At 69.5% G+C, this 57,384-nt stretch carries 51 protein-coding genes and 2 pseudogenes (2 of these 53 cut by a window edge); 35 read left to right on the top strand and 18 right to left on the bottom strand.

Translation table 11 applies throughout. The features are described 5' to 3' along the window. The 4 genes from ACZ45Z_RS08660 to ACZ45Z_RS08645 form a co-directional block, all read right to left on the bottom strand. Positions 1-2,901: the 5' portion of a type I polyketide synthase gene (locus tag ACZ45Z_RS08660; protein WP_468358228.1), read on the bottom strand. 375 nt of this gene lie to the left of the window's left edge; only the first 2,901 of its 3,276 coding nucleotides appear in the window; the start codon lies at positions 2,899-2,901; the stop codon falls past the left edge of the window. A gap of 1 nt (position 2,902) precedes the next feature. Then, entirely contained in the window at positions 2,903-7,381 is a 4,479-nt protein-coding gene (locus ACZ45Z_RS08655) for an acyltransferase domain-containing protein (protein ID WP_468358225.1), read from the bottom strand. A gap of 424 nt (positions 7,382-7,805) precedes the next feature. Next, on the bottom strand, positions 7,806-8,792 hold the full coding sequence (locus ACZ45Z_RS08650) for a DUF6670 family protein (protein WP_468358222.1): 987 nt from the start codon (positions 8,790-8,792) through the stop codon (positions 7,806-7,808). Positions 8,793-8,825: 33 nt separating this feature from the next. After that, positions 8,826-9,857 carry a zinc-binding dehydrogenase gene (locus tag ACZ45Z_RS08645; RefSeq protein ID WP_468358219.1) on the bottom strand — a complete coding sequence of 344 codons (1,032 nt, stop codon included), beginning with the start codon at positions 9,855-9,857 and terminating at the stop codon, positions 8,826-8,828. A 326-nt stretch (positions 9,858-10,183) separates the two neighbouring features. Here ACZ45Z_RS08645 and ACZ45Z_RS08640 point away from each other — a divergent pair, with 326 nt between their 5' ends. From ACZ45Z_RS08640 to ACZ45Z_RS08600, 9 genes are all read left to right on the top strand, one after another. Beyond that, a complete protein-coding gene (locus tag ACZ45Z_RS08640; protein WP_468358216.1) occupies positions 10,184-10,498 on the top strand; it encodes a cupin domain-containing protein in 315 nt (104 codons plus the stop codon). After that, positions 10,495-11,760 carry a beta-ketoacyl-[acyl-carrier-protein] synthase family protein gene (locus ACZ45Z_RS08635; RefSeq protein WP_468358213.1) on the top strand — a complete coding sequence of 422 codons (1,266 nt, stop codon included), beginning with the start codon at positions 10,495-10,497 and terminating at the stop codon, positions 11,758-11,760. Before ACZ45Z_RS08640 ends, ACZ45Z_RS08635 begins: the two co-directional genes overlap by 4 nt. A 23-nt stretch (positions 11,761-11,783) precedes the next feature. Further along, the gene (locus tag ACZ45Z_RS08630) at positions 11,784-13,091 is read left to right on the top strand and encodes a ketosynthase chain-length factor (RefSeq protein ID WP_468358210.1); all 1,308 of its coding nucleotides are present in this window, start codon (positions 11,784-11,786) and stop codon (positions 13,089-13,091) included. An 82-nt stretch (positions 13,092-13,173) separates the two neighbouring features. Then, positions 13,174-13,509, top strand: a complete 336-nt coding sequence (locus ACZ45Z_RS08625) for a TcmI family type II polyketide cyclase (protein ID WP_468358207.1) — start codon at positions 13,174-13,176, stop codon at positions 13,507-13,509. 66 nt (positions 13,510-13,575) lie between these two features. Further along, entirely contained in the window at positions 13,576-14,643 is a 1,068-nt protein-coding gene (locus ACZ45Z_RS08620; RefSeq protein WP_468358204.1) for a methyltransferase, read from the top strand. 78 nt (positions 14,644-14,721) lie between these two features. Continuing rightward, positions 14,722-15,786, top strand: coding sequence for a methyltransferase (locus ACZ45Z_RS08615; protein WP_468358201.1), 1,065 nt, complete (start codon positions 14,722-14,724; stop codon positions 15,784-15,786). A gap of 19 nt (positions 15,787-15,805) precedes the next feature. Then, positions 15,806-16,498, top strand: a complete 693-nt coding sequence (locus ACZ45Z_RS08610) for a SchA/CurD-like domain-containing protein (protein ID WP_468358198.1) — start codon at positions 15,806-15,808, stop codon at positions 16,496-16,498. A gap of 90 nt (positions 16,499-16,588) precedes the next feature. Further along, complete coding sequence (locus ACZ45Z_RS08605) at positions 16,589-16,882, top strand: hypothetical protein (protein ID WP_468358196.1); 294 nt, start codon at positions 16,589-16,591, stop codon at positions 16,880-16,882. Positions 16,883-17,166: 284 nt separating this feature from the next. After that, complete coding sequence (locus ACZ45Z_RS08600; RefSeq protein WP_468358193.1) at positions 17,167-17,616, top strand: SPW repeat protein; 450 nt, start codon at positions 17,167-17,169, stop codon at positions 17,614-17,616. Between the two features lie 233 nt (positions 17,617-17,849). Here ACZ45Z_RS08600 and ACZ45Z_RS08595 read toward each other — a convergent pair whose 3' ends face one another. Further along, positions 17,850-18,815 (bottom strand): NADP-dependent oxidoreductase, encoded by a 966-nt coding sequence (locus ACZ45Z_RS08595; protein WP_468358190.1) that lies wholly within the window; start codon positions 18,813-18,815, stop codon positions 17,850-17,852. 71 nt (positions 18,816-18,886) lie between these two features. Between ACZ45Z_RS08595 and ACZ45Z_RS08590 the strand changes: the two genes are divergently transcribed. The 8 genes from ACZ45Z_RS08590 to ACZ45Z_RS08555 all read left to right on the top strand — a co-directional run bounded on the left by ACZ45Z_RS08590 (position 18,887) and on the right by ACZ45Z_RS08555 (position 26,140). After that, positions 18,887-19,831 (top strand): GlxA family transcriptional regulator, encoded by a 945-nt coding sequence (locus ACZ45Z_RS08590; protein ID WP_468358187.1) that lies wholly within the window; start codon positions 18,887-18,889, stop codon positions 19,829-19,831. Between the two features lie 514 nt (positions 19,832-20,345). Then, positions 20,346-21,149, top strand: a complete 804-nt coding sequence (locus ACZ45Z_RS08585) for a hypothetical protein (protein WP_468358184.1) — start codon at positions 20,346-20,348, stop codon at positions 21,147-21,149. A gap of 332 nt (positions 21,150-21,481) precedes the next feature. Then, entirely contained in the window at positions 21,482-21,970 is a 489-nt protein-coding gene (locus ACZ45Z_RS08580) for a GNAT family N-acetyltransferase (RefSeq protein ID WP_468358181.1), read from the top strand. Positions 21,971-22,784: 814 nt separating this feature from the next. Beyond that, a complete protein-coding gene (locus ACZ45Z_RS08575) occupies positions 22,785-23,129 on the top strand; it encodes a transposase family protein (RefSeq protein WP_468358743.1) in 345 nt (114 codons plus the stop codon). A 131-nt stretch (positions 23,130-23,260) separates the two neighbouring features. Then, positions 23,261-24,001 carry a hypothetical protein gene (locus ACZ45Z_RS08570; protein ID WP_468358178.1) on the top strand — a complete coding sequence of 247 codons (741 nt, stop codon included), beginning with the start codon at positions 23,261-23,263 and terminating at the stop codon, positions 23,999-24,001. Between the two features lie 309 nt (positions 24,002-24,310). Continuing rightward, positions 24,311-24,898, top strand: coding sequence for a DUF998 domain-containing protein (locus ACZ45Z_RS08565; protein ID WP_468358175.1), 588 nt, complete (start codon positions 24,311-24,313; stop codon positions 24,896-24,898). Between the two features lie 246 nt (positions 24,899-25,144). Then, entirely contained in the window at positions 25,145-25,711 is a 567-nt protein-coding gene (locus tag ACZ45Z_RS08560; protein ID WP_468358172.1) for a methyltransferase domain-containing protein, read from the top strand. 180 nt (positions 25,712-25,891) lie between these two features. After that, on the top strand, positions 25,892-26,140 hold the full coding sequence (locus ACZ45Z_RS08555) for a hypothetical protein (RefSeq protein WP_468358169.1): 249 nt from the start codon (positions 25,892-25,894) through the stop codon (positions 26,138-26,140). Positions 26,141-26,574: 434 nt separating this feature from the next. Here ACZ45Z_RS08555 and ACZ45Z_RS08550 read toward each other — a convergent pair whose 3' ends face one another. Further along, complete coding sequence (locus tag ACZ45Z_RS08550; protein ID WP_468358166.1) at positions 26,575-27,216, bottom strand: TetR/AcrR family transcriptional regulator; 642 nt, start codon at positions 27,214-27,216, stop codon at positions 26,575-26,577. A 98-nt stretch (positions 27,217-27,314) separates the two neighbouring features. Between ACZ45Z_RS08550 and ACZ45Z_RS08545 the strand changes: the two genes are divergently transcribed. The 3 genes from ACZ45Z_RS08545 (at position 27,315) to ACZ45Z_RS08535 (ending at position 30,655) form a co-directional block, all read left to right on the top strand. Continuing rightward, positions 27,315-28,067, top strand: coding sequence for a hypothetical protein (locus tag ACZ45Z_RS08545; protein ID WP_468358163.1), 753 nt, complete (start codon positions 27,315-27,317; stop codon positions 28,065-28,067). A 127-nt stretch (positions 28,068-28,194) separates the two neighbouring features. Then, positions 28,195-28,479, top strand: a complete 285-nt coding sequence (locus ACZ45Z_RS08540) for a DUF1877 family protein (RefSeq protein WP_468358161.1) — start codon at positions 28,195-28,197, stop codon at positions 28,477-28,479. Positions 28,480-29,182: 703 nt separating this feature from the next. Next, positions 29,183-30,655 carry an amino acid permease gene (locus ACZ45Z_RS08535; RefSeq protein WP_468358158.1) on the top strand — a complete coding sequence of 491 codons (1,473 nt, stop codon included), beginning with the start codon at positions 29,183-29,185 and terminating at the stop codon, positions 30,653-30,655. Between the two features lie 556 nt (positions 30,656-31,211). On the opposite strand, the pseudogene ACZ45Z_RS08530 reads toward ACZ45Z_RS08535, so the two are convergent. After that, a pseudogene (locus ACZ45Z_RS08530) lies at positions 31,212-31,623 on the bottom strand (LysR substrate-binding domain-containing protein); the annotation flags it as partial. Positions 31,624-31,645: 22 nt separating this feature from the next. On the opposite strand from ACZ45Z_RS08530, the pseudogene ACZ45Z_RS08525 reads away from it, so the two are divergent. From ACZ45Z_RS08525 to ACZ45Z_RS08500, 6 genes and pseudogenes are all read left to right on the top strand, one after another. Further along, a pseudogene (locus tag ACZ45Z_RS08525) lies at positions 31,646-32,026 on the top strand (class I SAM-dependent methyltransferase); the annotation flags it as partial. A 459-nt stretch (positions 32,027-32,485) separates the two neighbouring features. After that, the gene (locus tag ACZ45Z_RS08520) at positions 32,486-33,193 is read left to right on the top strand and encodes an urease subunit gamma (protein WP_468358155.1); all 708 of its coding nucleotides are present in this window, start codon (positions 32,486-32,488) and stop codon (positions 33,191-33,193) included. Positions 33,194-33,198: 5 nt separating this feature from the next. Continuing rightward, positions 33,199-35,214 (top strand): urease subunit alpha, encoded by a 2,016-nt coding sequence (locus tag ACZ45Z_RS08515; RefSeq protein WP_468358152.1) that lies wholly within the window; start codon positions 33,199-33,201, stop codon positions 35,212-35,214. 93 nt (positions 35,215-35,307) lie between these two features. Then, the gene (locus tag ACZ45Z_RS08510) at positions 35,308-35,982 is read left to right on the top strand and encodes an urease accessory protein UreF (protein ID WP_468358149.1); all 675 of its coding nucleotides are present in this window, start codon (positions 35,308-35,310) and stop codon (positions 35,980-35,982) included. Positions 35,983-36,022: 40 nt separating this feature from the next. Further along, positions 36,023-36,724 (top strand): urease accessory protein UreG, encoded by a 702-nt coding sequence (gene ureG, locus ACZ45Z_RS08505; protein ID WP_468358147.1) that lies wholly within the window; start codon positions 36,023-36,025, stop codon positions 36,722-36,724. Beyond that, complete coding sequence (locus ACZ45Z_RS08500) at positions 36,721-37,551, top strand: urease accessory protein UreD (protein WP_468358145.1); 831 nt, start codon at positions 36,721-36,723, stop codon at positions 37,549-37,551. The genes ureG and ACZ45Z_RS08500 overlap by 4 nt, the downstream gene beginning before the upstream one ends. Before the next feature lie 438 nt (positions 37,552-37,989). Here the strand turns inward: ACZ45Z_RS08500 and ACZ45Z_RS08495 are convergent, their stop codons facing one another. From ACZ45Z_RS08495 to ACZ45Z_RS08480, 4 genes are all read right to left on the bottom strand, one after another. Beyond that, positions 37,990-38,172 carry a hypothetical protein gene (locus ACZ45Z_RS08495; protein WP_468358142.1) on the bottom strand — a complete coding sequence of 61 codons (183 nt, stop codon included), beginning with the start codon at positions 38,170-38,172 and terminating at the stop codon, positions 37,990-37,992. Between the two features lie 118 nt (positions 38,173-38,290). After that, entirely contained in the window at positions 38,291-38,914 is a 624-nt protein-coding gene (locus ACZ45Z_RS08490; RefSeq protein WP_468358139.1) for a hypothetical protein, read from the bottom strand. Between the two features lie 287 nt (positions 38,915-39,201). Then, positions 39,202-39,798, bottom strand: a complete 597-nt coding sequence (locus ACZ45Z_RS08485; RefSeq protein ID WP_468358136.1) for a hypothetical protein — start codon at positions 39,796-39,798, stop codon at positions 39,202-39,204. A 189-nt stretch (positions 39,799-39,987) separates the two neighbouring features. Beyond that, positions 39,988-40,509 carry a hypothetical protein gene (locus ACZ45Z_RS08480; protein WP_468358133.1) on the bottom strand — a complete coding sequence of 174 codons (522 nt, stop codon included), beginning with the start codon at positions 40,507-40,509 and terminating at the stop codon, positions 39,988-39,990. A 594-nt stretch (positions 40,510-41,103) separates the two neighbouring features. Here ACZ45Z_RS08480 and ACZ45Z_RS08475 point away from each other — a divergent pair. The 3 genes from ACZ45Z_RS08475 to ACZ45Z_RS08465 all read left to right on the top strand — a co-directional run bounded on the left by ACZ45Z_RS08475 (position 41,104) and on the right by ACZ45Z_RS08465 (position 42,960). Next, positions 41,104-42,003: an RNA polymerase sigma-70 factor gene (locus tag ACZ45Z_RS08475; protein ID WP_468358130.1), complete on the top strand. Its 900-nt coding sequence runs from the start codon at positions 41,104-41,106 to the stop codon at positions 42,001-42,003. Further along, on the top strand, positions 41,991-42,497 hold the full coding sequence (locus ACZ45Z_RS08470; RefSeq protein ID WP_468358127.1) for an SRPBCC family protein: 507 nt from the start codon (positions 41,991-41,993) through the stop codon (positions 42,495-42,497). The genes ACZ45Z_RS08475 and ACZ45Z_RS08470 overlap by 13 nt, the downstream gene beginning before the upstream one ends. Positions 42,498-42,654: 157 nt before the next feature. Then, a complete protein-coding gene (locus ACZ45Z_RS08465) occupies positions 42,655-42,960 on the top strand; it encodes a YjbQ family protein (protein ID WP_468358740.1) in 306 nt (101 codons plus the stop codon). Between the two features lie 150 nt (positions 42,961-43,110). On the opposite strand, the gene ACZ45Z_RS08460 is transcribed toward ACZ45Z_RS08465, so the two are convergent. Continuing rightward, positions 43,111-44,472 (bottom strand): FG-GAP-like repeat-containing protein, encoded by a 1,362-nt coding sequence (locus tag ACZ45Z_RS08460; protein ID WP_468358124.1) that lies wholly within the window; start codon positions 44,470-44,472, stop codon positions 43,111-43,113. A 391-nt stretch (positions 44,473-44,863) separates the two neighbouring features. Beyond that, positions 44,864-45,805, bottom strand: coding sequence for a LysR family transcriptional regulator (locus ACZ45Z_RS08455; RefSeq protein ID WP_468358121.1), 942 nt, complete (start codon positions 45,803-45,805; stop codon positions 44,864-44,866). A 180-nt stretch (positions 45,806-45,985) separates the two neighbouring features. Between ACZ45Z_RS08455 and ACZ45Z_RS08450 the strand changes: the two genes are divergently transcribed. Both ACZ45Z_RS08450 and ACZ45Z_RS08445 read left to right on the top strand, forming a co-directional pair. Continuing rightward, a complete protein-coding gene (locus ACZ45Z_RS08450; RefSeq protein ID WP_468358118.1) occupies positions 45,986-46,555 on the top strand; it encodes a DUF6817 domain-containing protein in 570 nt (189 codons plus the stop codon). Between the two features lie 80 nt (positions 46,556-46,635). After that, a complete protein-coding gene (locus ACZ45Z_RS08445) occupies positions 46,636-47,565 on the top strand; it encodes a ketopantoate reductase family protein (protein ID WP_468358115.1) in 930 nt (309 codons plus the stop codon). Positions 47,566-47,743: 178 nt separating this feature from the next. On the opposite strand, the gene ACZ45Z_RS08440 is transcribed toward ACZ45Z_RS08445, so the two are convergent. The 3 genes from ACZ45Z_RS08440 to ACZ45Z_RS08430 form a co-directional block, all read right to left on the bottom strand. Beyond that, positions 47,744-48,526 carry a hypothetical protein gene (locus tag ACZ45Z_RS08440; protein WP_468358112.1) on the bottom strand — a complete coding sequence of 261 codons (783 nt, stop codon included), beginning with the start codon at positions 48,524-48,526 and terminating at the stop codon, positions 47,744-47,746. Between the two features lie 330 nt (positions 48,527-48,856). After that, a complete protein-coding gene (locus tag ACZ45Z_RS08435; protein ID WP_468358109.1) occupies positions 48,857-49,780 on the bottom strand; it encodes an RNA polymerase sigma-70 factor in 924 nt (307 codons plus the stop codon). A 194-nt stretch (positions 49,781-49,974) separates the two neighbouring features. Continuing rightward, positions 49,975-50,448: a carboxymuconolactone decarboxylase family protein gene (locus ACZ45Z_RS08430; RefSeq protein WP_468358106.1), complete on the bottom strand. Its 474-nt coding sequence runs from the start codon at positions 50,446-50,448 to the stop codon at positions 49,975-49,977. Positions 50,449-51,028: 580 nt separating this feature from the next. Here ACZ45Z_RS08430 and ACZ45Z_RS08425 point away from each other — a divergent pair. From ACZ45Z_RS08425 to ACZ45Z_RS08415, 3 genes are all read left to right on the top strand, one after another. Next, positions 51,029-51,157, top strand: a complete 129-nt coding sequence (locus ACZ45Z_RS08425; protein ID WP_468358103.1) for a hypothetical protein — start codon at positions 51,029-51,031, stop codon at positions 51,155-51,157. Continuing rightward, positions 51,154-52,518 carry a (2,3-dihydroxybenzoyl)adenylate synthase gene (locus ACZ45Z_RS08420; RefSeq protein ID WP_468358100.1) on the top strand — a complete coding sequence of 455 codons (1,365 nt, stop codon included), beginning with the start codon at positions 51,154-51,156 and terminating at the stop codon, positions 52,516-52,518. The genes ACZ45Z_RS08425 and ACZ45Z_RS08420 overlap by 4 nt, the downstream gene beginning before the upstream one ends. Positions 52,519-52,636: 118 nt before the next feature. Next, positions 52,637-52,876, top strand: coding sequence for a DUF5958 family protein (locus tag ACZ45Z_RS08415; protein ID WP_468358737.1), 240 nt, complete (start codon positions 52,637-52,639; stop codon positions 52,874-52,876). Between the two features lie 280 nt (positions 52,877-53,156). Here the strand turns inward: ACZ45Z_RS08415 and rox are convergent, their stop codons facing one another. Together rox and ACZ45Z_RS08405 are read right to left on the bottom strand one after the other, a co-directional pair. Beyond that, entirely contained in the window at positions 53,157-54,623 is a 1,467-nt protein-coding gene (rox, locus tag ACZ45Z_RS08410) for a rifampin monooxygenase (RefSeq protein WP_468358097.1), read from the bottom strand. Positions 54,624-54,987: 364 nt separating this feature from the next. After that, positions 54,988-55,974: an LLM class flavin-dependent oxidoreductase gene (locus ACZ45Z_RS08405; protein ID WP_468358094.1), complete on the bottom strand. Its 987-nt coding sequence runs from the start codon at positions 55,972-55,974 to the stop codon at positions 54,988-54,990. Positions 55,975-56,484: 510 nt separating this feature from the next. Between ACZ45Z_RS08405 and tap the strand changes: the two genes are divergently transcribed. Next, on the top strand, positions 56,485-57,384 hold the beginning of the coding sequence (tap, locus tag ACZ45Z_RS08400; RefSeq protein WP_468358091.1) for a telomere-associated protein Tap. 1,425 nt of this gene lie beyond the right edge of the window; 900 of the gene's 2,325 nt are visible here — the first part of the coding sequence; its start codon is at positions 56,485-56,487; its stop codon lies beyond the right edge, outside the window.

Below are 57,384 nucleotides of genomic sequence, written 5' to 3'. Positions count from 1 at the left end.
GACCGCGCCGAGCACCAGCTCGAAGACGCCGGCCCGGCCGTGCTCGGTCGTCCCGGTGGCGGTCCGCCCCGGTGGTTCGGGCGGTGGCGTGCCCGCCAGGGCCGGGGGAGCGGCCTGCGCCGGGACGGGCCGGCCCGCGCTGCGGAACCAGAACCGCTCCCGCTGCCAGGCGTAGGAGGGCAGGGTGACCGCACGCCCCTGGGAGGGGAACACCGCGTCGGTGGGCACGGGGAACCCGTTCACGTGCAGGGCGCCCAAGGACTCCGCCATCGCCCGTGTCTCCGCCTCACCGCGCCGCATCGAGGGCAGCAACAGGCCGTCCCGCTCGGCGAGTTCGAGCCCCTGCTCGACGGCGGACAACAGGATGGGGTGCGGGCTCATCTCCGCGAAGACGCCGTGCCCACGGTCGAGGAGCGTGCTGATCCCGTCCCAGAAGAGAACGGGCTCCCGCAGGTTGCGCGCCCAGTAGCCGGCGTCGAAGCCCGACCCGTCGCAGAGCTCACCGGTCACGGTCGACAGGATGGGAACGGCCGACGGCCGTGGCGCGATCCCGGACAGCTCGGCGAGCAGATCCTCGTGCAGCGGGTCCATCTGCGGGCTGTGCGAGGCGACATCCACCTTCACCGGACGGCAGAAGACATTGCGCTCCCGCAGCTCGCCGGCGATCTCGGTCAGCGCGTCCGGATCCCCCGAGAGCACCGTGGAGATCGGGCTGTTGCAGACCGCCACCGACACCCGGTCGCGGCGGCTGCCCAGGAGCGCCTCGGCTTCCTCCCTCGGCAGGGCGACCACCAGCATCGAGCCGCGGCCGCTGACCCGGCGCAGCAGCGCGCTGCGCCGGCAGATGATCCGCGTCGCGTCCGGAAGGCTCAGCGCGCCCGCGACATACGCCGCGGCGACCTCGCCCATGCTGTGGCCGATGACGGCGTCCGGTTCGATGCCCAGGGCACGCCAGCGGGCCGCCAGGCCCACGCCGATCGCGAACAGCGCGGGCTGGATCAGGTCGATCCCCCGCAGTTCGGCGTCCTCGTTCCCGAGACGGTGGATCTCCTCGATGACGGACCGGCCGGTCCACTGCCGCATGGCCTCGTCGACCTCGGTGACGGCCTCCCGGAAGACCGGGCACGCCGCCATCAACTCCTGCCCCATACCGGCCCGTTGCGAGCCCTGGCCCGGGAAGACGAACACCACGCCCCGGTCGAGGGCGGCCGAGGCGGTGCCGGTCACCACACCCGTACCGCCGCGGCCCTCGATCCACTCCGTGAGCTGCTCGGCCGCCTCCTCGTGGGATGCGGCCACCACGGCGCACCGGTGCTCGTGGTGGGTCCTGCGGTGGGCCGCCGACCAGGCGATGTCCCGCAGTGACGCGGCCTGTCCCTCCGGCGACCGCAGGTAGTCGCGGTAGGCCGTGGCCATGGGGGCGAGAGCCTGGGGGGTGCGGGCCGAGAGGGGGAGGAGGTACGTGCCCGGGCTGCCGGTGTCGTCGTCGGCCGCGGGCCGGTCGGCCGGGGCGCGGCCCAGAATGACGTGTGCGTTGGTGCCGCCTGCTCCGAAGGAACTCACCGCGCCATGACATCGCTCGTCGGGCACGTCCCAGTCGCGCGGTGCCGTGGGGACGTACAGGCGGCTGTCGTCGAGCGAGATGTGCGGGTTGACGGTGTCGAAGTGCAGGTTCGGCGCGATCCTGCGGTGGTGCAGGGACAGCGCCGTCTTGATCAGTCCTACGATTCCCGCGCCCGCCTCGACATGGCCCACGTTCGTCTTGACCGAGCCCAGCGCACAGGCGTCGTCCTCGCCGCTCCTGCGGCCATAGACCTCGTCCAGTGCCTCGACCTCGATCGGATCCCCCAGCTCGGTGCCGGTGCCGTGCGCTTCGAGCAGGGTGATCTGGGAGGGGTCGAGCCGGGCGTTGTCCAGGGCCTGCTCGATGACGGAGCGCTGGGACCGGCCGTTGGGCGCGGCGAGACCGTTGGTCAGGCCGTCCTGGTTGACCGCCGAGCCGCGGATGACGGCCCAGACGCGGTCCCCGGCCGCGACCGCGTCGGAGAGCCGCTTGAGGACGATCGCGCTGACGCCCTCGCCGCGGACATAGCCGTCCGCGCGGGCGTCGAAGGTCTTGCACCGGCCGTCGGCGGCGATCGGCAGTCCCTTGGTGTGCGCCACCATCGCGTGCGGCGAGAGGATGAGGTTCATTCCGCCGACCACGGCCGTCGTGCATTCGTTGGCGCGCAGGCTCTGGCAGGCCGTGTGCACGGCGACGAGCGAGGAGGAGCAGGCGGTGTCGATGGCCATGCTCGGCCCGCGCAGATCGAGCAGATAGGAGAGCCGGTTGGGAATGCCGAAGGAGAGGCCACCCAGGATCGTGTAGGTGTCGATATCGGCCGGGTCGGCCAACTGGAGCTGGAGGTAGTCGGAGCAGTTCGTTCCCACGAACACGCCGGTGGCGCTGCCCCGCAGCCTCTCCCGCGTCATTCCCGCGTCTTCCAGCGATTCCCAGGCCACTTCGAGGAAGAGCCGCTGCTGCGGATCCATGCGCTCCGCCTCGCGGGGCGAAATACCGAAGAAGTACGGGTCGAACGCGTCGACCCCGTCGATGAAACCGGCGTGGCGCACGGCCGTCTTTCCGGGAACCGCGGGGTCGGGGTCGTAGTAGGCGTCCATGTCCCAGCGTGACGCCGGGACTTCGCATATCCCGTCGACGCCCTCTTCCAGCATCCGCCAGAAGGAGGCGGCCGAGGTGACCGCGCCCGGCAGCCGGCAGCCGATGCCGACGACCGCGAGCGGTTCACGCCTGGCGTTCTCCAGCGTTTCCACTTTGGCCCGCAGCGCCTTGACGGCCGTGAGGGCCTTGGCGAGGCGCGGGTCCTGTGTCGCCGCGCCCAGCTCGCGTGAAGTGCTCATCTCAGAGGGTCTCCAAGCGTTCGTTGAGTTCGGCGAGTTCGCGGTCGAGGAGTTCTTCGGGGCTCAGATACTCGTCGGCGGGTTCGCCTCCCGCGACGGATGCCGCCGTACCGGTGTCCGCGGGCTCCGGTCCCGGTTCCGCCGGCGCAATTCCGGCCTTGCGGTCGAGGAATACGGCCAGTTCGCCCACGGTCGGGTGATTCCAGATGACCGTCGCGGACAGCCGTAGCCCGAATTCCCGCTCCAGCCGGTTGCGCAGTTCGAGCGACATGACCGAGTCGATGCCGAGCGAGCGCAAGGGCCGGTCCTTCTCGACGCGCGCGGCGCCGATCTTCGCCACCTGCGCCACATGCTTGCGCACCCGGTCCTCGGTCGACTCCTCGGCCGGCGCCGGGCCGACCGGACCGTCGGCGTACGCGGTGCCGTACGACTCCGCGGCGCTCTCGGCGCGTCCGGAGGGCGGTGGCGGTGGCGATCCGAAGACGATGTGGTCCGGCCAGTACCGCTCCCGCTGCCAGGGATAGGCGGGCAGCCGGGCACCGTGCCGCCCCGGGCCGTTCGCGCGCCCCACGTCCACCGGGCAGCCCAGGACGTGCAGCCGGCCCAGGGATTCGAGCAGCGCGCCGCGCTCCGGCTCGTTCCGGCGGAGCGAGGGGAGGGCTACCGGACCCGTGCGGCCGGTGTGCGCGATGACCTGGTCGACGGCCGGCACCAGGACCGGGTGCGGACTCATCTCCACGAAGGCGCCCACACCGTCGTGGAGCAGCCGCTGGATCTGCTGCGAGAACAGCACCGGATCGCGCAGATTGCGTGTCCAGTACGTCTCATCGAGGCCGTCGCCGGACAGGGCCTCTCCGGTCACGGTGGAGTAGAGCGGCACGCTGCCGACGCGCGGGGCGATGCCCCGGAGCGTGGCGAGCAGATCCTCCCGCAGCGGGTCCATCTGCGGGCTGTGCGAGGCCACATCGACCTTCACCCACCGCCGGAACACGCCCTCGCGGTCGAGCCGGCGGGAGATCTCGTCGAGCGCCCCTCGGTCCCCGGACAGGACCGTGGAGCGCGGGCTGTTGTTCACCGCCACGGCCACCGACTCCTCGAAGCCCTCGATGGCGTGCAGCGCTTCCGTCAGGGTGAGTTCGGCGGCGAGCATCGCGCCCTGCCCGCTGACCCGGCGCAGCAGCGCGCTGCGCCCGCAGATGATCCGTACGGCGTCTTCCAGGCGCAGCGCTCCGGCGACGTGCGCCGCCGCGACCTCTCCCATGCTGTGGCCGATGACCGCGTCCGGCCGGACGCCCCACGACCGCCACAGCGCGGCCAGCGCGACCTCGACCGAGAAGAGCAGCGGCTGCACCACATCGATGCGACCGAGCCGCGAGGCGCCCTCCTCGGCCTGGAGCTCGTCCAGGACGGACCAGCCGGCGTACGCCCGTACGGCGGCGTCGCACTCCCTCAGCGCCGCGTGGAACTCCGCCTCGGTGCACAGGAGTTCCCGGCCCATGCCGATCCACTGCGAGCCCTGTCCCGGGAAGACGAAGGCGATCTTGGGCGGGTCGAGGACGGCGGAGGGCGCGGCGTGCAGTCCGGCGGGCTCCTCGCCGCGCGCGTAACCGCTCAGCGCGGCGGTGAGCTCCTTCGTGCTGTGGGCCACAGCCGACAGCCGGTAGGGGTGGTGGGCCCGCCGCGCGGCGGTGTGCGCGAGGTCGCGCAGCGCGGCCGCGGCGATGTGGCGGGCGGTACGGTCCGCGAGTGCGCGCAGCGCCTCGGGAGACCTGGCGGAGAGCGTGAAGAGCTCGGTCGTGGGCTCATGGTCCGCCGGGACCGCGACGGGCACGCCCGCCTCGGCCAACTCCCGCAGGGCGTCGACGAGTCCGGAGCGGTCGTCCGGCCCGCGCCGCATCGTGCCGATAGCCGTGACGCTCTGGCCCAGCGCGGCGACCAGCACCGGGTGGGCGCTGATCTCCACGAAGACGTCGTACGACCGGGACGCGAGGTGGTCCACGGCGTCGGTCAGCAGCACCGGCTCACGCAGGCTGCGCGCGAAGTAGCCGGATCCGATCTCGCTCCACTCCACCGGGGCGCCGGTTACGGCGGAGACCATCGGAACGCGGCCCGGCCGCGGCGAGACCCCGGCCGCGTCCCGCTCCAGTCGCGCCAGCACCGGATCCATCGCCGGACTGTGCACGGCCGCGTCGATGCGCACCATGCCGCACAGCACCCCTCGCCCCTTCAGCTCGGCGAGAGCCGCCCGGAGCGCCCCGGTGTCCCCGGCGAGCGCGGTCGACCGCGGCCCGTACGCACCGGCGACGACCAGGCCGCGGGCCCCGGTCGTGAACTCCCCGAGCTCGGCGGGGGACAGCTCCACCAGAGCCATCCCGCCGCCGGTGCCCGCGACGCGCCGCTGGGCGAGGCTGTAGTGGTGGACGAGCCGGGCACCGTCACGCACGCTGAGGATTCCGGAGATCACCGCGGCGGTGATCTCCGAGAAACACGTCCCCACGACGGCGTCGGGGCGGACCCCCGCCGCTTCGAGCCAGGCGGCGATGCCGAGCTGGACGGCGAAGACCATGGGCTGTGCGACATCCACCTGGTCCAGACGGTCCGGATCCTCGTCCGCGAACAGCGCGTCGACCACCGACCAGCCCGTCAGGGGGGCGAGTTCGGCGTCGCAGCGCTCGACGGCGGCGCGGAAGACCGGCTCCGTACGGAACATCCGCCGGCCCATTCCGGCCCACTGCTGTCCGTGCGGCGAGCAGACGAAGACGGTTCCGGACGATGCGGCACCGGCGGACCGGGGGAGCGCGGGCGCGGGCAGCGGCGGGGGGTCCTGCCACCCCTCCACCACCACATGGACGTTGGTGCCACCCCACCCGAAGGAGCTGACCCCCGCGAGCGGCGGACGGTCCTCGGGCCAGGGCTCCAGCGCCCGCGGCACGCGCAGGCCCAGCTCCTCGAAGTCGATCTGCGGATTGGGGCGTTCGAAGTGGACGTTCCGCGGGATCTGGCGGTGGCGCAGGGCGAGCGCCGTCTTGATGAACCCGGCGATCCCCGCCGCGCCTTCGAGATGCCCGATGTTGGTCTTCACCGCCCCCAGCACCAGAGGCGTTCCGGCCGGCCGGCCCTCGGACAGGACGGCGGACAGGGCCGCCGCCTCGATGGGGTCACCGAGTGCGGTGCCCGTGCCGTGGGTCTCCACGAGGTGCACGTCACCGGGCGCGACGCCCGCGCGCCGGTAGGCGTCCCTGAGGACCTCTTCCTGGGCGAGGGGGTTGGGGGCCGTCAGGCCGTTGCTGAGGCCGTCGTTGTTCGCGGCGCTGCCCGGGATCGTGCACCAGATGTCGTCGCCGTCGGCCAGCGCCCGCGAGAGCGGTTTGAGGACGACGACGCCGCAGCCCTCACCCCGGCCGTAGCCGTCCGCACGCGCGTCGAAGGACTTGCAGCGGCCGTCCGGCGACAGCCCGCCGAACTTGGTGAGGGCCACGCTCGTCCCCGGGCTGAGCAGGAGGTTCACGCCACCGGCGAGAGCCATGGAGGACTCGCCCAGCCACAGGCTCTGACAGGCCAGGTGGAGTGCGTAGAGCGAGGCCGAGCAGGCGGTGTCGACGGCGACACTCGGTCCGCGCAGCCCCAAGACGTAGGAAAGCCGATTCGCCACCATATTGAGCGCGCGCCCGGTGGCCGAATGCTGGACGACGCCGTGGAGTTCCGGTGCGGCGAGATCAGAATAGTCGTGCCAGATCACTCCGGCGAAGACCCCGGTGCGACTTCCCGCCAGGGATTCATTGGCGACTCCGGCGTTTTCCAGGGCTTCCCAGGCGACTTCCAGGAAGAGCCGTTGCTGGGGATCCATCTCTGCCGCCTCACGCGGCGATATCTCAAAGAAGAGTGGATCGAACTCGTCGAGTTTTCCTCGGAGGTACCCGGCCTGATCGGTCAGCATCTTGGCGGAGACGGCCGGATCGGGATCGACGAAATCCGCGGGATCCCACCGGCCCGGGGGGACGGTGCCGACCGCGTCCGTCCCCGTCGTCAACAGCTCCCAGAATTCCTCCGGACCGTCGGCCTGCGGGAAGCGGCAGGCCAGGCCGATGACCGCGATCGGTTCGCGGTCGACGCCCCTCGCCCCGCCGGGCCCCCCACGGCTTGACGTCCCCCGGACCGGCTTCTCCTGGGGCTCACCGAGGAGATGCGCCGAGAGTTCATCGATCGACGGATACGCCCACAGGAGCGCCGCGGATACGCGTCTGCCCAGTGCTTCCGACAGCCCCGCGGCCAATTGAGTCGCCCGTAAGGAATCGACTCCATAACGCGAAAACGTCTCGCCGTCACGAATGTCACCGGCCGGCCGGTCGAGCAGAACGGCCAAGCGCTCGCGGATCCAGTTGCGTAATCCGGTGGGTGAGCGGAGTTCGGGACTGCTGTCCTCCGGTTTTCCGCTCACAGGCGTCGCTCCTGGAAACCGATCATTGCATCCCCCATGCATTTCGGTTGGCGCGAATCAATCCCTCAACGGGAGGGAATGTAGCACGGTGCCGACGCCCCCGTAGGGGAAAATCGGTTAACCGCGGCACGGTTGGGGAAGGCGCTTCATGCGGACGACCTCCTACCGGATTCGAACACCGCGGGGAAGGTATCGCGTAAGGTGCGAGCCCGGATTCCGTTTAGCGCCCTGGCCTGCCCGAACTCAAACGGAATTCACCCTCCGCCCCCTCGGGCGCCCCCGCAACGCTCCTCGGACGACGGGCCGGCGGTTCCCACCCGGCACCCCACGGTCCGCTGGTGACCCGCTCAACCGCCGTGCCACGCCCGGCACTTCGGTCCCTCTTTGACCGTACGCCTGGCGTACGCCCGCACGGTGGGCGCCTGCGCGCCTGGCGCCGTCGGGAATACGTCCGCCACCGGCCCGCTCAGGCGGCGCCCGAGCCCCCGCCGGCCCGACTCAGGTACTCGCCGTAACCCACGCCGGACACGGGCTTGCCGTAGAGCCTGCCCTCGTAGTGATAGCTGCCGGCGTAGCCGCCCACCGGGCCGGGGACCCAGTCGTCGCGGGTGGTCGCGGCGATACGGAAGACCTCGGTGCGGTCCTCGTCGCTGACCGCGACGCGGAACGCGGCGGGCAACCGCTGCGGCGGCCCTCCACGGCCGGTGTGCGACGGGCCGGGCCAGGTCGGGGTGAAGGTGAAGCCGGTGCGGTAGGTGCGACTCGGCTCGCCGAGTCTGCGGACGTAGCAGGCTCGGGTCAGCGGGAATCCGGCGGGCCCGAGGGCTTCGGTGAACAGCACCTGGGTGCGCTCGTCGATGTTGATGACGTGGTAGGTGAACCAGCGGAACGACAGTCCGGCACCCTTGCCCCGGGCGTATTCCAGGACACACAGCCCGCTCACCTCGCGCTCCGTGCGTCGGTGGGCCACGGTGCCGTGGTACTGGCACAACACGGACTGGTGGTCGTAGAGGCCGCCCCGCATCGCCGCGAAGGTGGTCACCGTGTCGGTGGTGGTGACGGTCAGGTCGACGGCCAGCCCGGGCAGGTCGCAGGCCAGCCGGAACCCCGGGTAGGAGCCGGTGAGAGCGATGTCGTCGCCGAACCGGAACACCGTGTCGCCGGTGTTCGGTTCACTCGCCGCGATGCTGTGGTCGGCGCAGTGCCGCGCTTGCGGGGCTGCCGTGCCGACGAACACGGTGGCCGTCCTCCGCGCGCCGGTGGGCGCCGGCCGGTTCCCGCGCGAGCGGAGCGAGGACCGGCCGAACATCGTGATCACACTGAGGAACCGCAGGGGATCGGGTAGTTCGGGAATCACGATGCCGTGGTGCGCGGTCCGGTACGGCCCGCTCGGCGCGGCCAGCGGAGCCTCGACGTCGAACCGCTCGTCGGTCAGCCGGCTCGGCGGGTTCATCCAGTCCTGCACCCTGCGGAACACCGTCCGGCCTCACGCCTCGTGGAGCCGCACGCAGACATTTCCCCGATACCTGCCGTCGAGCAACCCGATCAGAACGCCGGGAGCGGCCGCGAGCCCTCCTTCGACGATCGTTTGGGACAGCACGAGCTTCCTCTCCCGCAGCCACCGGCTGGAGGCCGCGTACCAGGCAGCCAACTGTTCGGGAACGTGGTGGGTGGCGAACGGCCGCAGGTTGATCTGCTTCACGATCGCGGTGAGCAGGTCGAGCTTGGGGAAGGAGCCCTGGGCGGGGCCCAGTTGACCGGACAGGGCGCCGCACAGGGCGAATCGGGCGTGCGGCGCGGCGACCTGGACGGCGGCTTCGAACTGTTCGCCGCCGACGTTGTCGAAGAAGACGTCGATCCCCGTCGGGGCCAGTTCCCGCAGACGGTCGGCCACCGGCCCGTCGTGGTAGTCGAAGGCGGCGTCGTAGCCCAGCTCGTCGACGAGGTACTCGATCTTCTCCTTGCTGCCGGTGCTGCCGATCACGCGACGCGCACCGCGGCACTTGGCGATCTGTCCGGCCAGTGAGCCGACCGCCCCCGCGGCGCCGGACACGAAGACCACATCGCCCTCGCCCACCCGGGCGATGTCGACCATGCCGTGGTAAGCGGTCGGTCCCTGCGTGAGGAAGTTCTCCGGTCGGAGGTAGAGCGTGGTGTCGAGCTTCGTGTACCGCTCTGCCGGGCCCACCGAGTACTCGGCCCATCCGGCGAGTGTGAAGACCACGTCACCGGGCGACACATCAGGGCTCCGGGAGTCCACGACGGTCCCGATGCCCGGGCCCCACAGGCGCGCGCCGACCTCGTAGGGCGGCATCGGCAGGACGGGATCCGGGGTCATCAAATCCCTCATGACGGCCCAGAGTTGCAGGTAGTCGTGGCGTACGAGCACCTCGCCCGCCCGGGGCGGAGCCAGCTTTCGCTCCCGCAGCGCGAAATGGCCGGGTGTGAGGGAGCCCGTGGTGAGCGTCCGGGCCACGCAGATCTCCCGGTTCCTCTCCGGGCACGGCGGCCGGGTCATGGCACAGCCCCTTCTCCTCGGTGACAGGCAGTCCGCCCGGCTGCTCCTCGGATGCGGTTACGGCCACGGTAACGCCAGGTGATCAGGACCCGAGAGGTGGAGCGCACTGCGCAACCAATACACGTAAGGGGCGACAAGCTCAACGACCTCGTGCGCAGTGTGTCCTGTCCGCGGTGTGCGCTCTCCGGCACCGTCCGGCGGTTAGGCCCATCAAGTGACACAGGGTTACATCGACAGGATTTGCAGCACACATGTACCGATCGCATATTCATCGCATATTCCCAGGCTGCATCCGGCACGGCCGAAGGAGGCCGCCGAGGAGGATCATGGGCCACCCACCCCACGCCGCCGCCCCACTCGCCGACGCCGCACCCGACCACCGCCGAGGCGGGAAGCTGAGGATCCTCCTGAGTCCCCGGACGGTCGGGTCCCCCTGGCGTTTCTCGATCATGGCCCCCATCGAGCCCGGTGAGTACCGCGTGGAGTACCACCACCCGTACGCGCCGCCCGCCCCGCGCCCGGACCCCGGGCACGTGGACACCGGGACCCCGAACGACGGCGGGGCCCGGGGCCGGCAGGAGGTGGAGATCTCCCCGCAGCCGACGGCAACGCCCACGGCCTCGACGGAGCCGGTCCGGTGAACCGCTGTGTGGTGGTCACCGGGCTCGGCGTCGTCGCGCCCGGTGGCCTCGGGATCAAGGCTTTCTGGCAGTTGCTCACCGAGGGGCGCACGGTCACCCGGCGGATCACCCTGTTCGACCCGACCGGGTTCCGCTCGCAGATCGCCGCCGAGTGCGACTTCGACCCGGTGGCCGCGGGGCTCACACCGCAGGAGATCCGTCGGATGGACCGCGCGGCGCAGTTCGCGGTGGTGGCCGCGCGGGAGGCGATGGCCGACAGCGGTGCCGAGTTCGCGCGGCTGCGGCACGACCGCCTCGGCGTCAGCCTGGGCAGCGCGGTCGGATGCACCACGGCACTGGAGGAAGAGTACGTCGTCCTGAGCGACGGCGGGCGTCTGCGTCTGGTGGACGCCGCGTACGCCGTTCCGCACCTGTACGGGTACATGGTTCCGAGCACGCTGGCTGTGGAGACGGCCTGGGCCTGCGGCGCCGAGGGCCCGGTGAACCTCATCTCCAACGGCTGCACCTCGGGCCTGGACGCCATCGGCTACGGCATGCAGCTTGTCGCCGAGGGCAGCGCCGACATTGTTCTCGCCGGTGCCACCGACGCACCGATCTCGCCCATCACCTCCGCGTGCTTCGACGCCATCAAGGCGACCTCCGCCTGCAACGACGACCCCGCCGCCGCATCCCGCCCCTTCGACGCCCGGCGCGACGGCTTCGTCCTCGGGGAGGGCGCGGCCGTGATGGTCCTTGAGGAACGCGACCACGCGGCGGCCCGTGGAGCGTACGTGTACGCCGAGATCGCCGGGTTCGCCGGACGCGCCAACGCCTTCCACATGACCGGTCTCAAGCCGGACGGCCGGGAGATGGCCGAGGCGATCAGGGTGGCCCTGGAGCGGGCCCGGCTCGACCCGGCGGACGTCGGCTACATCAACGCGCACGGGTCGGGAACCCGGCAGAACGACCGGCACGAGACGGCCGCGTACAAACGCAGCCTGGGTGAGCGGGCCTACGAGGTCCCGGTCAGCTCCATCAAGTCGATGATCGGTCACTCGCTCGGCGCCATCGGGGCGATCGAGGCGGTCGCCAGCGTCCTGGCTCTGGAACACCAAGTGGTGCCGCCCACCGCGAACCTGCGTGTCCCGGACCCCGAGTGCGACCTGGACTACGTGCCGCTCGTCGCCCGCGACCACGCCATGGACGTGGCGCTGTCGGTGGGCAGCGGATTCGGCGGCTTCCAGACCGCGCTGCTGCTCGCCCGCCCGGGACGGACCCGGTGAGCGAGGGGAGGGGGCCCGCCGTCGTGACGGGCATCGGAGTGATCGCCCCCAACGGCATCGGCACCGAGGAGTACTGGAAGGCGCTCCTGTGCGCGCGGACCGGCATCGCCCCGATCACTCGCTTCGACGCCTCCCGGTACCCGGTGACACTGGCGGGCGAGGTGCGGGATTTCTCCGCCGAGAGGAACGTGCCCGGACGCCTCGCCGTACAGACCGACCGGTGGACCCATATGGCCCTGACGGCAACCGAGTTCGCGCTCGCCGACGCCGGAGCCGGTCACCCGCGCGCGGCCACGGCGGACGACCCGATCGCGTTCCCGGGACCGGCCGCGGACGAGCCGGGCACGGTGGCCGAGCGGACCGGCTACGACACGTACGAGCTGGCCGTCGTCACCTCCTCGTCCTCCGGTGGCACCGAGTTCGGCCAGCGGGAGATCGAGGCGCTGTGGTCGCGCGGACCCCGCCATGTGGGCGCCTACCAGTCCATCGCCTGGTTCTACGCCGCCACCACCGGGCAGCTTTCCGTGCGCCACGGGATGCGCGGCCCGTGCGGGGTCGTGGTGGCGGAACAGGCCGGTGCGCTGGACGCGCTGGCGCACGCCCGCCGGGTTCTGCGGGACGGCACCCGGATGGTGGTGAGCGGCGGTACCGACGCGTCGCTGTGCCCCTACGGCTTGGTCGCCCACATGACGACGGGCAGGCTGAGCACGGTCCGGGACCCGGAGAGCGCCTACCTGCCCTTCGACACCCGCGCCTGCGGCCATCTGCCCGCGGAGGGCGGGGCGATGCTGATCGTGGAGGACGGGCCGAGCGCCGAGCGCCGGGGCGCGCCGCAGAGGTACGGCGAGATCGCCGGGCACGCCGCGACCTTCGACCCGCCGCCCGGCTCCGGCCGCGCCCCCACCCTCCGCCGCGCCGTGTGGGGCGCCCTGTCCGACGCGGCGACGGCGCCCGAGGAGATCGACGTGGTCTTCGCGGACGCGGCCGGCCTGCCCGCCCTCGACCGTGCCGAGGCCGACGTGCTCACCGAGGTCTTCGGCCCGCACGGCGTGCCCGTCACCGCGCCCAAGAGCCTGACCGGGCGGCTGTACGGCGGGGCGGCGCTGGACGTGGCGACGGCGCTGCTGGCCATCCGGGACGGCGTCGTGCCGCCGTCCGCGCGCGCGATCGTGCCGGACCCCGAGCTTCACCTCGATCTGGTCGTGGGCGATCCCCGGCCGACACCGGTGCGCACGGCTCTCGTGATCGCCCGCGGACACGGCGGCATGAACTCGGCCCTGGTACTGCGCGCACCCCGGCGCGTCCCCGCCGGAGACGAACACGTCCGATGACCATCCCCCACACCCTCGCGGACTACCGCGGCCTTCCGGACCGCTCACCGGTCCGCCGGGCACAAACAACCAAGGAGCCCTCGTGACCACCACTCTCATCGTCGCCCGCCTGAGGCCGGGGGACACAGCGCAGCGTGAGGAAGCGATCGGCAAGATCTTCGCCGAGTCGGACGCCACCGAACTGCCCGAGCTCGTCGGGGTCCGGGAACGGCGCCTGTTCACCTTCCACGACCTGTACTTCCACCTCGTACGGACGGAAGCCCCGCTGCCCCGGACGCTCACCCCGCAGCACGACAACCCCCTGTTCAGGTCGATCAGCGCGGCCATGGACGAGCATGTCACCCCGTACAACGGCGCCTGGGGAAGCGTGCGGGAAGCCTCCGCGCGCCAGTTCTACCACTGGCAGCACGGTGACTGAGCCGTCCGGCCCGGAGACCGCCCCCGCCCCCACCGCGGCACCCGCCCCCTACCGAAGGGAAACACCGTGGCGCTCACCCAGTCCAGTGTGAAGCCCGCCTACGCACCCGAGTTGGCCACCGCCGCCCGCGTCAAGGAACTGGCGATGGGCCTGTGGGTCTCGGCCATGCTGACCACCGCGGTCGAACTGCGCGTCCCCGACGCGATCGACGAGGAACCCGTCGACGCCACCGAACTCGGCGCCCGGCTCGGCCTCCACCCCGGAGCGCTGAGCCGGCTGCTGCGGGCGCTGTCGGCTCACGGCGTCTTCGAGGAGGTCGCCGAGGACCAGTACACGCACACCGCGTACTCCCGCGTCCTGCGCGAGGACGACCCGCACAGCGTCCGCTACCAGGTGCTGTGGACGACCGCTCCCTGGACCTGGCGGGCCTGGCCGCGTCTGACGCGGGCCCTCCACACGGGCCGGCCCGTGGTGCCGGAGCTGTTCGGCAAGGACTTCTTCGCCTACCTGGCCGAGGACGACCCCGAGTCCGCCGAACTCTTCAACAAGGCGATGACGCAGTCGAGTTCGTTCACCTCCGCCATGGTCGCCGACGCACTCGACCTCTCGGGCGTCCGGCTGGTCATGGACATCGGCGGCGGCCGGGGACATCTGCTCCGCACGCTGCTGGAGCGGCACCCGGACCTCAGCGGCGTGCTGTACGACGTGCCCACCGTCACCGCCCGAGCCGACCCCGCGCTCCTTGACGGCGGTGAACTCGCCGGCCGTGCCCGCGTCGTCGGCGGAAGCTGCCTGGACGGCGTACCGCCCGGCGGCGACCTGTACATCCTGAAGAACCTCCTGGAGTGGGACGACGAGCGCACGGTGACCACGCTGCGCCACGTGGCCGCGGCGATGGGGGACACGGGTCGGGCCGTCCTGGTGCAGAACCTGGTCGAGGACAGCCCCGAGCCCAAGGTGACCACCGGCATGGACCTGCTGCTGCTTCTCAACGTGGGCGGCAGGAAACACACCCGGCGTCAGATCGAGGCGCTGCTCGGCCAGGCGGGCCTGCGGATCGTCGAGGTCAGGCCCACGGCGAGCAGCCTGTTCCTGATCGAGGTCGCGCGCTCCACCACCGATCGCGAGCACTGACCGCGTGGTGGCCCGTTCGCCGGCCCCGCTCGCACCACCCCCGGCGCCACGAACCGAGACCCAGAGGAAGGCCCGATCGTGCTGCTCGACAACCACCCCGCCCACGAGCCGTCCGGGAGCGCTCCGGCGACACCCCTGCCGCTGCTGCGGACCCTCGCCGGGGTGCACGGCTCCGCGGCCCTGCGCGCCGCCATCGAACTGCGCGTCTTCGACAGCCTCTCCGCCGGCCCACGCGAGGCCGATGCCGTGGCCGAGGCGATCGGCGCGGACCCCCGGGCCACCCGGATCCTGCTGGACATGCTCGCCTCGCTCGACGGAATCCTCGTACGGGACGGCGGTGGCTACGGGCTGACCCCGATGTCACGCGCCTACCTGCGCACCGACAGCGACGACTACCTCGGCGCCACCGCCGGCACCCATCTGCACGACTTCGTATGGGAGGCCGAGCGGCGCCTGGCCGAGTCGGTACGCGCCGGCGGCAGCGTCGTCACGGGTGTCGGCAACCCCCACGAGCACCCCTATTGGCGGTCCTTCGCCGAGGCCAGCGGTTGGATCGCCGAGCGCGGCGCGCGGCATACCGCCGAACTGCTCGCCCCCTGGACGCGGGGCCGCGAGGAGCTGAGGATCCTGGACCTGTGCGCGGGCAGCGGCCGCTACGGCTGCCACCTCGCCGCGGTGCTGCCGCGCTCCCGGGTGACCCTGCTCGACTGGCCCGGCGTACTGGGCGTACGCCGGGACGCCGCCGAGCACCAGGCGGTCAAGGAGAGGGTCTCGGAGATCGCCGGTGACCTGTTCACGGTTTCCTACCAGGGGGAATACGACCTGATCCTGCTCAACAACGTGCTGCACAACTTCTCCCCCGAGCAGTGCGCCGACCTGCTCGGGCGCGTGGTCGCGGCCCTCAAGCCGGGAGGCCGGCTGGTCGTCCAGGAGATGACACCGACCGGAACGGACGCCGAGAGGGACCACGTCGCCCATGTGTTCGCGATGCTGATGCTCGCCATCTCGGAGCGGGGTCGGACCTACTCCCTCGACGAACTCCGGTCCATGCTCACCACAGCCGGTCTCGGGACCCCTTCCGTGCACGACGCCCCCTCGCCCATGTTCACCGTCTTCCTGACGGCGGACCGGGCGTCGGCGTAACGGACGGCGGGACGTGGAGATGGAGCGCATCGCACTGGCCCTGGACGTCCGGCCCGGCGAGGAGCGCACGCTGGCCCGACTCCTGGCTGAGACCCCGACGGGCCACCAGGACGGCCGCGGGGCCGCCACCTCGTCGGCACGTCCCCCGGCCACCTTCCTCGCCCCCGGCCGGGTCGTGCACCTCGCCGACGCGGCCATCGTCGCCGCGCCTGACCGCAACGACAGACTGAGGGGGCTGTGCGACGTGCCGCCGGGGCTGTCCACGGCCGCCTTCCTGGCCCGCGCGCGCCTCGACCGCCGAGCCCACTACCACCGCCCGGGGCCGCCGAGCGGCCACGTGCACCGCCGGGCCCTGCTCTATCCGGTGCGCCCCGGCCGTGGCGAGACGCTGTGCCGTCTGCTCACCGCGGGAGTCGCCCCCGCCACTCCGCACCGGCTCGCCTCGGCCCTGGTCAGCAGCACGGTGTACGCGCGGGGGGACACCGTGGTGCGGTACTGGGAGGCCACCGCCTCGGCCGAGGAAGAACTGGACAACATCACCCGCGTGGTGCCCAGCTCGGCACTCGGCGCCGCCCTGAATCGCCTGCTGACCTTCCCCGCCGACCTCACCACCGCCGACGGCTTCCGCGCCTTCTTCACCACCTGCACCATGGCGCCGCCGCCGGCCACACCCACCGAGGGACCGGCGACCGGCCCCGTGCACAACCGCTGACAGGCCCGTGGCGGCTCGTGCCCGCCGCGTGCCCCGACGCATTCGCCCCGTCGACGTATCCAGGACGACCGACGCCTCGTTAGCCTTCACATGTTCAAGAAACTCGTCATCGTGTCCGCCCTGGCCGGAGCGGCACTCCTGGTTCCCGCCACCGCTCAGGCCGCACCCGCCGCCGGGAGCGACATCGGCCTCCCGCTGCTCGGTTCCTTCCCTCCCAGGGGCGATACCTACAGCTCCCTTCCTCGCAGGGGCGACACCTACAGCGCCGTCGAAGCCCTCCCGTTGCATGCCGTCGTCGGGGGTGTTCCCGTCAATTCCGACGCCCTGTCCTCGCCGGCTCCTCCCCTGAGGCTGGCGGACAGCACTCTGGCCGACCCTCTGTAGACCGATCCGGGCCACGGCGCACGCCGCCGACCCCTACCGGGCACCGCCGCTCACCACGGCGGTGCCCGGTTCCGTCTTTTGTGCCGCGTCAGTGGACACGGGCTCGGCGCACGCCTCGTGCCGTAGCCGTATCCGTATCCGTAGCCGCAGATCAACGGCCCCGCCGCCCCGCAGCCCGCAGCCCTGAAAACTTTTCGCGCCCTTCGTGTGGATACGCCCAAACGGGGCACTCCTCGCATAAGGAAAAAATCAGTTGAAGGTTCGTAGAGAAGGAAGCGACTGCGATGTCGTACTCACCTCAATCGAACGACCTCAGCGGCCACCCCGAGCTGGCCGAGATGCGGGAGCGGATGGAACGCACCGTCGCCAGCCCCCAAGCGGCCGCCATCGACGGAATGATCCTTCTCGCCGGCGTGTACGCGGCGATCTCGCCGTGGGTCGTGCACTTCGCCAACGTCGACCCGTTCATCACGGTCAACAACCTGATCGTCGGCATCACCGTGGCCCTGCTCGGGCTGGGGCTGGTTCTCTCGCCCGTGCGGATGTTCCGGCTGGCCTGGACCGTCGCGCCGGCGGGAGTCTGGCTTCTGATCTCGCCCTGGGTGGTCACGGCCGCGCACAGCGCGGGCGCGGGGATCATCTGGAGCAACTGTGTCGTCGGCGCGGTGACGTGCCTGCTGGGACTGGCGGCAGCGGGAATGACCGTCGGCATGAAGCGCCGCTCTTCGCAGTGACATGAAGCGCCGCCCTTCGTGGTGACACGTCACGTCCTGCTCCCAGCGGCTCGCTCCTGGTGAGCGGACAGTCCCGCCGGGCCACTCGTCGCCCGGGAAGAAACGCCAAGCGGCTCCGCAACCCTTGAGGATGCGGAGCCGCCGCGTCGTGCCGGGGGGGGGCGGGCCAGGCCGTGAGCCCATTGCCGTGCCAAGCCGTGACTGGGGGCGTTCCACTCTTCCGCGCCCCCTCCTCACCGCACGGTCAGCACCAGCTTCCCCGCGGTACGACCCGTATCGCCGAGCTCGTGCGCCTTCGCCGCGTCCGCCAGCTCGAACGTGCCGGCGATCTCGGCGCGCAGCCTGCCGTCGGCCGCGAGTCCGGCGATGGCCGCCATCCCGGCGTGGTCGTCCTCCACCAGCATGACTTCCGCCCGCACGCCGAGCCGGGCCGCCTCCTCGAAGAGCGCCGGGTTGCCGTCATCGAGCCGCAGGGAGACGAGGACACCGCCCGGGCGCAGGCTGCGCAGGCTGCGCAGGGAGCGGAGGGCGTGGACGCTGCCCTGGGAGTCGAGGACGACGTCGGCGTCGCGGACGGCCTCGGTGATGTCCGTGGTGCGGTAGTCGAGGACCTCGTCGGCGCCCAGGGCGCGCACGAAGTCGTGCTTGGGGGCGCTCGCGGTGCCGATCACGTACGCTCCGCGGGCCTTGGCGATCTGTACCGCGAGGTGGCCGACGCCGCCGGCCGCCGCGTGGATCAGCACCCGCTGCCCGGCTTCGAGGCGGGCGGTGTCGACCAGGGCCTGCCAGGCGGTGAGGGCGGCGAGCGGCAGGGCGCCGGCCTGTACGTGGTCGACGGCGGTCGGTTTGGGCGCGAAGGCGCGGGCGGGGCCCGTGGCGTATTCGGCATGCGTGCCCGCTCCGTACGGGTACGGCAGCATGCCGAAGACCTCGTCGCCCGGTTGGAAGAGGGTGACGCCCGGGCCGGTCGCCTCGATCACGCCGGAGACGTCCCAGCCGAGGACGAACGGCGGCTCGCCGAGGAAGAGCCCGGGCACACTGCGGTGCTTCCAGTCCGTGGGGTTGACCCCGGCGGCGTGGACCCGGACGAGGACCTCACCGGGCCCCGGCGTCGGCCGCGGCAGCCGGACCTCCTTGAGAACCTCGGGGCCGCCGAGGACGTCCTGGCTGATCGCGCGCATGGTGTTGATGTCGTTCATGCGCCCCAGCCTGCGGCGTTCGGCCGCCCGTCGGGAGTGGCATGAATGCCATGCACCGATAGGATCGTGCCATGCATCGTGTCGTCGTCCTGGCGCTCGACGGGGTCTATCCGTTCGAGCTCGGCATCCCGCAGCGCGTCTTCGGCACCGCGGACGGCCGCTACGAGGTGCTCACCTGCACGGCCGACGGCCGCCCGGTGCGTACCTCCGCGGACTTCGTGATCACCGCCGAGAGCGGGCCGGAGGCACTGGCCACCGCGGACACGGTGGTCATCCCGCCCTACGCGTCGGCTCCCGCCTCGGCCCGGCTCCCGGCACCGGTGGCGGACGCGCTCGCGCTGATCCCGGCCGGCGCGCGCATCGTGTCCATCTGCACCGGCGCCTTCACGCTCGCCGCGGCCGGTCTGCTCGACGGGCGCCCGGCCACGACGCACTGGAAGCTGGCGGCCCGGTTCCGGGAATTGTTCCCGGCGGTGGCCCTCGACGCGGACGTGCTGTTCGTCGACGACGGCGACGTCCTCACCTCGGCCGGGGCCGCGTCCGGCGTGGACGTGTGCCTGCACCTCGTACGCAAGGACCACGGCAGCGAGGTGGCGACCCACGTCGCACGCCGGTGCGTGGTGCCGCCGTGGCGGGACGGCGGACAGGCGCAGTACATCGAGCAGCCGGTGCCGGAGCCGTCCGCGACCGGGACGGCGGCGACGCGGGAGTGGGCGCTCAGACGGCTGGACGAGCCGCTGACGCTGACCGACCTCGCCGGGCACGCCCGGATGAGCCTGCGGACGTTCGCCCGCCGGTTCAGGTACGAGGTGGGGATGAGCCCGGGGCGATGGCTGATCCAGCAGCGGGTCGCCCGGGCGCGGGAACTGCTGGAGTCCAGCGATCTGCCCATCGAGCGGATCGCCGGCCGGGTGGGCTTCGCGACGGCCGCGTCGCTGCGCCAGCACCTGCACGCCGCGATCGGCGTCTCACCGCAGGCGTACCGCCGCACCTTTCAGGCCGCGAGCGACCGCTGACCTCTCCCGGACCGCCACCATGCTCAGCGGGTGCTTGAACGACTCCCGTACGTCGCGCTGTTCAATTGACTCGACAACCGATCCCCTGAATTGCAGCACCAGGAGAATTGGCCTTAGCTGGACGTACGGGACGGACGAGCCGACCTCCTCGAAGGACTCGCACCCAGTGCGTTGCGGATCCCTCAACCGATATGACGTCGCCTCCGACAAGGTCGATCTGGGATAGCCGACTCCGAGTACGTGCGTCACGACATGGCGGCGGATCGCGTCGATCCCGGCTGTCCGAAGCCGATTTCCGCAGACTGGCCAGGTCTGCCCCAGGCCCCGCCCTCCTGGCATCTGACATCTCCCCGGGGCACCCAGCGCACTGATGGCACACGGCCCTGACGAGTGCCGGCCGCAGTGGTCACTCCGGCCCCCCGTCGAATCCCCGCCGTCGAATCGTTTTACCCGCTCGCTTGCGCCCTGGCTCTTTTGACGACAGCGCGTCTTACCCCACTCGCAGGAGGCAACGATGAGTGACCATCACGGGCACCTTGGCGGTCATGGTCATGGTCCCGGCCATGGCGACACGACCGGCGTCCACGGCATGCTGCTGTTCGGCCGAGAGGTGTTCTATCTGTCGCATCTACCGATGTTCGGCGGCGCGCATAGCTGCCAGATGCTTCTAGAGGTGGAACTGGAGGACGACGCCCGCGCCGCGCTGGTCTCCCACCGCCACGCCATACCTGACGAGCAATACGACACGTTCGTCCCCGAACCCTTTCCGATCGCGGACCTCGATCCGGCGGCCGGCGGCCCGATGAGGACATCGATCACGGGATCGATCTTCTGCGGCCACTTCGAGCGCAAAGGCGGACGGCGCCAGCCCCTGGTCAGGGGCGCGGTGGCGACCGTCCGGCGCGTCGTGTACTTCGGTTGGCTCGACCCGAACGCGACGTCCGACGGGTCGGAGCCGCTGACGGACCTGTGCTTCGGGCACGGAGACCGGCTGTACTTGGCGCACCGGATCACCAACAGGCCGAGCTACGACCAGATCCTCGCAGTCCATGCAGTCCCCGAAACGGCGACGAACGGGCTCGGAGAGCCACTGCCCGATGACGCGGCCACGATGGAGAGCTTCTTCGCGGAGGCCTTCGCAGAGGCTGACCCGGTATCGATCGGCGGCCACACCGAGAGCCCCGAACGGCGTTTGACGGCCCCCGAGCTCGTCGATGGCGCGTTCTTCCAGACCGCACCACCCAGCGGATTCCATGGCTTCAACGCCCAGTTGAAGGTGGAAGAGGAGATCTACCTCGAAATCAAAGAACTGGCCTGACGTCAGGGTCTGGACGGCAGGGCCTGGCGGGCCCCTCCGAATACCCTGGGGTCCGGTGCGTGCCAGACCAGCGCGGACACGTCGCGGCCGAACGCGAGCGGTCAACTCCGGCCCTGATCGGCACGCTGACCTCTGCTCTCGACGTGGGCCGTGCTCCTGTCGCGCCGTACCGTCTTGCGTGCCCTGTCGGGCATCTCTCCGCCCAAGCCCCCAGGTGCCGCGCGTGGTTGGATCGACCACTGCCCGCCGCAGGGGGGCATCAACGTGTACGTGCTGCCAGACCGCCGAGGTCCATCGCCCGACATACGAGACTTCCTAGAAGGAACTGATCGTTGAACTCCAAACACTCTGAACACTCCGAACACTCCGTCACGATTCGTCCCGCTGCCGCCTCGGACGCCGCCGCGATCACCGAGGTCTTCCTCGCCTCCCGCGCGGCGTCGATGCCCTACTTGCCGCGCATTCACAGCGACGAGGACACCCTCGCCTGGATCACTCACGTGATGCTCCCGGACAGCAGCGCGTGGGTGGCGGAAGACGGCGCGACCCAGGAAATCCTCGGGTTCGCCGCTCTGGAAGACGGCGTGCTGGAGCACCTGTACCTGCGGCCCGACGTGCGCCGCCACGGGATCGGCAGCAGCCTGCTGGCCGAGGTGCGCGCCGCCGCCCCCGACGGCCTTTCCCTGCACGTCTTCCAGCGCAACGAGGATGCGATCGCCTTCTACACCCGTCACGGCTTCGAACTGGTAGACACCAACGACGGCAGCCGCAACGAGGAGAACGAGCCCGACGCGACCTACCGCTGGACCCCGGCCGCCTGAGACCGCCCAGTAGTTCCGTACATCTGGATGGTTTCCTGACGATGTGGGCCGGGGAACGCGTCCGGTTGCCCCACCTGCGAGCGAGGCCCCCGCCGAGCGGAGGCGAGGTACTGGTGGACGGGCTGCCGCTCAGCTAACCGGGGACGGGACACCCCGCCGCACACGACGACCGGGCGAGGAGGAAAATGACGCCATGGCAAATTCTGTAGGAGCGAAGGCAGTTGTGGTAGCAATCGCCGGGCTCGGCGTGGTCGCGGCGCTCGCCGTGCTGTGGGTCTTCGGCATCTTCGCGTACGTCTGGATCGACTGATCGCCCACCGTTGCCGGAACCGGTTCATCACCACCGACGTCATCACCACTCCGGCACCGGTCTACGATGCCAAGTCCCTTCCCACAGTCACTCTCGGCTGGGCCACCGGAACTTGTTGCCGGCCGAGCACTTGGTCGGGCCCGCTCAGACGCCACCACGTGGACGCAGCGCAGGTCGCTCACCGAGGGACCCTCACACACCCATGCGGCCTTCCGCGCCTCAACCCGTGCGTCATTGCTGCGGTCAGCCTCGTGTGCCGCCGTCCTCGCGGTTGCTTGCCAGTTGTCAGCGTTGGCCACAAGGCACTGGGCTGCCTCAGTCGCATGGTTGGTGGCGAGCGAGACCCGACGTGGGTGTGGCGTTGGACGCTGCGACGCCCCTGGCGGTGTGTGGATCCTTGAGCGCGTTGGCGAAGGTGAGCAAGTCGTCATCGGTGGCTTTCGGCAACTCTGGCACTGATTTTCTGGGCTCGTGACGCAACGTCATCGGGTTTCGTCATCATGTATGGCGTGTGATCTTCGGGGGCTTGAAGTGTTGTTGCCGTATCTGGCCGGCCTTGTCTCGGTGGATGAGGTCGAGCGGGCGCCGGGTGTGATCCGTATCGTCGCGTGGGCGCGAGCCTCTGAGGGGCTGTGCCCGGCGTGTGGCACGGCCTCCTCGGGTTTGCACGGCCGCTATGAGCGGAGCCTGGGCGACAGCGCGATGGGTGGCTCGGCAGTCGTCATCCGACTGCGTATTCGCCGGTTCTTGTGCCGGAAGCCTGAGTGCGCCGCGGTCACGTTCGCCGAACAGCACTGGTTTCGCGACGGCAGGCCGGGCCGTCCGTGTCCGCGCCCGTGTGCGGTCTGAGCCATACGGTTGAAGAACCCGAGGGCGGCGGCACCGGGGCGGGGCGGCTGGATTGCCGGAGCGCCTCGGTGCAAGCTCGATGCGGCCAAGGGCTGGCGGACAACGGCCCGCGTGAGCGATGGAGGTCGAGCGTGAGCAGCGAAAACAATCAATTCATTGCCTTGGGACCCGCAGACATCGGGTTCAAGACGAACGCCACACGAATCACCACAGGAGCGGAGATCCACGGCAAGCTCGCCGGCGTCGTGGGAAGGTGTCAGGGAACCAACGGCGACGGGGTGATCGGATTCGGAAGCGGCACCACTGGAGCCGGTGTCAATGGACAGTCCAACGCGCGGGACGGCAACGGCATCGTTGCGGACGCGCATACCGGCTCCCAGGCGTTCGCCATCTGGGCCAGGTCGCGCTCGGGACTGGCGGCGCGCTTCGACGGTCCCGTCCGTATCAACGGAGCCCTCACGGTCACCGGGGCCAAGTCGTCCGCCGTTCCGCTTGCAGACGGAAGCCTGCGACTGCTGTATGCGGTGGAGAGCCCGGAGAGTTGGTTCGAGGACTTCGGGTCCGGCCGGCTCGACAACGGCGTCGCGGAAGTCTCGCTGGACGAGACCTTCCAGGCCGTCACGGGCAACGGCGAGTACCACGTCTTCCTCACGGAGTACGGGGACAACAACGCGCTGTACGTGAGCGACCGGACCGGCTCGGGGTTCACGGTGCGCTCGAGGACACCATCGGCCGGCGGTGAGTTCAGCTACCGGATCGTCGCCAAGCGGGGTGACATCGACGGCGCGCGGTTCGCTGAGGAGCCGGCGATGGAGAAGCCGGTGGGAGACGACTACAAGGGCGCCCCGCCCGAGGCTCCCGTGGCGCAGTAACCGCCGGGGAACCGCGTCGGGCGCTGACTCGCCAGTGCCCGGCGGCGGGCAACACGGCCCACGCGGTCATGCCTTTGACGGGCATACCCAGCATCCGAGCCATCCGAGCCATCCGGGCCCCAGGGCATAAGAACCGGCGAATACGCAGTCGGATGACGACTGCCGAGCCCCCCATCGCGCTGTCGCCCAGGCTCCGCTCATAGCGGCCGTGCACAGGTTGCCTCCCCTCAGCGGCACCGCCGGTCACCCGAGCCATCGCTCGTCCGCGTGTGTGTGGGGGAGCGGGAGTGGTTCCTTTATGGTGTCGTGATGCGACTTGTTCCCTGGTGGACCTTGGTGTCGTCGGGATGCGCGCCCGTCGTCCTGGTTGGTGCCTGGGTGATCGCGGCGCTGCTCCAGGGGCCCGGCTATGAGCCCGTCACTCAGACGATCAGCGTCCTGGGGGCCGACGGCGCTGCCGGGAAGTGGGTCTTGACCGGCGCGCTGATCGCCCTCGGTGTCTGTCATCTGGTCACCGCTTGGGGCCTGCGGGTGGCTTCGCTCGCCGGACGTGTGGCGTTGGGGGCCGGTGGCCTGGCGGCGATCGTGGTGGCGCTGTCCCCGGAACCCAGCAGTGGCGGCTCCCTCGGGCACGGTTTCGTGGTCGCGGTCGGCTTCACGCTCCTGGCGGTATGGCCGGTCCTGGCCGCGGATCGTGGCAAAGCCGCGCCATGGGCACTGCGGCCCGCGGTGTCGATCACGGTGACCGCGCTGATGGGGCTGGGTGCAGCATGTTTCTTGATCGAGCTGCGGGGCCACGGTGCCGCCGGTGTCGCGGAACGCGTTCTGACGACCGCGCAGTCCCTGTGGCCGTTTGTGGTCGTCGCTTCCTGTCTGCGTCAGCCCCGCTCGCCATGAACATCCGGCTCCGGAATCCAGGTCCGATACGACGATTGGGTCGTCCTGCACACCGGGATGCAACGCATCGACAACGGCCCTCGGGGGACCACCCGCACCTCTCGTCGGTGATGCTCACGGGCGTGTCGGTGCGCGGGCCGCCCTCAAGGCACCGGCGGGATCCGGCCAGAGCGCTCGGTGCCCTGACCGTTGGGGCCGGTGCATCACCATGGCACCGGATCGTTCGGTGCAAGGGGAGGAACGCCTGTGGGTGATCACAGCAAGCCGGACAAACCGCTGAGCGAGGGAACGCCACCGCCCGGCAACTCGGACGGGAAGGTGGAGGCCTCCACCATCACTCAGGTCACTGACGGCCTGCCCAGCTCCAGCCTGTCATGTGAGGATGTCGTCGCCGACATGCTGGACTCGCTGATGCTGGAGCCAGGCCACGCCACACTGGAGCTGGGCGCCGCGACCGGCCGCAACGCCCGGCTCCTCGCGAAGCGCGCCGGACCGGGGCGTGTCGTAAGCGTCGAGTACGACCGGCGGTTGGCGTCCGCAGCGGCCGCCAACCTCGCGGCGACGGGCGGCGGCGTCGACGTGCTTACCGGTGATGGCGCGCTCGGCGCTCCGGGCGCCGGGAAGTTCGACAGGGTCATCTCCACGTACGCCGTTGACGAGGTGCCGTGGGCCTGGGTGGAGCAGACTCGCCCCGGCGGCCGCATCGTGACCCCCTGGGGCCGGCTAGGGCACGTCGCGCTGACCGTCGCTCCGGATGGCCGGTCGGCGTGCGGCTGGGTCCAAGGGATGGCGACGTTCATGCCCGCTCGGTGAACCGACCAGGGGCTGACCTGTGAGCAGGTCCGCGAGAGACAGCCACTCGCCACAGAAAGCCTGTTCGGCAGGGACCTAGGACAGCTCCATCAAGACGCCAGTCTGCTGTTCGTTCTGCGGGTCATCCATCCCGACATCAAGGTCCGCACCGTTGCCGCCGCCGAGGCTGTGATCGCCTGGGTGCATGACGGCCGTTCCTCGTGGGCGATGATCGAGGCGGAGGGCGGCTCGGCGACCGCCCGTCAGGGTGGCTCGCGCTGCCTGGCCGTCGAGCTGGATGCAGCCTGGCGTGAGTGGGAAGAGGCCGGAGCCCCGGGGCTGTACGACTTCGGGATGACACGCACCATCGGAGAGCAGTACGTCTGGGCGCTCGATCCCAAGACTGGCCCACGCTGGCTGCCCGGAAGCCAGATCGCTCGGGCCGCATAGCACCAAGGGGGAGAGCGGCCGGGTGGCTCCTCTGGTGCGAGAACGCTGATTCCTGCGGCAGTGTGCCGACCCCGGTGCGCTCGCGCTGACGTTCGGTACCGCGCGGCCCGAATGGGACAGCGAGTCCACCCACGACGGTGAATGTCCCTACAGGGCTTCACGGTTGGGCGGTCGCACACCGTATGGCGAGACGACTGCGCAAGGGGCACTGCGCAGTCGTGCGCACGGACACGCATCCCGCCACAGCACGGGTGGAGCCGATCAAGTGAGGTCTGCCACAGTCACAGTGGAGCGATTACGGGAGAGTGCACGAGGTGGCAGGCCACTCCTCAACCTGCGTGAACAGCAAGGTTTTTGGCGCTGACCCACATCGGGACGCCCTTCGGGTGCGCGACCGCGTAATCGACCGCGGTCTTCAGGAGGGAGCCGGATCCTCACGCGCCGCTGTCGTCGTTCTTCTTGAGGGTCTCGAATGCCGTGCACAGGAGCCGGATGCTTCGCCGGAACTTCTCGTCCTGGCTCAGCCGGGGCATCTGCTCCATGACGAGGGGGAAGCGCGCGCGCAGCTCGGCGCAAGCCTCCACGGTGACATTCGGCACCTGGGGTTCGGCATGCTCCTGGAGTACGAAGCCCGTGACGTGGCTGAGGAGGGTGTCGGCCGCGATGCCGCAGTGCTCGGTGGGGACGCCGGCGTCGAGAAGGGTCTTGAGGAGGCGCTCCATCAGGGACAGGCTGCCGGTGCTCAGTGTTCTGGGGCTGTCGGCCAGCAGGAGCGCGCCGCCCGGGTGCTGCTGGATGCTCCGGCGCAGTGCTGCGGCTTGAACCTCGATCTCTTCCTGCCATGTCGCCTCGGGCGGGAGCGCGGCCAGGGCGGTGCTGCCGCCGTCGTACGCATGCCGGCAGACGCGGTCGGCCATCAGTGCAAGCAGTTCGTCCTTGCTGCGCACGTGGTAGTAGAGGCTGCCCGCGTGGACGCCTAGCCGCTCGGCCACTTGGCGCATGGACAGGCCGTGGTATCCGGTCTCGGCGAACGTGGCCATGCCGGCGTCGAGGATCCGCTCCCTGGTGAGCTTCATGGGGACACCGTAGCAACTTTTCAAACGCCGTTTGAAAACGTGTGCTAGCGTCACCGCCGACCGATTTCGAACACTGTTGGAAGAGGGTTCCGGGGGACATGGGCGGACTGCTGTTCAACGCGACCACGGCCGCGTTGATGGTGATGATGATCAATAGTGGGATCGGCGCGGTGGGGCGCGACTCGCTGCGCGGGCGGCCCGTCCCGTGGGTCGCGGTCGGCTTGACCGTGCTGGCGGTGGCCGGTGTCGTCCTGCAGATGTGCTGGGCAGGGGCGATGGCCGCGCTCGACGACGATCCCGCCGAGACCGGCTGGTGGCGGGTGTTCACCTCGGTCTTCATGCAGAACGGCGGCGTCGCCGGCGCGATCTGGAACATCGCCACCCTCGCCCTCGTGGCTGCGCTCGCGCAGTGGCTATGGGGCGGCCCGCTGACGCTGCTCCTCTTCGTCGCCGGAATCCTCCTTCCCGCGCGGATCGACGCCCTGCTCGGCCTGGACGGAGGCCCCACCGCCGACCCTCGCAACTTCGCGGGCAGTTCCGGCGCTACCTACTTCCTGGGGGCGACCCTGGCCGCAGCCCTCCTGACGCGCACCCGGAAGAGGAAGGAGCAGGCCCTCGCGGCCGGCGTCCCGGCACTAGGGCTGCTGATGTGGTGCACACAGGACAACGGCCACGGCCTCGTCGCCGTGTACGGCTTCGCGCTCGCAATCCTCATCTGGGCGGTACTGCGCTGGACGCCGCGCTCGGGAACGCTGCAAGCCGCGGGGGAGTCCGGGCCCCGCGGCGCCCGCAAACTCACGCCTCCACATCGAGCAATCAGCGGCACCCCGGTGGAGCGCCGTAGACCTTGAAGTAGCAGTCATAGGAGCCTTGACTGCCGCCGTCGATTCGGATGACTGTCGTGTACTCGTTCGGCCCGTGACTGCCTTGCACCGGCAGTCGCTTCCACGCTCTCTGTTCCGCCTTTGGAGGAATCTCATGGGGCAGGACATACAGTTCGTCCGGGTGACGCCGGCGGAATTGGAGCGGGCGGAGCAGGATCCGGACTGGGCGGAAGAGCTGGTCGTCGAACGCAGTGAGGAAGGCGAGGAAGACGACGACCTGGACAGGATGAGGGCAGACGAGATCTACCCCGGCCACGGCTATTGGGACCGCGACGGGAACGGTCTCGATTACCTGGAGGGCGCTTTCCAGACCCTGCTGCATTTCTTCACCACCACCGCGGCCGCAGGCTCCGCAGCGATCCGGGAACTCAGTTTCTGAACGGCCGAACAGCTACGCCCCCGCCCCCGGCTGAGACGGGGCGCTGGCAGGGGTGGGTCAGAGGGCTCAGGCACTCGCCCGAGCCCGAGGCCGAGACCGAGCCCGAGCGCAGTCGCGCCGCGCCACGCCGTGCGGGAAGGTCGGCGTCGCGCTCGTCCACCACCACCGCCGGTGTCGGGTCCTCCACTCGGCCCGCTGTGACAGCCGATCCACCCGCCCGCGGCCGACCCGCCGACCTCTAAACGTCTATATTTCGCCACTGGGGACCCACCCCGCGTTCCGGCCGTCGGCCTCCGGGCCCGCCCGGACTGTCACACTCCGTTGCCGCGCCCTCACACAGATCAAGTCCGCGCCCGTCATGATCCATAACGCTCGTTCGGCGACTGGTGCGAAGCGTCGGCAATGCGGCGGTGTTCGCTCAACGGGTTGCTCGGTTCGAATAACGATCCGATCACCGCAACGGGCGATTTGCCGGGTCGTGTGAGATTTCTCCGATTTGCCCTGTGGCCTGCGTCACGCTGGCTGGTTTTCGCCCGTGGTACATCTTCTCGACCACCTGACGGACGTCACCCATGTCCGCGTAGGGGGCGCTTGAGTCGGCCGATCGCCGGCATGCAACTCCATCAGTATCCGGGGGGATCGAGACCCGATCCGTCGCCAAGCAAGGCGCGGGTCGGCATGGAGCGGAAAGGGCGCACCACACATGACCTCAACGCAGGTCGGCAAGAACCTCGGCGACGGCAATGGGGCCTCAGGCACCACACCGGAAGAGGGTTACGAACGAGGTCTTGGCAGTCGCCAAGTCCAGATGATCGCCATCGGCGGCGCCATCGGCGTCGGCCTCTTCCTGGGCGCGGGCGCGAACATCGCCAAGGCCGGGCCCAGCCTCATCCTCATGTACGCCCTCGCCGGCGTGATCGTCTTCTTCATCATGCGGGCGCTGGGCGAGCTGCTCCTCTATCGCCCCGTGTCGGGTTCCTTCTCGGAGTACGCCCGCGAGTTCCTCGGTCCGTTCTTCGGGTTCGTGACGGGCTGGACGTACTGGCTCATGTGGGTCGTCACCGGCATGGCCGAGCTGACGGCCGCCGCGATCTACGTGAACTTCTGGTTCCCGCAAGTACCTCGATGGGCCACCGCGCTGGTCTTCCTGGTCGTGCTGTACGTGGCGAACCTGATCTCGGTGAAGATCTTCGGCGAGATCGAGTTCTGGTTCTCGATGGTCAAGGTCACCGCGCTCATCGGCATGATCGTCATCGGTATCGGTGTCGTCACCTTCGGCTTCAGCCAGGCGGGGGACGCCGCCGCGGTCTCCAACATCTGGGCCCACGACGGGATCTTCCCCAAGGGCGTCGGCTCCAGCCTCATGACCCTCCAGGGCGTCATGTTCGCCTACCTCGCCGTCGAGCTCGTCGGTGTCACCGCGGGTGAGTCCGAGAACCCCGAGAAGACCCTGCCCAAGGCCATCAACACGCTGCCGTGGCGCATCATCGTCTTCTACGTCGGCGCGCTGAGCGTGATCCTCATGGTCGTCAAGTGGACCGAGTTCGAGCCCGGCGTCAGCCCGTTCGTGGCCGCCTTCGCGAAGATCGGCATCCCGGCCGGTGCGGCGATCGTCAACTTCGTCGTGCTGACCGCCGCGCTGTCGTCCTGCAACTCGGGCATGTACTCCACCGGCCGCATGCTCCGCGACCTCGCCGCCAACACCGAGGCCCCGAAGGCCCTCGGCCGGCTGAGCTCCAGCAAGACCCCGGCCGTCGCCATCACCCTCTCCGCCGCCCTCATGGGCATCGGCGTGGTCCTGAACTACGTCGTTCCGGAGAAGGCGTTCGGCTACGTCATGTCGGTGGCCACCGCGGCCGGCATCTGGACCTGGCTGATGATCCTCATCACCCACATCCTCTACCGCCGCGCGGTCGTCGCCGGCCGCCTGCCGGCCTCCTCCTTCCCGGCGCCGGGCGGATCGCTGTGTAGCTGGATCGCCGTGGTGTTCCTGCTCATGGTGACCGTGCTGATCGCCATCGACCCGGACAGCCGCGTGTCGCTGTACGTGGGTGCCGGCTGGGCCGTGTGCCTGGCGGTCGGCTGGGCCATCCTCAAGGCCCGCAACCCGCACATCGCGGCGAAGGGGACGTCCCAGGACAAGGAGCTGGAGACCGCCGGACAGCCCCGCGGCTGAACGGTACGGGCTCTAGAAGCCCCGACAGACGGCTCCTGACGGCCGTCCGTCACCTCCCCGACGGGGCGGCCCAGGCACAGCCGCCTGGGCGCCCCGTCGGCTTTGAACGGCGGGCCCGCCGATGCGCATGGCGGGAGGCGGTGGCGACGAGCAGACGCAGCCTGGCAGCGGATCGTCAGCGGCTGGGCAGCGACTCAGCAGCGACTCAGCAGCGCCTCAGCAGTGCCTCGGCGGTGATGGACGTGGGCCGTGAGCAGCCGCGAGCAGCCCGGAAAATCCGGCCCGCCGCCCCCGGCCCGCCGCCCGCCGGCTACGAGAGCCTGGCGCGGGCGTTCTCGGCCCGGGCGAAGCCGTTGGCCGTCTCCGACCGCTCCGCCGTCCACCCCCTCCCAGCGGCACGTGAGCCAGTCCTGGAGCCCGCACACAGTCCGCACGACACACCACACGACCCGTCCCGACCCGACAGCCCTGCCGCCCGCCCTGGTCGCCGGGGCCCTGAGGGCGAGGCCGTCAGCGCGCCGCCCAGCCCCCGTTCCATCGCTATCCCGCACGCACCTCACTCGGCCCGCGGATGGGCCGGGGGTGAGAACGCGGACGCCGCGACCCGTTCGGCCGTCTCGCGGAGCCAGATGTGGGCGGCGTCGTGTGTGTGCACCGGATGCCACCACAGGGCCTCCCGGACGGGTACGGCTTCGTAGGGGCACTCCAATGACGCGTACGGGAGCCACGCCACGCAGCCGGTCGGCGAGGAGTTCCTGGATGAGGGCGATGCGGCGGGTTCCGGCGACGAGCGAGGGCAGGGCCTGGAAGCTGTCGACGGAGACCTCCGTCCTGGGTTCGATGCCCGGCATGCCGAGCTGCCGGACCGCGGCCGCGTCGTACGTCCGCCGGTAGGTCACCCACGGCAGGCGGCGCAGGTCGTCGAGCGTGAGGTGTTCGCCCACGTCGGGATGGCCGTCGGAGACGAGGACACACCGCGACCACCCTCGGCCCCGTCCTCGGTTCGAGGTCGGCTCCATGGACGCCCTGGACCTGGCCGACGGCAAGCTGAACGGCATCGTGTCCTGGTATTCGGTCATTCACACCCCACCGCAGGACATGCCTTCGCACTTCGCCGAGTTCCGGCGGGTACTCGCGCCCGACAGTCACCTCTTGCTCGCCTTCTTCGAGTTCTTCGAGTCGGAGGGCGAGTCGGTCACAGCGTTCGACCACAAAGTGGCGACAGCGTACCGGTGGCCGATCGACGACCTCGCGGCGCCGGCCGGAAACGCTGGATTCATCGAAGTCGGACGGATGTTGCGCGAGCCGCGCGAGGAGGAACGGTACCGCCGGGGCCATCTGCTGATGCGCAAGGGCAGGCAACTCAGGTGACCGCCGCCCAACTGGCGGGCCCGACCGACGAGTCGTCGCCGTCGCAACCATCCCCAGCACCTGGTTCCCACAACTGGAGCCCGGGGGCCTCCTCAGCGGCGTACGCATCGCTCACCTGACAGGCGCCTACGCGAGCGCCCGCATCACCGGCGCAACATGCATCAGTGGCCGTTCGGTGGCCAGTTGGCAGCGACTGAGCCGCCGAAAGCCCCACGTTCGAACGGATCGGCCCGGCCGTCACTCATACGGGTGTCGGTCGGGCTGTGATCGTTTCCGGCTCTGTCGGTGTGATCAGGATGCTTCCACGAGGCGTTGGGGCCTGACGACCATGGAAGCTGTGTTGAGTCGACGGCACGAGAGTCACGTCGTGGAGGCTCCGCCCGGACTGCCGATGGCTCATGACCAGGTCCCAGCACACTGGTCCAAGGACAGACGTCCTGGGCAGGGCGAACGCAGGGAATGGCAGTGCACCTGACTCCGCATGAACAAGAACGTTTGATGATGCACGTGGCGGCCGATGTCGCCGAGAAGCGTCGGGCCCGGGGGCTGCGGCTCAACTACCCCGAGACGATGGCGCTGTTGATCGTGCATGTCCTTGAGGGGGCTCGGGACGGCAGGACCGTCGCCGAACTCATGTCTTCCGGGCGGAAGTTGCTGACCCGGGAGGAGGTGATGGAAGGCGTGCCCGAGATGATCGAGAACGTGCAGGTGGAGGCCACGTTCCCCGACGGCACAAAGCTGGTCGCCATCCACGACCCGCTCCCGGAAGCGGGCAAGGACGAAGAGTCGAACGTCTGGCCGGGGAAGACGGACTTCTCCCCCTTGAAGGGAGACAAGGTCGTGGCCTTCAACGAGGGCCGCAAGGTCACGGAGCTGAAGGTCAAGAACCCGGCGGACCGCCCCATTCAAGTCGGTTCCCACTACCACTTCGCCGAGGCCAACGACGGGCTGCAGTTCGACCGTGAGAAGGCGTGGGGCATGCGCTTGAACGTCCCCGCGGGTAGTTCCATGCGCTTCGAGCCCGGCATCGAGGAAAAGGTGGAGCTTGTGCCCATCGAGGGCGAGCAGGTGGTTCACGGTCTGCGCGGCAAGGTCGAGGGCCTGCCCGAGAAGATCGAGGGCTCGCTCAAAAAAACCAGGGGTTCGTTCGACGAGAAGCAGGTGTGAATTCCATGGCTCAGTGCCCCGACTGCTCCTGCTGCCAAGAAGAGCTGAAGTCCTTCGCCCCCCTGCCGCGCGCCGCCTACGCGGACCGGTTCGGCCCGACGACCCGCGACCGCATCCGCCTCGCCGACACGGCGCTGCAGATCAAGATCGAGGATGACTGGTCCGGCGGTCCTGGACGCAGTGGCAACGAGATGGTCTTCGGCGGTGGCAAGGTGATCCGGGAATCGATGGGACAGTCCATCGCGCCCCGTGACCCTGACGTCACCGACAAGGCCGCCGGCAGCCGTGTGCTGCCTCCTGACACCGTCATCACCGGCGTTGTCGTGCTGGACCACTGGGGCATCGTCAAGGCCGATGTCGCCCTCCGCGACGGCAACATCGTCGCGCTCGGCAAGGCGTACAACCCAGAGACCATGAACCCCCTGCACGAGAACGCCGACAGCCACAACGGCATCGGCCCGAAGCCCACCGACTTCGTCATCGGTCCGGACACCGAGGTCATCGCGGGCAAGGACAGGATCCTCACCGCCGGCGGCATCGACACCCACGTCCACTTCATCTGCCCCGACCAGGTCGGTGAGGCACTGGCCGCGGGTGTCACCACCCTTATCGGCGGCGGCACGGGACCGGCAGAGGGCAGCACCGCAACCACCGTCACGCCCGGAGCCTGGCACCTCGACCGCACCTTCGAGGCGCTGGACTCCTTCCCGGTCAACATCGGGCTGCTCGGCAAGGGCGCCACCATGTCGAAGAAGTCGATGGAAGACCAGGTGGACGCCGGCGCCATCGGCCTCAAAATCCACGAGGACTGGGGTGCCACCCCCGCCGTCATCGAACAGTGCCTGGAAGTCTGCGAGGAGACCGGCGTCCAGCTCGCACTTCACGCCGACTCACTGAACGAGGCCGGCTTCGTCCAGGACACCATCGACGCCATCAACGGCCGTTCCATCCACGTCTTCCACGTCGAGGGCGCCGGCGGCGGACACGCGCCCGACATGATCAAAATGGTGCAGGAGGGCAACGTACTGCCCGCCTCCACCAACCCCACCCGTCCTCTGACCGTCAACACGGTCAAGGAACACTTCGACATGGTGGTGGTCTGCCATCACCTCAACCCGAAGGTCAAGGAGGACCTGGCCTTCGCGGACTCCCGGATCAGGCCCTCCACGATGGCCGCCGAGGACATCCTCCACGACCTCGGCGCCATCTCGATCATGTCCTCGGACGCCCAGGCCATGGGCCGCATCGGCGAGATGATCATGCGCACCTGGCAGACCGCGCACGTCATGAAGGTACGCCGCGGCTTCCTGAAGGAGGACCTGCCCGAGGGCGAGAACAAGCCGAAGGACAAGGCGGAGCCGGAGGACAAGGCAGAGCCGGAGGACAAGACACCGGAGCCCGCGCCACCGCTCGCCGACAACAGGCGGGCCCGCCGTTACGTCGCGAAGTACACGATCAACCCGGCCATCGCCCAGGGCATCGACAAGGTGGTCGGGTCGGTGGAGACCGGCAAGCTGGCCGACCTGGTCCTGTGGGAGCCGAAGTTCTTCGGCGTCAAGCCGCACATGATCATCAAGGGCGGACAGATCGCGTACGCGCAGGTGGGCGACGCCAACGCGTCCATCCCCACACCCCAGCCGGTCCTGCCGCGCCCCATGTGGGGAGCCACCGGCCTGGCGCCCGGTGCCATCTCCTACAACTTCGTCACCCAACGGGCCATCGACAACTTCGCCGCCCAACACGCCGACGACGCCGCCGTCAAGGATGCCAACGGCAGTGGGCGACCCGAACGGCGCAAGCTGAACAAGCAGTTCAAGGCCATCACCAACACGCGCGGCGTCTTCAAGAAGGACATGAAGGAGAACAACGCCACCCCCAACGTCCGCATCGATGCCGACACCTACGAGGTCATTATCGGCGGCGCGAAGGTGACGGATGTGACGTCATTCGTCGATGAGGAGATCGTCGACCGGGCCTACGTCTCCGAACTGCCCATGGCGCAGCGGTATTTCCTCTTCTGAGCCCCTGAAGGCGCATCGTTCGCCGACGCGGTGAGCCAGAAGAACGAAGAAAGAGCGAAGAACGAACGAAGAAAGAATGGTGACCTGCGAACGATGAACCGCGCCGCGCTGTTCGTCCTGGCCGACGGTCGGTTCCCCGCGGGAGGGCACGCGCACTCCGGCGGAGCCGAACCGGCCGTGGCGGCGGGCCGTATCAGGGATGCGGACTCGCTGGAGGACTTCTGCCGGGGGCGGTTGCACACCGCGGGCCTGGTCGCGGCGGCACTGGCCGCCGCGGCCGCCGCCGGCCACGATCCGCTCGAACTGGACGAGGCCGCCGACGCCCGCACCCCGGTGCAGGCTTTGCGGAGCACCGCCCGCAAACTCGGGCGACAGATGATGCGGGCGGCCCGCGCCACCTGGCCGTCGGCCGAGCTGAACGCGCTGGCCGCGGCCCGGCCGCAGGGCGCGCACCAGCCGGTGGTCCTGGGCCTGGCCGCCCGGTCGGCCGGGCTTGAGCCGCTGGATGCCGCATATGCGGCGGCGTACGAAACCGTCAGCGGTCCGGCCACGGCAACGGTCCGGCTACTGAGCCTGGACCCCTTCGACGCCACCGCCGTCCTCGCCCGCCTCGCCCCCGACCTCGACCAGACCGCTGCCGCAGCCACCGCGGCCGCCGGACGCATTCCCGAGGAGGGGCTCGACGCGCTGCCGGCCGCCTCCGCGCCGCTGCTGGACATCACCGCACAGCAGCACGCCGCCTGGCCGGTACGCCTCTTCGCCTCCTGACAACCACGCCACGAGACGACATACACAACAGGAGTTACGTATGCACCTCGGTCACGATCTCGACGAGAAGTATCCCCACCGGCACACCTACAGCGTCGCCACCCCTGAACGTTCCGACGGCACCCGGCGCGCCTTGCGCGTCGGCCTGGGCGGGCCGGTCGGCTCGGGCAAGACCGCCACCGTCGCCGCCCTGTGCCGGGCGTTGCGCGCCGAGTTGTCCATCGCCGTGGTCACCAACGACATCTACACCCGCGAGGACGCCGAATTCCTGCTCCGCGAAGCCGTCCTGCCCGCCGAGCGCATCAAGGCCGTCGAGACCGGTGCCTGCCCGCACACCGCCATCCGGGACGACATCTCCGCCAACCTCGAAGCCGTCGAGGACCTGGAGGAAGAGGTCGGCCCGCTCGACCTCATCCTGGTGGAGTCCGGTGGCGACAACCTCACCGCCACCTTCTCCAAGGGGCTCGTGGACGCGCAGATCTTCGTCATCGACGTGGCCGGCGGCGACGACATCCCGCGCAAGGGCGGCCCCGGCGTCACCACCGCCGACCTCCTCGTCGTCAACAAGACCGACCTCGCCCCCTACGTCGGATCCGACCTGGAGGGCATGGCCCGCGACGCCAAGGTCCAGCGCGGCGAACTCCCCGTCGCCTTCACCTCCCTCAAGACCGAGGCCGGCGTCAAACCGGTCGCCGACTGGGTCCGCGAACGCCTCACCCACTGGACCGCAGGCCCCGCATGACCCTCACCGCCGAAGAAACCGTGCCGGCCACCCAACAGGCACCCGCCCTGGGCGTACGGGCCACCGCCCGCATCACGGCAGCCACCAGGGGCGGCACCACCACCCTGCCCGTCCTGGACGGCGACGGGCCTTTCGAACTCCGGCGCCTGCGCTCACTCGGCACCGAGGCACGCGTGTGCGTGGTCGGCGCCATGAGCGCCCCCCTCGGCGGCGACCGGCTGCGCATCGAAGCCACCGCCCAGGCGGGCGCGGTACTCCACATCACCTCCGCCGCCGCGACCCTCGCCCTGCGAGGCCCCACCCCCGAGCACGCCATCTACGACGTACACCTGACCGTGGCAGAGCACGCGGTGCTCCACTGGCTCCCCAAGCCGCTGATCTGTGCGGCCGGCAGCAATCTGCGGCAGACCTGGACCGTCGACCTCGCCTCCACCGCACGACTCGTACTGCGCGAAGAACAGGTCCTTGGACGCACGGGCGAACCACCGGGCCACGTGACGACTCGTCTCACCGTCCGACGCGGTGGGCACACTCTGCTGGACCAACAGGCCGCGTACGGACCGGGCGCTCCCGGCTGGGACGGCCCAGCCGTCCTCGCCGACCACCGTGCGGCCGGGCAACTCCTCGTCGTCGACCCGGACTTCGAGGACACACCTCCCGAAGTCCGCCTGCTCGGCGACGCACCGGAAGACGGCCAGGCAGTGCTGACGCCGCTCGCCGGCCCTGCCGCCCTGGTCACCGCCGTCGCCCCGGACGGCCTCCGCCTGCGTCACCTCCTCGACACCGCACACAGCACCTCCCGTCGTCCTGGACGCGCTAGGGGTTGAACCCACCTACCCCATCCACGCATCCACCCATCCATCCACCCACTCGGAGGCAGCCAGGACTTCGGTCGGCCCTGTGCGGTGGGGGACGTTGACGTGGTGGGCCTTCGGCACGGACCGGCTGGGTCCGTGCCGAAGGCCGCCTTCCGGCGCGGGACTCGCGTGCGGTCCGCGACCGGGCGCCTGCTGGTGGGCGCGGCACACTGTGGGGTCCACGCTCACCACAGTCGAGTCGATCAGGGCCCTCCACATCGGCATCCGTCTGGACTGCCACCCGGACTTTCTCCCAGGTGCGGTCCCCACCACCGCCCAGTCCCAGTGGCGTGAGCGGTCTTCCGCTTCCCGAAACACGTGGGCAAGTCCCGATGAGCGTCCAGCGCCGGTCACGCACCCATCGGACGCACCATCGGACGCACCCATCGGATGGTGCCTAGTGCCGTATCAAGCAACGTTTGCCCCGTCGGCGAGCGTGCGTAGGTACCGGTCGCCGGCGTGGTCGGTGCCGTCCAGGGTGAAGTAGCGCAGGGCTGCGATGCTGTTCTCCGCCTCCCAGGCTCCGACACGTTGGCGCCTCTTCGTGGTCAGGTGCGGGGAGAAGCTGTCGCAGACGATCACGATCAGCACCTCGGGGTCCTGGTCACTGAGCGCGCGACTTGGCCTTCCTGGCGCTCCCTGGCACTCCGCTCCTGCCAAGAGGGCCTCGCTCCCGCGCACGGGAGCTAGGCCCTCCAGTTCTGTCTTCTCAGCCGTTGGCCTTGGCCAGACAGTCCCGGTAGGCGTCCCGCTTCGGCCGGATGTCCTTGTTCGCTGCGGCCCTCGCGGAGATCGCGGTGTCCAGTTCGGTCTTGCGGGCTCCGACGTCCTTGGCCTTCGTCGCTTTCCGCGCGATATCGGCCTGTTCGCGCACCTGGCCGATCAGGTACTTGGCGGATTCCCTCGCCGCGTCATCGCGAGGGCCTTGGGGCTCGCTGGCTGCGTCGAGTGCCTTTTGTGCCGCGTTGGCCTCGGTGATGGCTGCATCCGCCGTGGCGGCGGCGTCGCCGCTCTGCGCCGTTTTGAACAGCTTGAGAGTCGCGTCGTAGACCGCTCTGCTGTCCGTGCGGACGGCCTGGAAGACGCCGAACAGCTTGCCCCCGATGTCGGCTGCCTTGTCGAGCTTGGCCTGGTCGGCCACGGCCTGGTCGTACGCCCGCTGGGCGGTGTCCTCGGCGGTTTCGGTGTCTTCCTGCTTGTCCTGGGCATTGAGGTAGGCGACGGCCTTGTGCGGACACGCCGGGGCATGCGCCGCGAGGGCCTGGGTGGGGGCGAGGACGGTCAAGGCGCAGACGGCCCCGAGGACGGCCCTGCACGCGGTTTTGATCTTCACGGATCGAGTCCCATGATCGGTTGGCCGGATTGCGCTTGATCAACCGACCCGCCGCCGCCGATGATGCGAACACCAGGTGGGAACATTCGTTCCCAGATTCCCCCAGGCGTCTCCCGGCCCGGCGCCTACCACAACCTTGCCACCCTCGGATCTGCGAGGAAGCGCCTAGCTCTGTCGAACAATCGGTCACCACGCTGGGGCGGTGCCAACCATCGTTCACCGCCACCCGGAACGGCTTCCGAACAGCACGTCACATCATGGCAGGGCAAACGTTGCCTGATTCGGCACTAGTAGGGGCCTCCTCGAAAGAACGAGCTCCCGCGCAAACGCGGCCGGTCGTCTCTTCGATGCGCCGCATCAGAGCGCTCATCCGGTGCTGAGCGTTCGGCGAGCGCACGCAACGTCCCTAGCCCCGCCAGGACTTCGCGTCGGTTGTCGGCCCGCTTCATCCATACCGGAAGCCGCGCGAACATCGCCATCGTCGGTGAAGCGACATGTTGCCGCAGTGCGGCGCTGGCGTAGGCGGCGAGTTCGTCGATGTGCTTCTCGTTGTACGCCCACAGGATGTGCCCGACGCATCGGGTCTGCAGCCACAGCGGCTGCCGGAAGAACGGATCCTCGGTGCCGCCCAGCGCCGCGCCCACAAGTGCGGCGCCCCGCACCTCGGCTTCCCATTCGTCGGTGGCCCCGCATGCCGCGCACACGAGACGGCGCGGCATGAACATCAGCTCACTGAAATACCGATGTGCCTCAAGATCCGGTCTGGGCACGACGAGAGCGCGGCCCCCGCAGCCGGGGCACACCACCAGCATGCGGTCTGCGAACTGCGCAAGCCAGAGTCCCGGGTCGATGTGACGTGCCGGGCCGCTCGACTCAGACTTCATAGCGAGCAACCATGCCACACACGCAGGCGCAGCCTTGGACTTCGCGGCTTTCGCTGCACGGCATGCACCCCTTTATGCCACGCCAAGGAGATCCAGGTCCGGTCGCTCGCGCCGGGGTGCTCGCAGCGGGACTGGTCCTTGCCGGTCCGCCCGACGCGAGGCGTTGAGTCGGGATGGGGCGTCGACCTGTCAGGTCAGATCGTCTCGCAGGTTGAGGCAGCCGCTCAGCAGGCCCCGATGGGCTCCGTCGGCCACGTCCATCCGGCACGAGAAGAAGACCAGTTGGTGGCTCTCGTACTTGTCGGTGAAGTCCTCGAAGGTGAGCGTGACCGGTACGTTGCGGTCGAACACGGGCTTGAGGAGGCGGAGGTCGATCGACGTGATGAGAAACCGCCGCCGCGCCTCTTCCCAGGGAACCCGAGGGACGTGCGACCACGCTTCATGGTGACCGTTGTAGTAGGCGAAAAGATTCGCACTCAACGCGTGGTACTCAGTGATCGCGTATAGCGCGGAACCGTGTACGAGCGGCCGATGGGGCGCTCGGGGGTCTGCGTCATGCTCCAGGTCGACGTCGTAGAGCCCCGTGTAGCGGCCGTCGCGGTGTTCGGCACGCACGGGCTTCCACGGCGTCGTCGCGAAGGTATCGGACAGGCAGCCCATCACCGTGTGGAAGGCCGGCGCGTTGGTGTCCAGGGCAGGAGTCGTATGCATGGGAAATATCCTGTTACCAGCAGCCACAGTGTGCCACTGGTGGGTGCCAGGCGGGTGGAGAAGCCCCCGCCGGATGCCTGGAAGCATTGAGACGCAACGAGACGCAGCGAGACACAACGAGACACAACGAGCTTCTGACGCCACGCCGCCGCTCTCCTGCGGGGATGGGCTTACTGCTGGCCATGGCAAATGATCCGGGCACGGGCATTCCCCGGAGGGCCGCGACTCGGGCCCATCCAACCCGCAGTGTGGGATGAATCACGGTCGTGGACTGTCACGGTTGCCTGGTGGGGCGTGTCTCGATGGGCGTCCGAGGAGAGGAGCTGGGTGTGGTGATGGGGTGCCGACGTGTGCTGGTGGTGGGGGCGGACTTTGTCGGGGTGCGGGCGGCGCACCGGATCGCTGGTGGACGGTCGACGACGGTGGTCGTGCCGTTGGTGAATGCCTGGGCTGAGATCGTCCAGCGGTTCCGCCTTCATCGGCATGCGGCGGGCATTGGGATGCCGGTCCGGGTGACCGGGGAGCTGGTCCGCCGGTCCGCGGCGTGGCGCCTGCGCCCCGGTCATCGCACCGGGGAACGAGTGGATGTCGGTCATGGCTGAGGACGCCTTCACCGAGCACCGTCCACTGCTGTTCACCATCGCCTACGAGATGCTGGGCAGCGCCGCCGACGCCGAGGACGTGCTGCAGGAGAGCTATCTGCGGTGGAGCGCGGTCGATCCCACCACGGTCGAGCATCCGCGCGCCTACCTCGTCCGAGTCGTAACCCGGCAGGCCCTCAACCACCTGCGCGCAGTCAAGGCACGGCGCGAGGACTACATCGGCACGTGGCTGCCCGAGCCGATCCGCACCGCACCCGAGGTGAGCGAAGACGCGATCCTGGCCGAGTCGGTGTCGATGGCCATGATGCTCGTCCTGGAGACGCTGAACCCGACCGAGCGCGCGGTGTTCGTGCTGCACGACGTGTTCGGCTACACCCACGGCGAGATCGCCGCCTCGATCGGGAAGACCGAGGTCACCGTCCGGCAGATCGCCCACCGCGCACGCCGGCACGTCCACGCGCGGCGTCGCCGCTTCGAACCCGACTCCGATGCCACCCGGGACATCGTCCAACGGTTCCTGCTCGCGGCGACGACCGGCGAGGTCCAGGCGTTGATGGACCTGATGGCGCCCGATGTCGTACAGATCTCCGACGGCGGCGGGAAGGTGTCTGCCGCCCGCCGCCCGATCACCGGCCGCGACGACGTCGCCCGGTTCACCCTCGGCGTGGCCCGTACCAGCATCACCGAGGCCACCCACATCGAGCACGCCACCTACAACGGCATGCCCGCGGCACGCTGCCTCACAGGCGGTGAACTCGACTGGCTGCTCGCCTTCGAGATCCACGACGGACAGATCACCGGCCTCTATGTCATGCGCAACCCGGACAAGCTGCACCGTGCCCATACGGTGCGCACACTCGACAGAGGAGAACACCAGCCATGGAAACCATGACCGTTGAACGCGTTATCGACGCTCCGATTGACGACGTGTTCGCCTGGCTCACCACCACGACCAACTACACGCGCTCACCCCTGGTGTTGCGCTGCCGCCTGACCCGGCGCGGCGAGACCGCGCCCTACGGCGTCGGCGCGGTGCGCAATCACCTCTGGCTGATCGGCTGGTTCCGGGAACGCATCACCCATTACGACCCGCCGTACGCCACCGAGTACGTCGTCGAGCGCAGTCTGCCGCCGTCCAGGCACGAACTCGGCCGCATGACGTTCACCGAGGTCGACGGCGGAACCCAGGTGCGCTGGATCACCCGCGCCGAGATCCCCGTCCCCTTGCTCGGAACCCTCCTCACCCGGTTCCTCGCGCGGCCCGTTATCACCCGCACTTTCGGCAACATCCTCGACGCCGCCAACACCGCACTGACCCAACATCCCCAGTTGGGGCCGAACAAGCCGACCACGCACGTGCCAACGAGCGGAAGCGAGCCCCGATGACCGTACGGATCCCTCGGCGAGACCGAAGGTTCAGAGCGTTCGTTGGTTGGTAGGTGCTGTTGCCCGGCCGTGGACGGTGCGTCTCACGGCCGACAGCACATGGCCGAGAGGGCCGTTGCCACATCTGTGACCGCCCTGTCACTGTTCACCATGCGGACTGGCGATCAACGAGAACGACAGCGGCCTGGACACGGACATGAAGGCTGTACTGGAGCGCGTCGCACCGCATAGCAGCAACCATTACTACGCTCACGACAAAGAGCGCACCCCCGCCGAGAGGGCAGTCCACGGCGAACGCGACAACGGCCACTCCCACGCTCGCGCCATGGTCGCCACCCACCCCGAGCTGACCATCCCCATCACGGCAAGCAAGCTGTACCTGGGCCAATGGCAAGCGATCATGTTGGCCGAGTTCGACGGACCACGCACGCGAGAGCTGCTGGTCCGCGTTCACCGGGCCTGATGCTGTCCTGCGATTGATCCTTGGTTGTGCCTGGTTCAGCAGCCAGGCACTTGCCTGTCCGGCGAGGCCGAGATCACCGTGTTTCGCTTTTCGCTTCCGGCTCCCAGGGGGCAGGATCACCCGCCTGGGAGCCGGACGAAGGCGGAGCTCCTACTGGAGCATGCCCTCGATGAGTTCCGTGTTCACCGAGGAGACGCCGGTCGTGGTGATGCCGGACGACGTGCCGGGGAGGCGGAGCGAGCCGTCGACGTTGCCGGTGATGAACAGGTCGGCGTGGCCGTCACGGTCGGTGTCGCGGAGGCGGACCGTGAAGCCGAAGCAGTCATTCCACGCGACGGAGCCCGGCACGCCGGGGGTGTTGCGGGCGAACCACTGGGAACCGGTGCCGGTGATGCCGTTCGCGCTGCCGCGCAGGACGTGGACGCCTCCCTCGGTCGTCTGCGCGCTGATCTTCTCTCCGTAGGCGCCGATTGCCAGGTCCTGGTAGCCGTCGCCGTTGACGTCGGCGGCCGAGACGGAGGAGCCGAACAGGTCGCCGCTCTCGGGTGTGCCGGCGACGCCGCTGGTGGCCTGGGTGATGCGGGCGCTGGTGGCGGGACCGGTGGGGGAGCCGTACCAGAGCGTTACCCGGCCCTGGTCATTGCCGTACATCTGGGTGCCGACGGCGAGATCCCCGTAGCCGTCCTTGTTGAAGTCGGCGATCACTTCTGCCGCTGCGCCGTCGTCCGCGTAGTTCGTGACGAGGCGCAGGGTCTTGCCCGAGGTCAGTGTGGAGCCGCCGTTGATGAACCAGGCGTCCGCTCCGAAGTTGTTCGGTTCGTCGACGAGCCCGACGATCACCAGATCGGTCTTGCCGTCACCGTTCATGTTGCCGGCGACCAGGGACCTGGAGGTGAAGTCCGACGACGACTTGTCGAGGGTGGAAACCGAGCCGGCCACGCCGGAAGGCGTGATGGACCCGCGGTAGACGTAGGTCTTACCCGCGCTGATCGCGGCGAGGTCCTTCTTGCCGTCCCCGTTGAAGTCTCCGACGGCGAGGTCCCGGCCGAAGAAGCCGTTGGACTGCTTGGCGCCCATATTGGGGATCGACGTGCCGCCGGAGAGGCCGCCCGCACTTCCCCACAGGATGGTGACGGAGCCCTGTTCCGTAAGCCCGTTGACGTCCTCGCCGTACGCCGTCACCGCCAGGTCAGCGTAGCCGTCGGCGTTGAAGTCGGCGGGGGCCATGACCCCGCCGAAGAGGTCGCCGTCCTCGTCGGCACCGGGGACGCCGGGGCTGGACTGGTCGATCACCTCGGTCTGGGTGCCGGGCCCGTTGGCGGTGCCGAAGGTGACCAGGACGCCACCGCCCGGGCTGTGGCCGGGCGAGTAGGTGGCGTAGTCGCGGTAGCCGTCGCCGTTGAAGTCGTCCGCGTACTTCGCGGCGGCCGCGTTCGCGGTGGGTGCCGCTGTGACGACGGGGACGAGGGCCGCCACGAGGAGCGCCGCGCAGGCTGCGGGGCGAATGCGCATGAAATATCTCTCCGATGTTCCGTGTGACCGCCCATGTGCCCGGCGATGCGATGCCTCCGGGACACGGGACGGTTGATGAACAGGAGACAGCGGGGGAGGGGGAAAGGTTGCAGGGGAGGGGAAAGAATTTGTTGGGGTTGAGGTAGGGGTTGAGGTAGGGGTTGGGGTTGGGTTCTGTTTCGGCGTTGGGTTCGGGACTCCTGACCGGGACCGGGGCTCGAGCTGGGCTGGGACTGTGGACGAACCGGGGTGTGCCGGGATGTGCTGAGATGAGCCGCTGCATGCGATCAGCGCTATACGCGACGCACGCGTGCTGTGCGCGGTCGCTACGGGCCTGCGATCGTTGCGGGCCCTCCGCCCGAATCTAGTACTGGTCTACGGGCCTACTGGCCTACTGGTCATTGGGAACTTCAGACGCCTCTGCGCCCCTCGCGTCGATTGACTTCTTCGCGCAGCTACGAGCAACGGTGTCGGCGAAGGCCCGGGCGAGCGGAGGCAACGCGTCCCAGCGGCGTACGGCCCAGCCGACCGACAAGGGTGGCAACGCCGGAATGGGGACGAGACGCAGCGCTCCGTCATTGACGGACGCGGGCAGGCCCGGCACGGCGGGTACGACGGCGTGGCCCAGGCCGAGTTCGGCGAGCAGCAGGGCCGTGTCCCAGTCGGCGACGCTTGTGTCGGAGCCGGCCCTGATGCCCAGCTCGGCGAAGGCTTCGTCCAGCCGACCGCCGGAGGTGGAGTTCGGCGGCAGTCGGACGAGGTGGATGTCGGGCAGGTCGGACACGTCGATGTGCGAGCGTGTGGCGAGTGGGTCGTCTACCTGGGCGGCGAGCACCCAGGGCAGGTCGACGACGGGCCGTTGCTCGATCCCGCGTACCGCGCCGCCGATGGTGATCCAGGCCAGGTCCAGGTCGCTGGAAAGGAGAGCGTCGAAGCAGCCGCGGCTGGAGGTCTCGGTCTGGAACTCCAGGCTCACCTTGGGAAAGCGCCGGCGGAAGGAGACGATCGCCTCGGCCATGAAGTGCCGCACGGTCGTCCCGCCGGTGGTGATCCGTACCGAACCGCTGTGCCCGTTGACGAGGTCCCCGAGGCGGCGCAGCGCGAGGTCGAGCCCGGCGATTCCGTCGGTGGCGGCTTCGCACAGGATGCGCCCCGCCGTTGTGGGCACGACCCCGCGGGGCTGGCGCTCCAGCAGGCTCGCACCGGTCTCCCGTTCCAATCGCTTGACGTGCTGGCTTACCGCCGACTGCGTACAAGTCAGATCCCGGGCCACGGCACTGAGGCTTCCGGCCCGGCACACTGCCACGAACACGCGCAGGTCATCCAAAGTCATCTACCCAAGCTACAGCTTGGAGTTGGCGAGAAAACTCAAGGATTGACTGGGGTATGCCGGGGCGGCGAAGCTCATTGCAGGGCCAGGCGGCAACCCGTCCGGTGCCTTTCGCGCGGATCCGGACCGGGCGAAGGCGTCGTACGGGTGCCGACCTGCCACTCACCGAAAGGACGCCAGCTCGTGACCGCTCCCTCTGCTGCGGCCGACCAGGCCGTCACGCTGCTGCGCCAACTCGGGGCCGGCGGCATCGTCCACCCCGGCGGTACTCTCCTCGCCCACCTTCAGCGCGTGCAGGCTCAGCTCGCCGGATGGAAAGCTCGCCCTGCCCTCCAACTGGCGGGTCTGTGCCACGCGTTCTACGGCACCGACGGCTTCCCCACAGCGTTGCTGACGCTCGACCGCCGTACTGATCTCGCAGCCGTGATCGGTACCGAGGCCGAAGCCATCGTGTACCTCTACGCTTCATGTGACCGAGGGGCCACCTACCCGACCCTCGGCCAGGCCGATGCCGCATTCCGTGACAGGTTCACCGGCCGTGCGTACGCGCCGACAGCGCAATCGTGCCGGGACTTCGCCGAGTTGTCGGCCGCCAACGAACTCGACCTGGCCCGCGCCGATCCCGCCTTCGTCGGGAAGTGGGGATCCGAGCTCCTAGCCCTGTTCGCCCGGTTGCGGCACCTGCTCAGCGACGCTGCTTGGCTCGACGGCCGAACGCTGCTGACCGCCTCTTCGCAGATGCCTCCCCATTGAAGGAACGCAGCGCACGCTCTGACGTGGACCCTGACAGCCGGAATTGACGGACGAAACCCCACAACCGAAGGGCCCTCACCGTGACCACCCCTCTCGCACCACCCGGCGAAACCCCCTCCCACCCCTGGACGGTGGCTGTCCTCGGCCCCGGTGGAGTCGGTGGACTGCTGGCCGCGCTGTTGGCCCGTGCAGGCCAACGGGTGATCTGCCTCGCAGGCACGACCACGGCCGCCGCCCTGCGCAAGGACGGGCTCCACGTGCGCAGCGCGCAGTTCGGCGACTTCACCACACCGGTGGAGGCGGACACCGAACTGCGGGAGCCGGTCGATCTGTGCCTGGTGACGGTCAAGAACACCCACTTGGACGCGGCCCTGGAGAGAGTCCCGAGCGGGATGCTCGACGGCGGACTTGTCCTGCCGCTCCTCAACGGTGTCGAGCATCCCGCCAGACTGCGCCGACACTTGGGGGAACGCCAGGTGGTGGCGGGCGTCATCCGGGTCGAGTCAACTCGTATTGCCCCAGGGCGCATTGAACATGGCAGCCCCTTCACCGAGATCGACCTCGCCGGAACCGCCGAACGGCTCGGGGGACTGGCAGGGACCCTCCAGGCCGCAGGGGTGACCACCCGCGTGGTGGGGGACGAGGCAACGCTGCTCTGGACCAAACTGGCCTTCCTCGCACCGTTCGCCCTGCTCACCACGCGCTACGGGCTCGCAATCGGCAAGGTGCGCGCCGAGCACCGCGAGGAACTGGCTGCCCTCCTCCAGGAGGCAGCCGCCGTCAGCGAAGCCTGTGGCGCACCCGTCGATGTCGCGAAGATTCTGGCGCTGTACGAGGCGTTCCCGTCGGACGCCAAGTCGTCGATGCAGCGGGACGCCGAGGCCGGACGCCCACCGGAGTTGGACGCCATCGGCGGCGCACTCCTCCGAGCCGCTCAACGGCACGGCGTGGATGTCCCCGTCGCCGCAGGACTCATGGCGGACCTGGGCTGGCACCCGCGTGGTCAGTGAGTGGCCGCCTCGGCCGCCAGTGACCCCGCCTGCGCGGGAAGTGGAGCGGTCAGAGGCTCACGAGCCTGGCCATGACTGGGCTCACTGCCGGGCTCATGGCCAGACTCATGACCGGGCCCACGACCGGGGTGTCATGGCCAGACTCATGACCGGCTCATGACCAGGGTCGGAACAAGGCTCAGAGGTCGGCGGCAGGGGCGAGCCGCGGGACGGCCCAGCCCCACCGCCGCGCCCAGCGACAGCGTCCCGGCAGCGACCACCAGCGCGCCCAACAGCATCCAACGGGGAACGCGACCACCCCACCGGCTGATGGTCGCCAGGCCCAAGAACCACGGTCATCAGGCCAAGCACGGCATTGTCCGCCTGGGCGAGCGCCGGATGTTCGAAAGGCCAGAACGAGGGGGGCGTGCCCCTGGCCGGTGCCCACGTCCAGGACGTCGATGCCCTCGCGCAGTCGTTCGGTGAGGCCCGGGGCCAGTGGGACGATCGTGTCGACGAGGGCCACGTCGTACACCCGGGCGGTCTCCTCGGCCTGGAGGGCCTGGAAGCGGGGGTACGCCGAGTACGGGACGCCGCCACCGTCCCGGAAGGACGCGACCACCTGCTGCTCGACCTCGCCCATCAGCGCGATGTACTGCATGAGCCCGGCGAGGTTTTCGGGGCCGGCGGCGGTGGTGAGCGAGGCGGCGTGCTCGGGGGGGGGCAGCGCGTACGTCGCGCCGTCCGGCTCGTACTCCACGACGCCCCCGACGACCATGCCGCCGAGCCATTCGCGGACGTACCGCTCGTCGAGGTTCGCCGCCTTGGCGACGTCGTCGCTGGTGGAGGGCGGCAGCGTGCTCATGGTCTCGTACAGGCCGGTCTGATGGCCGACGCCGATCAGGAGGGCCAGCCCTCCCTTGTTGAGCACGTCGACCATGAGGACGGCGAACGCTTCCTGCCGTGCGGGGTCCGGTGCCATGACGTCTCCCCTGAATGGCGTGTTTTGCTCTCCTTTGTCACGTTACGCCGTGATCGTGATCGAGGACCTTACGGAGCGGTGACGGCCGGCCGGACCGGCAGGCTCAGTCAGTCAGTCAGTCAGCCAGCCAGGGCCTGGCCAGTCGAAGGTGATGTGCTCTGGGCTGGCCGTCCCGACCTCGCCGGAGAGGCGAACCGGCCACAGGGCGGCCACAGACACCACATGGCGGAGAAACAGGCCGGCCTGGACTATTTGTCCAGGTCAGCCCCGCTGCCGGGGAACGAGCCGGCCCGGACCGCCTCTCGGGGTCAGTAGTTCGGCTGCTCGGGGTCAGTTCGGCTGCCGACGGGCCTGTTTCACCTCGCGGTCGATTGCCCAGGCGTCCGCTACGGGGCCCACGTGCCCGAGCTTGTCGGGGTTGATCACCGAGCGGATCGTCTGGATCTGCCCGTCGAGCACATCGAGCGCCAGAGTGTGGAGCACCTTGCCGTCCCGGTCGCGGAAGATCGCGCCCGGCTGGCCGTTGACCTCGTGCGGCTCGAACGTCACGTCGATCCGGGCCAACAGAGGGAAGACCGAGGCAAGCAGCCGGGCCACGTTCTGGGCGCCGATGACGGCCCTGGCAAGCTGCGGGGCCTTTCCGCCGCCGTCTCCGACCATCGACACGTCGGCGGCCAGCAGATCCTGCAACCCGCCCACATCGCCGTCCTTCAGCGCGTCGAAGAACCGCGTCGCCAGCTCCTGCCGCTCCTGCCGGTCCGCTTCGAACCGCGGCCGCCCGGCTTCCATATGCCGCCGCGCCCGTACCAGCAACTGCCGGCACGCCGCCTCCGAACGCCCCACCGCCGCGGCGACCTCGTCGAACCCGAAGCCGAACACCTCCCGCAGCACGAACACCGCCCGCTCCAGCGGGCTCAGCCGCTCCAGCAACAGCAGCGCCGCCATCGACACCGAGTCGGCCAGCTCCACCGACCGCGCCGGATCCTCATACGGATCGCTCAGCAGCGGCTCGGGGAACCACGGGCCGACGTACTCCTCCCGGCGCACCCGCGCGGAGCGCAGTACATCGATCGAGATCCGTGTGACCGCTGCCGACAGAAACGCCTTGGTCGACGTGGGCCGCGTCGCCGAGCCGTCGAAGCGCAGCCAGGTCTCCTGCACCGCGTCCTCGGCCTCACCCACACTGCCCAGAATCCGATAGGCGATCGAAAACAGCAGCGGCCGCAGCTCCTCGAACTCCTCGACCTTGCTCACGCCGAATCCCCTCCCCCCGACGCCCCTCCGCCCGGCCGTAGTTGCCGGCGTAAGCGTCATCTTCTGGTGATCATTCGGACCACCGGCTGGCCAGAGTAACGCCCCGAGTCCAGTGGCCCGGAGCCCGTGGGTAACGTCCCCGAGCCCGGGGCCCGGCGCCCCCAGCCGGGCCCCGGGCCAGTCGCTGATGCCTCTCAGTGGAACTGTCCGGGCTTGTAGTCGCCGGCCGGCTGCTGGGTGATGACGTTCAGTCGGTTGGCCATGTTCATGAAGGAGACCAGAGTTACCAGAGCGGTGAGCTGCTCCTCGTCGTAGTGCGTGGCGGCGTGCGCCCACACCTCGTCACTCACCCCACCTGCCCCATCCGCGACCCGGGTCCCCTCCTCCGCCAACTCCAGCGCGGCGCGCTCGGCCTCGGTGAAGACCGTGGCCTCCCGCCACGCCACGACCAGGTTCAGCCGCACCGAGGTCTCGCCGGCAGCGGCGGCCTCCTTGGTGTGCATGTCGATGCAGGCGGCGCAGCCGTTGATCTGGCTCACGCGCAGCGCCACCAGCTCCTGAGTCGCGGCCGGCAGCGGCGAGTCCTTGAGTACCTTGCCCGCCGCCATGAAGTGCTTGAGGATCTTGCCGGCGGTCGGGCTGGCGAAGTAGTTCAGTCGCGCGTCCATGGTGTGCTCCTCTGCGGTCGTCAGTGGCTACACCCCTTGAGACGGGGTAGCCCGACCCCCTGTGACATGGACGAATGTGACCTGCGTCTCCCATCCGTCGGTGCGCGTCCTGACCTGCCGCAGAATGGCCGTACTCGTACTCGTACTCGAACTCGAACTGGTACTGGTACTGGTACGCCACAGCCTCCTCAAGCCCCCGTGCCCTGGGCAAAGCGGTCACCACGTGCCTCTCGGATCCCGCGCCGTGGCCCCGGTGGCGGGACGCGACGCTCTCCGCCCTACGAGGCAAGGCCCGGCTCAGCCTGATCTCGCCACCACCGCCCCCAGACCGACACCACTCGCCGTCCACGGCTGTTGCGCTTGGTGCGGGGCCGAGTGGATTTGAACCCCGACCATTGCTCCTGGTCACTTAAGCCCGACCATTGTTCCTGGTCAGCGGCGCTCATTGGTCTTTCTGCTGAGGGAGTTGAGCGTTCATGGTCGGGAAAGCACATTGCCCCTAGGTGAGTTGAAGGATTGGATTGCCAAGGTCAAGAAAGGGCGAGGTTGCTCCCCGGCGTTGAGAAGGGGGGCGGGCGATATGGGGTCGCATCACGGCATTGACCTGGACGAACACCGGCTGGCCCGACTGTCGGAGGCCGTCCGGCTCCTCCTGGAGGTCGCCGTCGTGCTGGACCGGCCCGCAACTGGTACAGAAGGAAGCCAATGACATCCATGCTCGACGGTTGCACGCCCTGGCCCGAGGAGTTCGTCGACCGCTACTGGACGGCGGGGCACTGGCGCGGCTATACGTTGGACAACCTGCTGCGTGACTGGGCCCTGCAGTACGGACCGCGAACCGCGCTCGTGCAGGGCGGCACCCGCATCACCTACGCGGCCCTGAACCGGCGCGTGGAGCGCATGGCCGCCGGATTCCACCTGCGCGGCCTCCGGCCCGGGCAACGGGTCGTCGTCCAACTACCGAACGTTCCCGAGTTCGTCATCACCGTCTTCGCGCTGATGCGCCTCGGCGCGGTCCCTGTGCTCTGCCCGGTCCCGCACCGCGCGTCCCAGGTGTCCCACCTCGTGCGGGTCACCCAGTCCGTCGGCTACGTCGGTCCTTCGACCTACCAGGGCTTCGACCACACGGCGATGGCCGCAGACATCGCGGCTCAAGGGCCCTTCCTACGGCGGGTGTTCACCCTTGAGGCGCCCGGCGCCTCGTCTCCGTACGGCGGCCTTACGACCGACCCGTCGGGCTGCCACTACTTCCCGCTGGGCTCCATCGACGCCCCGCCCGGGCCGGTACTTTCGCGGAGCGCTGACCAGGTGGCTTTTTTCCTGCTCTCCGGCGATACCACCACGGAGCCCAGGCTCGTTCCGCGCAGCCACAACGACTACGCATACCAGGCGCGGGCCGCCGCCGAGCTGGTCTCGCTCACCGAGAACGACGTGTATCTCGCCGCGCTAGCCGCCGAGTTCAACCTCACCTTCGGCTGCCCCGGCATCGTCGGCACTCTCTCCGTCGGCGGCACCGTCGTCCTGGCCGAGAATCCGGAACCCGCCGAATGCCTTCCAGTCATCGGACGGGAGCGGGTCACCATCACCTCGGTGGAGCCCGCCGTCGCCCGGCTCTGGATCGACGCACTTCCCACGGCCCAGGCCGACTTGAGCAGTCTGCGCCTCGTGCAGATCGGCGGCGCGCCCTTGCACCGGGCGACCGCCGAACGGATCGGCCCCGCATCGGGCTGCCGCCTGCAGCAGGTCTTCGGCAGGGCTGAGGGGCTGCTCACTCTCACCCGGCCCGCCGATCCGGACGAGACCGTACTCACCACGCAGGGCCGCCCGCTCTCGCCCGACGATGAGATCCGCATTGTCGACGTCGACGGCAAGGACGTGCCCGAGGGGGAGCCCGGCGAACTCCTCGCCCGCGGTCCGTACACCGTGCGAGGCTACTACCGGGCGCCCGACCACAACGCACGCTCCTTCACCACCGACGGCTACTTCCGCACCGGCAACCTCGCGCGGCGCACCCCGGACGGCAACCTGGTGGTGACCGGCCGCCTCAAGGACATCCGCGCGGCGGACTGACCCCGAAGATCCCTCTGGCCTGTGACGGGCAGGCTGACCTGTGAGGGGCAAGGGCCGACCGCCGGCCTTCACGATCACCGCTGGCTACGGCAACGAATGCACCCACTTCGAACAGGTCATGGCCCGCATCAGCGTCAGCCGGTGCGGGCCCGGGCGGCCCCGGAGCCGTGCTCCCATGATTTGCATGGACCCACCCCGCTACGGGTTTGCGGCCCTCCCCGCCGACGAGCACGTCAAAGCGTTCCGTGCCCTTGTTGCGGTGTTCTCCGTCGCGGACACCCGCCGCAGGCACATCTACTGCAAAGGCACCTGCGGACACGCGTGGCACAACTTGCTTTCCTCAGTTGAGAGTTCGTAACGGCGACGGCACAACGACCCAAGCGAGGCACGCCGGGAAGTTGCCTGCGGATCATCTGATCGTTTGTTGATGTGGTTCGGACCGTGGAAAGGCGTTCACAACCGGCTGCGGCCCTGGGCCGCCCACGGCACCTGGGAGAGAGTGTTCACCGCTCTGCTGGCCCAAGCGGCCGGTCGGGGCGCCTCGGATGCGTGGGAGGCGTCCCGGCCGACAACGGTGGACGCGGCCTGCCGACAACGGTGCATACGGCCCGCCCAATCGGGCGCCGACAACTGCCTGCTCAGCCGACGGGGGCGCCGAACCACCGTGGCAGCCGGCTGAGCAGATCCTGCTGATCTTCACCGACCCACGCCACGTGGCCGTCGGGCCGCAGCAGCACCGCGGGCACGTCCAGTTCCTCGCTGACGTCGACGACGTGATCGATCCGGTCGGCCCACCCGTCGACCGAAAGTCGGCCGGTCTGGTCGAGCAGCAGCCCGCGGCCGCCGTGCATCAGCTCGTAGAGGCGGCCTCGCTTCAGCGCCACGTCCCGCATCCGACTGCCGAGCAGTTCGTGGCCCTCGCCGAAGTCGTAGCGGACCCCGACCGCTGTGATCATCTCGGTCACGTACCGGTTCACCTCCTCGAAGTCCATCAGCGTCGAGAACAGCTCCCGCAGCGCGGTCGCACCCGGATCGGTGCCCAGCAGCGTGATCTGCGCGCGGGTGTTGTCCAGCACGCGGGCGCCCACCGGGTGGCGTTCGGCGTGGTAGCTGTCCAACAGATCGTCCGGCGCCCAGCCGTTGACCGCGGCGGCCAGCTTCCAGCCGAGGTTGAACGCGTCCTGCACGCCGAGGTTGAGCCCCTGCCCGCCGGTCGGCGGGTGGACGTGCGCCGCGTCGCCGGCCAGCAGCACCCGGCCGACCCGGTAGCGCTCGGCCTGCCGGGTGGCGTCGCCGAACCGGGACAGCCAACGCGGCGAGTGCACGCCGAAGTCGGTGCCCGCGAACGCCCGCAGTTGCTTCTTGAACTCGTCGAGGGTGGGAGCCGTCGCGCGGTCCTCGGCCACGCCGTCGGCGGGCACGATGACGCGGCACACCCCGTCCTCGCTGGGACTGACGCCGAACCGCAGTTGGGTCTTGCGGACCTCCTCGACGACGGCGGCAATCGTCGCCGGATCCTCGGTCACCTCCATTTCCCCCAGAAGCGTCTCGACCTTGGCGGGCTCGCCGGGGAAACCGACGCCGAGCAGTTGGCGCACCACACTGCGGCCGCCGTCGCACCCGACGACGTAGCGCGAGCGGAGCTGCGTGCCTCCCGCACCGGCTACGCCCTCCTCGGCGGGGGTGCCCCCACTCGCCAGCTCGACGGTCACCCCGTCCTCGTCCTGGCTCAGCCCGACGACCTCGCAGCCGCGCCGGATCTCGGTACCGAGTTCGACGGCGCGCTCGTTGAGCAGCCGCTCGGTGACCGGCTGCGGGGTGGCGACACCGTAGGGGTGCGCGGTGTCCAGCTTGTCCGGCCACGGCTTCATGATGCCGCCGAAGAGACCGCCGACCTGGAACTTCTCACTGACCGCGAGGAACCGGTCCAGCAGACCGCGCTGGTCCATCATTTCCACGCTGCGCGCGTGCAGGCCCTGTCCGCGGGACTGCTCGGTCGGCTTGGTCAACTTCTCCAGCACGACCACGTGCACACCATGCAGCCGCAGCTCGGCGGCCAGCATCAAGCCGGTCGGTCCGCCGCCGACCACGATCACGTCAATCACGAAATCCCCCATTGGTAAGTTTGAATTTCGGCCAGCCCCTCCGCGCGGTCCTCGCGGCGCGCACACCCGCATTCCGCGCCGAGCGTCCGCAATGCGACGGCGAGTCCCCTGTCGATTCGACGTCCCCGTGCGACGACCCAACGTCGACAGCCGTCGACAAGAACCGCACACAGATTTCGCGGATCTCCTGTTTCCGCAGGTCCTGGGCTTGGTCGGCAATTCTGCGGCACGACCCGGGCCTTGCCGCAAGCCCCCTGGTGCGGTATATGTTGAGAGTGGCAAGGAGTGGTTGCTCTCCTTGCCTTTTTTCTTGCCTTTTTCCGTCCGTCGAGAGGGCCGCGATTCTCGTGGGGCAGCGGGGTTCCTACCGGCCTGTCGTGGCCTCGGCGTACTTCTTGATGAGTTCGTAGGAGCGTATGCGGTCGCCGAGGTCGTAGACGGGTGTGGTCAGCATCAGTTCTTCTGCTCCGGTCTGGGCAACCAGTTCTGTAAGCCGGTGTACGACGGTCTCGGGTGTCCCGACGGCTTGCTGTGCACGGAAGCCGGCAAGCGCCTGTCGCTCCTCTGCAGTGAAGGGGTGGGTGGCCGCCTCTGCGGGCGCGGGGAAGGGGATCTCACTCAACCCTTTGAGGAGCCCGGCTTTGACGACGTCCATCGGTCCGATGCGCCACACGGCTTCTTCTGCCGTCTCGGCGCACACCGCCTCCACGCACAGCAACACCCGGGGCCGCTCGCACCAACGGGACGGGGTGAACGTCGCCCGGTAACGTTCCAACGCCGCTTGGGTGTTGTCCGGCCGGATGTGGTGGGCGAGGGCGATCGGCAAGCCGAGTCTTGCGGCGAGAGCGGCACCGGCGGTGCTGGAGGCCAGCAGCCATGGTTCCGGCAGCGGGTCGAGTGCGACTTCGTCAACCAGAAAGGACAGGATCGCGGCCACGTCGCTGTGGTATTCCGCGTCTGTCGTCGGTCCGGCCCCGCGGCGCAGCGCCCGTGCGGTGGCGTCGTCGAAGGTGCCCGGGCCGCGGCCGATACCCAGGTCGATGCGGTCCGGGTGCAAGGCAGCCAGCGTTCCGAACTGCTCCGCCAGCGTGATGGGTGCGTGGTTGGGGGCCAGTACCCCGCCCGAGCCGAGGCGGATGACCGAGGTCGAAGCGGCGGAGTGTGCGGTCAACACGACGGGTGGGAACGCGCCGATCGCTGGCGAGTGGTGATGCTCGGCGTACCAGATCCGGTGGTAGCCCAGTTGTTCCACTCCCTGGGCGAAGGCGGTCGAGTCGCGCAGGGTGTCCACGGCGCGGGCGCCTGTTTGGACCATCGCGACTTCCAGCGCTGAAAGAGGTATATCGATCATGCCGTCATCTTAGGGATCGAGTGTTCGGCAAGGGTGTGGTGATCTTCCTGTTCGGATTACGGAACTCAGGCTGGCGCGGCGAGTTGGACTGACGAGGGGTCCGCACCAGGCAGGCGTTGGGACCGGCTCGCCGCTGCCTGCCTGAGTGTCTGTCTGTCTGCCTGCCTGAGTGCCTGAGCGCCTGAGCGAGCGTGTGTATGGGTGGCGGCGTTTGAGGTCGATGCCTCGCGCTGTCATCGGCCTGCCGTGGTCAAGTGGCCCTGGCTGTGGGGCGCTATGCTCGCCCTTGATCATCGCCGGCGGGCTGCGACGGGAGTGTCCAGCTCGTCGGGACGGGGATCCGGCCCTGTCCGTGGCGCGGCGGCCCGGCGAACTGCCGTACCGATTGGACGCCAGTCATGAGGTGGTCTCCCCCCCCCCCGCAGGAGCGATTCACGTGCGATCTGGAGCGTGTTCCAGTGAGTGCTCCGGCGCGTGATTGAGGTAGGTTGCCTGTCGGAGGTGAGCTCTGTGCCCAGTGAGAACGAGTTGTTCGGTGCTGTCGACGCGCTGCTGGAGCAGGTCGCGCAGGACGGTCTGCCGGAACCCGCCGAGCGCAAGCGGCTGCGCGAGGCGGCAGGGCTGAGCCAGGCCCAGATCGCGCAGGCGCTGGACGCGCGGCGCGAGGCGGTGGGGAGCTGGGAGAGCGGCAAGACCGAGCCGCGGGCGCCGAAGCGCGCTGCCTACGCCCGCCTCCTGGAGGGCCTTGCCGCCCGCTTCCCCCCGCCTGCCACCGAAGCGAACGCCCCCGCTCCGGCGGCGCCCGCCGCGCCCGACGCGCCCACCACGTCTGCCCCGCCGGCTGCGGCCGCTGCCTGTGACGCGCGGACCGCGTCCACCGGCCAGGTCGCTGAGACTCAGTCTCAGTCTCAGTCTCAGACTGAGACTGAGACTGAGGGCAGGACCACTCCTTCCGAGGACGCGACGCGGTCCGTCCCGGCTCCGGCGAAGGCTCCGGCCGCTCGTTCGGTGCCCGCCGCCAGGCCGTCGACGTCGCGTCGTCCGGCCGAAAGGAAGCCAACCCCGAAGGCCACCCCGAAGCCCGCCTCCGGGCCGGACGTTGCTGAGGGGCGGTTCGCGAACGGGCCGCTCGGTGTGCTGGACGGTGATGGTTCGCTGTACTGCGTCGGCGGCCTGATTCTGGACTGTCCCGCCAAGACGGTTCCTGCCCTGGTCGACTGGACGCTGTCTGAGGCGCAGTTGGGTGCGCCTCGGCTGCACCCGTCGGGCAAGGACGCCGATCCGTTGATCGTGCTGACTGCCGGGGCCGCCCAGCGTTTCGGGCTGCCGGAGGTTTTGGAGGACCGGCGTGGGCTGCGGCTGCCGGAGGACCACAAGGTGGTCAAGCAGTTGGCCCGCGCGAAGTGGCAA

The sequence above is a fragment of the Streptomyces sp. NPDC031210 genome (assembly GCF_055570395.1).
This window is presented reverse-complemented; position numbering and strand designations above follow the sequence as displayed.

Excerpts from the sequence above, each read along its gene's own strand:
- ACZ45Z_RS08655 (WP_468358225.1), bottom strand. The coding sequence starts at position 7,381 with ATGCATGGGGGATGCAATGATCGGTTTCCAGGAGCGACGCCTGTGAGC.
- ACZ45Z_RS08650 (WP_468358222.1), bottom strand. The coding sequence starts at position 8,792 with ATGAACCCGCCGAGCCGGCTGACCGACGAGCGGTTCGACGTCGAGGCT.
- ACZ45Z_RS08645 (WP_468358219.1), bottom strand. The coding sequence starts at position 9,857 with ATGACCCGGCCGCCGTGCCCGGAGAGGAACCGGGAGATCTGCGTGGCC.
- ACZ45Z_RS08640 (WP_468358216.1), top strand. The coding sequence starts at position 10,184 with ATGGGCCACCCACCCCACGCCGCCGCCCCACTCGCCGACGCCGCACCC.
- ACZ45Z_RS08610 (WP_468358198.1), top strand. The coding sequence starts at position 15,806 with ATGGAGCGCATCGCACTGGCCCTGGACGTCCGGCCCGGCGAGGAGCGC.
- ACZ45Z_RS08605 (WP_468358196.1), top strand. The coding sequence starts at position 16,589 with ATGTTCAAGAAACTCGTCATCGTGTCCGCCCTGGCCGGAGCGGCACTC.
- ACZ45Z_RS08600 (WP_468358193.1), top strand. The coding sequence starts at position 17,167 with ATGTCGTACTCACCTCAATCGAACGACCTCAGCGGCCACCCCGAGCTG.
- ACZ45Z_RS08595 (WP_468358190.1), bottom strand. The coding sequence starts at position 18,815 with ATGAACGACATCAACACCATGCGCGCGATCAGCCAGGACGTCCTCGGC.
- ACZ45Z_RS08590 (WP_468358187.1), top strand. The coding sequence starts at position 18,887 with ATGCATCGTGTCGTCGTCCTGGCGCTCGACGGGGTCTATCCGTTCGAG.
- ACZ45Z_RS08585 (WP_468358184.1), top strand. The coding sequence starts at position 20,346 with ATGAGTGACCATCACGGGCACCTTGGCGGTCATGGTCATGGTCCCGGC.
- ACZ45Z_RS08575 (WP_468358743.1), top strand. The coding sequence starts at position 22,785 with ATGGCGTGTGATCTTCGGGGGCTTGAAGTGTTGTTGCCGTATCTGGCC.
- ACZ45Z_RS08565 (WP_468358175.1), top strand. The coding sequence starts at position 24,311 with ATGCGACTTGTTCCCTGGTGGACCTTGGTGTCGTCGGGATGCGCGCCC.
- ACZ45Z_RS08550 (WP_468358166.1), bottom strand. The coding sequence starts at position 27,216 with ATGAAGCTCACCAGGGAGCGGATCCTCGACGCCGGCATGGCCACGTTC.
- ACZ45Z_RS08545 (WP_468358163.1), top strand. The coding sequence starts at position 27,315 with ATGGGCGGACTGCTGTTCAACGCGACCACGGCCGCGTTGATGGTGATG.
- ACZ45Z_RS08540 (WP_468358161.1), top strand. The coding sequence starts at position 28,195 with ATGGGGCAGGACATACAGTTCGTCCGGGTGACGCCGGCGGAATTGGAG.
- ACZ45Z_RS08535 (WP_468358158.1), top strand. The coding sequence starts at position 29,183 with ATGACCTCAACGCAGGTCGGCAAGAACCTCGGCGACGGCAATGGGGCC.
- ACZ45Z_RS08520 (WP_468358155.1), top strand. The coding sequence starts at position 32,486 with ATGGCAGTGCACCTGACTCCGCATGAACAAGAACGTTTGATGATGCAC.
- ACZ45Z_RS08515 (WP_468358152.1), top strand. The coding sequence starts at position 33,199 with ATGGCTCAGTGCCCCGACTGCTCCTGCTGCCAAGAAGAGCTGAAGTCC.
- ACZ45Z_RS08510 (WP_468358149.1), top strand. The coding sequence starts at position 35,308 with ATGAACCGCGCCGCGCTGTTCGTCCTGGCCGACGGTCGGTTCCCCGCG.
- ureG (WP_468358147.1), top strand. The coding sequence starts at position 36,023 with ATGCACCTCGGTCACGATCTCGACGAGAAGTATCCCCACCGGCACACC.
- ACZ45Z_RS08500 (WP_468358145.1), top strand. The coding sequence starts at position 36,721 with ATGACCCTCACCGCCGAAGAAACCGTGCCGGCCACCCAACAGGCACCC.
- ACZ45Z_RS08485 (WP_468358136.1), bottom strand. The coding sequence starts at position 39,798 with ATGAAGTCTGAGTCGAGCGGCCCGGCACGTCACATCGACCCGGGACTC.
- ACZ45Z_RS08480 (WP_468358133.1), bottom strand. The coding sequence starts at position 40,509 with ATGCATACGACTCCTGCCCTGGACACCAACGCGCCGGCCTTCCACACG.
- ACZ45Z_RS08475 (WP_468358130.1), top strand. The coding sequence starts at position 41,104 with ATGGCTGAGGACGCCTTCACCGAGCACCGTCCACTGCTGTTCACCATC.
- ACZ45Z_RS08470 (WP_468358127.1), top strand. The coding sequence starts at position 41,991 with ATGGAAACCATGACCGTTGAACGCGTTATCGACGCTCCGATTGACGAC.
- ACZ45Z_RS08460 (WP_468358124.1), bottom strand. The coding sequence starts at position 44,472 with ATGCGCATTCGCCCCGCAGCCTGCGCGGCGCTCCTCGTGGCGGCCCTC.
- ACZ45Z_RS08455 (WP_468358121.1), bottom strand. The coding sequence starts at position 45,805 with ATGACTTTGGATGACCTGCGCGTGTTCGTGGCAGTGTGCCGGGCCGGA.
- ACZ45Z_RS08440 (WP_468358112.1), bottom strand. The coding sequence starts at position 48,526 with ATGGCACCGGACCCCGCACGGCAGGAAGCGTTCGCCGTCCTCATGGTC.
- ACZ45Z_RS08430 (WP_468358106.1), bottom strand. The coding sequence starts at position 50,448 with ATGGACGCGCGACTGAACTACTTCGCCAGCCCGACCGCCGGCAAGATC.
- ACZ45Z_RS08425 (WP_468358103.1), top strand. The coding sequence starts at position 51,029 with ATGGGGTCGCATCACGGCATTGACCTGGACGAACACCGGCTGGCCCGA.
- ACZ45Z_RS08420 (WP_468358100.1), top strand. The coding sequence starts at position 51,154 with ATGACATCCATGCTCGACGGTTGCACGCCCTGGCCCGAGGAGTTCGTC.
- ACZ45Z_RS08415 (WP_468358737.1), top strand. The coding sequence starts at position 52,637 with ATGGCCCGCATCAGCGTCAGCCGGTGCGGGCCCGGGCGGCCCCGGAGC.
- ACZ45Z_RS08405 (WP_468358094.1), bottom strand. The coding sequence starts at position 55,974 with ATGATCGATATACCTCTTTCAGCGCTGGAAGTCGCGATGGTCCAAACA.